The organism is Plastoroseomonas arctica (assembly GCF_018128965.1).
Taxonomy (GTDB): domain Bacteria; phylum Pseudomonadota; class Alphaproteobacteria; order Acetobacterales; family Acetobacteraceae; genus Plastoroseomonas; species Plastoroseomonas arctica.
The window spans coordinates 1-54,414 of sequence record NZ_JAAEDH010000027.1 but is presented as its reverse complement, the minus strand read 5'-3'; the positions used below and the strand labels follow the sequence as shown (position 1 = coordinate 54,414).

At 69.2% G+C, this 54,414-nt stretch carries 57 protein-coding genes, 1 tRNA gene and 1 riboswitch (1 of these 59 only partly in view); of the genes, 31 read left to right on the top strand and 27 right to left on the bottom strand.

Annotated features, from left to right (window positions below):
* Positions 1–677: the 5' portion of an ornithine carbamoyltransferase gene (argF, locus tag GXW79_RS19150; protein ID WP_211876050.1), read on the bottom strand. 250 nt of this gene lie to the left of the window's left edge; only the first 677 of its 927 coding nucleotides appear in the window; it begins with the start codon at positions 675–677; its stop codon lies beyond the left edge, outside the window.
* Positions 678–803: 126 nt separating this feature from the next.
* On the opposite strand from argF, the gene GXW79_RS19145 reads away from it, so the two are divergent.
* The 4 genes from GXW79_RS19145 to GXW79_RS19130 all read left to right on the top strand — a co-directional run bounded on the left by GXW79_RS19145 (position 804) and on the right by GXW79_RS19130 (position 3,479).
* Positions 804–1,157 carry a nuclear transport factor 2 family protein gene (locus GXW79_RS19145; RefSeq protein ID WP_211876049.1) on the top strand — a complete coding sequence of 118 codons (354 nt, stop codon included), beginning with the start codon at positions 804–806 and terminating at the stop codon, positions 1,155–1,157.
* Between the two features lie 195 nt (positions 1,158–1,352).
* Positions 1,353–2,324, top strand: a complete 972-nt coding sequence (locus GXW79_RS19140; RefSeq protein WP_211876048.1) for a Bug family tripartite tricarboxylate transporter substrate binding protein — start codon at positions 1,353–1,355, stop codon at positions 2,322–2,324.
* 7 nt (positions 2,325–2,331) lie between these two features.
* Positions 2,332–3,270 carry an MFS transporter gene (locus GXW79_RS19135; RefSeq protein ID WP_211876047.1) on the top strand — a complete coding sequence of 313 codons (939 nt, stop codon included), beginning with the start codon at positions 2,332–2,334 and terminating at the stop codon, positions 3,268–3,270.
* Complete coding sequence (locus GXW79_RS19130) at positions 3,240–3,479, top strand: hypothetical protein (RefSeq protein WP_211876046.1); 240 nt, start codon at positions 3,240–3,242, stop codon at positions 3,477–3,479. Before GXW79_RS19135 ends, GXW79_RS19130 begins: the two co-directional genes overlap by 31 nt.
* 184 nt (positions 3,480–3,663) lie before the next feature.
* Here the strand turns inward: GXW79_RS19130 and GXW79_RS19125 are convergent, their stop codons facing one another.
* The 3 genes from GXW79_RS19125 to petA are packed head-to-tail and all read right to left on the bottom strand — an operon-like array spanning position 3,664 to position 6,264.
* On the bottom strand, positions 3,664–4,422 hold the full coding sequence (locus tag GXW79_RS19125; protein WP_211876045.1) for a cytochrome c1: 759 nt from the start codon (positions 4,420–4,422) through the stop codon (positions 3,664–3,666).
* The gene (locus GXW79_RS19120; protein ID WP_211876044.1) at positions 4,422–5,696 is read right to left on the bottom strand and encodes a cytochrome b; all 1,275 of its coding nucleotides are present in this window, start codon (positions 5,694–5,696) and stop codon (positions 4,422–4,424) included. Before GXW79_RS19120 ends, GXW79_RS19125 begins: the two co-directional genes overlap by 1 nt.
* A 16-nt stretch (positions 5,697–5,712) precedes the next feature.
* On the bottom strand, positions 5,713–6,264 hold the full coding sequence (gene petA, locus GXW79_RS19115; protein ID WP_211876043.1) for a ubiquinol-cytochrome c reductase iron-sulfur subunit: 552 nt from the start codon (positions 6,262–6,264) through the stop codon (positions 5,713–5,715).
* A gap of 158 nt (positions 6,265–6,422) precedes the next feature.
* Between petA and hemF the strand changes: the two genes are divergently transcribed.
* The 4 genes from hemF to GXW79_RS19100 all read left to right on the top strand — a co-directional run bounded on the left by hemF (position 6,423) and on the right by GXW79_RS19100 (position 8,527).
* On the top strand, positions 6,423–7,313 hold the full coding sequence (gene hemF, locus GXW79_RS19110) for an oxygen-dependent coproporphyrinogen oxidase (protein WP_211876042.1): 891 nt from the start codon (positions 6,423–6,425) through the stop codon (positions 7,311–7,313).
* A 119-nt stretch (positions 7,314–7,432) separates the two neighbouring features.
* On the top strand, positions 7,433–7,669 hold the full coding sequence (locus GXW79_RS19105) for a hypothetical protein (protein ID WP_211876041.1): 237 nt from the start codon (positions 7,433–7,435) through the stop codon (positions 7,667–7,669).
* Between the two features lie 28 nt (positions 7,670–7,697).
* On the top strand, positions 7,698–7,823 hold the full coding sequence (locus tag GXW79_RS21710; protein WP_281414770.1) for a hypothetical protein: 126 nt from the start codon (positions 7,698–7,700) through the stop codon (positions 7,821–7,823).
* Positions 7,824–7,900: 77 nt separating this feature from the next.
* Entirely contained in the window at positions 7,901–8,527 is a 627-nt protein-coding gene (locus GXW79_RS19100; protein ID WP_211876040.1) for a hypothetical protein, read from the top strand.
* Positions 8,528–8,764: 237 nt separating this feature from the next.
* Here the strand turns inward: GXW79_RS19100 and folE are convergent, their stop codons facing one another.
* The 4 genes from folE to metZ form a co-directional block, all read right to left on the bottom strand.
* Positions 8,765–9,406 carry a GTP cyclohydrolase I FolE gene (gene folE, locus GXW79_RS19095; protein WP_211876039.1) on the bottom strand — a complete coding sequence of 214 codons (642 nt, stop codon included), beginning with the start codon at positions 9,404–9,406 and terminating at the stop codon, positions 8,765–8,767.
* 105 nt (positions 9,407–9,511) lie between these two features.
* Entirely contained in the window at positions 9,512–9,925 is a 414-nt protein-coding gene (apaG, locus tag GXW79_RS19090) for a Co2+/Mg2+ efflux protein ApaG (RefSeq protein ID WP_211876038.1), read from the bottom strand.
* A 52-nt stretch (positions 9,926–9,977) separates the two neighbouring features.
* Positions 9,978–10,589 (bottom strand): LysE family translocator, encoded by a 612-nt coding sequence (locus tag GXW79_RS19085; protein ID WP_211876037.1) that lies wholly within the window; start codon positions 10,587–10,589, stop codon positions 9,978–9,980.
* On the bottom strand, positions 10,586–11,776 hold the full coding sequence (metZ, locus tag GXW79_RS19080) for an O-succinylhomoserine sulfhydrylase (protein ID WP_211876036.1): 1,191 nt from the start codon (positions 11,774–11,776) through the stop codon (positions 10,586–10,588). Before metZ ends, GXW79_RS19085 begins: the two co-directional genes overlap by 4 nt.
* A gap of 52 nt (positions 11,777–11,828) precedes the next feature.
* Positions 11,829–11,907, bottom strand: a riboswitch (SAM riboswitch).
* A 72-nt stretch (positions 11,908–11,979) separates the two neighbouring features.
* On the opposite strand from metZ, the gene GXW79_RS19075 reads away from it, so the two are divergent.
* Positions 11,980–12,054: transfer RNA gene (locus tag GXW79_RS19075), tRNA-Gly, on the top strand.
* Positions 12,055–12,116: 62 nt separating this feature from the next.
* Positions 12,117–12,878, top strand: coding sequence for a hypothetical protein (locus GXW79_RS19070; protein ID WP_211876035.1), 762 nt, complete (start codon positions 12,117–12,119; stop codon positions 12,876–12,878).
* Between the two features lie 54 nt (positions 12,879–12,932).
* Here GXW79_RS19070 and GXW79_RS19065 read toward each other — a convergent pair whose 3' ends face one another.
* The 5 genes from GXW79_RS19065 to rfbB are packed head-to-tail and all read right to left on the bottom strand — an operon-like array spanning position 12,933 to position 16,597.
* Positions 12,933–13,166 carry a DUF3072 domain-containing protein gene (locus tag GXW79_RS19065; RefSeq protein ID WP_211876034.1) on the bottom strand — a complete coding sequence of 78 codons (234 nt, stop codon included), beginning with the start codon at positions 13,164–13,166 and terminating at the stop codon, positions 12,933–12,935.
* A 53-nt stretch (positions 13,167–13,219) separates the two neighbouring features.
* Positions 13,220–14,098 (bottom strand): dTDP-4-dehydrorhamnose reductase, encoded by an 879-nt coding sequence (rfbD, locus tag GXW79_RS19060; protein WP_211876033.1) that lies wholly within the window; start codon positions 14,096–14,098, stop codon positions 13,220–13,222.
* A complete protein-coding gene (gene rfbC, locus GXW79_RS19055; protein ID WP_211876032.1) occupies positions 14,098–14,664 on the bottom strand; it encodes a dTDP-4-dehydrorhamnose 3,5-epimerase in 567 nt (188 codons plus the stop codon). The genes rfbD and rfbC overlap by 1 nt, the downstream gene beginning before the upstream one ends.
* Complete coding sequence (gene rfbA / locus GXW79_RS19050) at positions 14,661–15,548, bottom strand: glucose-1-phosphate thymidylyltransferase RfbA (protein ID WP_408901563.1); 888 nt, start codon at positions 15,546–15,548, stop codon at positions 14,661–14,663. Before rfbA ends, rfbC begins: the two co-directional genes overlap by 4 nt.
* Positions 15,542–16,597 carry a dTDP-glucose 4,6-dehydratase gene (gene rfbB, locus GXW79_RS19045; protein ID WP_211876030.1) on the bottom strand — a complete coding sequence of 352 codons (1,056 nt, stop codon included), beginning with the start codon at positions 16,595–16,597 and terminating at the stop codon, positions 15,542–15,544. The genes rfbA and rfbB overlap by 7 nt, the downstream gene beginning before the upstream one ends.
* A gap of 131 nt (positions 16,598–16,728) precedes the next feature.
* On the opposite strand from rfbB, the gene GXW79_RS19040 reads away from it, so the two are divergent.
* From GXW79_RS19040 to GXW79_RS21845, 5 genes are all read left to right on the top strand, one after another.
* Complete coding sequence (locus tag GXW79_RS19040; RefSeq protein WP_211876029.1) at positions 16,729–18,558, top strand: M3 family oligoendopeptidase; 1,830 nt, start codon at positions 16,729–16,731, stop codon at positions 18,556–18,558.
* Complete coding sequence (locus GXW79_RS19035; RefSeq protein WP_211876028.1) at positions 18,551–19,924, top strand: ABC1 kinase family protein; 1,374 nt, start codon at positions 18,551–18,553, stop codon at positions 19,922–19,924. Before GXW79_RS19040 ends, GXW79_RS19035 begins: the two co-directional genes overlap by 8 nt.
* Before the next feature lie 58 nt (positions 19,925–19,982).
* Positions 19,983–20,945 carry a Bug family tripartite tricarboxylate transporter substrate binding protein gene (locus tag GXW79_RS19030; RefSeq protein ID WP_211876027.1) on the top strand — a complete coding sequence of 321 codons (963 nt, stop codon included), beginning with the start codon at positions 19,983–19,985 and terminating at the stop codon, positions 20,943–20,945.
* Between the two features lie 25 nt (positions 20,946–20,970).
* The gene (locus tag GXW79_RS19025) at positions 20,971–22,326 is read left to right on the top strand and encodes an MmgE/PrpD family protein (RefSeq protein WP_211876026.1); all 1,356 of its coding nucleotides are present in this window, start codon (positions 20,971–20,973) and stop codon (positions 22,324–22,326) included.
* Positions 22,327–22,407: 81 nt separating this feature from the next.
* Positions 22,408–22,584 carry a nucleotidyltransferase domain-containing protein gene (locus GXW79_RS21845; RefSeq protein WP_211876064.1) on the top strand — a complete coding sequence of 59 codons (177 nt, stop codon included), beginning with the start codon at positions 22,408–22,410 and terminating at the stop codon, positions 22,582–22,584.
* Positions 22,585–22,806: 222 nt separating this feature from the next.
* Here GXW79_RS21845 and GXW79_RS19015 read toward each other — a convergent pair whose 3' ends face one another.
* Positions 22,807–23,100: a hypothetical protein gene (locus GXW79_RS19015; RefSeq protein WP_211876025.1), complete on the bottom strand. Its 294-nt coding sequence runs from the start codon at positions 23,098–23,100 to the stop codon at positions 22,807–22,809.
* 114 nt (positions 23,101–23,214) lie between these two features.
* Between GXW79_RS19015 and GXW79_RS19010 the strand changes: the two genes are divergently transcribed.
* From GXW79_RS19010 to GXW79_RS18990, 5 genes are all read left to right on the top strand, one after another.
* On the top strand, positions 23,215–24,372 hold the full coding sequence (locus GXW79_RS19010; RefSeq protein ID WP_211876024.1) for a Re/Si-specific NAD(P)(+) transhydrogenase subunit alpha: 1,158 nt from the start codon (positions 23,215–23,217) through the stop codon (positions 24,370–24,372).
* Between the two features lie 12 nt (positions 24,373–24,384).
* The gene (locus GXW79_RS19005; protein WP_211876023.1) at positions 24,385–24,777 is read left to right on the top strand and encodes an NAD(P) transhydrogenase subunit alpha; all 393 of its coding nucleotides are present in this window, start codon (positions 24,385–24,387) and stop codon (positions 24,775–24,777) included.
* A 4-nt stretch (positions 24,778–24,781) separates the two neighbouring features.
* Entirely contained in the window at positions 24,782–26,191 is a 1,410-nt protein-coding gene (locus GXW79_RS19000; RefSeq protein WP_211876022.1) for an NAD(P)(+) transhydrogenase (Re/Si-specific) subunit beta, read from the top strand.
* Between the two features lie 231 nt (positions 26,192–26,422).
* A complete protein-coding gene (locus tag GXW79_RS18995; RefSeq protein ID WP_211876021.1) occupies positions 26,423–27,034 on the top strand; it encodes a DUF4412 domain-containing protein in 612 nt (203 codons plus the stop codon).
* A gap of 23 nt (positions 27,035–27,057) precedes the next feature.
* Entirely contained in the window at positions 27,058–27,756 is a 699-nt protein-coding gene (locus tag GXW79_RS18990) for a LolA family protein (RefSeq protein ID WP_246504133.1), read from the top strand.
* A 3-nt stretch (positions 27,757–27,759) separates the two neighbouring features.
* Here GXW79_RS18990 and dapB read toward each other — a convergent pair whose 3' ends face one another.
* The 5 genes from dapB to GXW79_RS18965 form a co-directional block, all read right to left on the bottom strand.
* Positions 27,760–28,485: a 4-hydroxy-tetrahydrodipicolinate reductase gene (dapB, locus tag GXW79_RS18985; RefSeq protein WP_211876020.1), complete on the bottom strand. Its 726-nt coding sequence runs from the start codon at positions 28,483–28,485 to the stop codon at positions 27,760–27,762.
* A complete protein-coding gene (locus GXW79_RS18980; RefSeq protein ID WP_211876019.1) occupies positions 28,485–29,186 on the bottom strand; it encodes a ribonuclease activity regulator RraA in 702 nt (233 codons plus the stop codon). The genes dapB and GXW79_RS18980 overlap by 1 nt, the downstream gene beginning before the upstream one ends.
* 64 nt (positions 29,187–29,250) lie before the next feature.
* Positions 29,251–29,679, bottom strand: coding sequence for a hypothetical protein (locus GXW79_RS18975; protein WP_211876018.1), 429 nt, complete (start codon positions 29,677–29,679; stop codon positions 29,251–29,253).
* A gap of 88 nt (positions 29,680–29,767) precedes the next feature.
* Complete coding sequence (locus tag GXW79_RS18970) at positions 29,768–30,058, bottom strand: hypothetical protein (protein WP_211876017.1); 291 nt, start codon at positions 30,056–30,058, stop codon at positions 29,768–29,770.
* A 17-nt stretch (positions 30,059–30,075) separates the two neighbouring features.
* Positions 30,076–31,347, bottom strand: a complete 1,272-nt coding sequence (locus GXW79_RS18965; RefSeq protein ID WP_211876016.1) for a sulfite oxidase — start codon at positions 31,345–31,347, stop codon at positions 30,076–30,078.
* A gap of 117 nt (positions 31,348–31,464) precedes the next feature.
* Here GXW79_RS18965 and GXW79_RS18960 point away from each other — a divergent pair, with 117 nt between their 5' ends.
* The 6 genes from GXW79_RS18960 to GXW79_RS18935 all read left to right on the top strand — a co-directional run bounded on the left by GXW79_RS18960 (position 31,465) and on the right by GXW79_RS18935 (position 37,918).
* Positions 31,465–33,687, top strand: a complete 2,223-nt coding sequence (locus GXW79_RS18960; protein WP_211876062.1) for an ATP-dependent helicase — start codon at positions 31,465–31,467, stop codon at positions 33,685–33,687.
* Positions 33,687–34,583 (top strand): 50S ribosomal protein L11 methyltransferase, encoded by an 897-nt coding sequence (locus GXW79_RS18955; protein WP_211876015.1) that lies wholly within the window; start codon positions 33,687–33,689, stop codon positions 34,581–34,583. Before GXW79_RS18960 ends, GXW79_RS18955 begins: the two co-directional genes overlap by 1 nt.
* A gap of 58 nt (positions 34,584–34,641) precedes the next feature.
* Entirely contained in the window at positions 34,642–35,295 is a 654-nt protein-coding gene (locus GXW79_RS18950) for a hypothetical protein (RefSeq protein WP_211876014.1), read from the top strand.
* A gap of 50 nt (positions 35,296–35,345) precedes the next feature.
* Positions 35,346–36,083 carry a DUF2272 domain-containing protein gene (locus tag GXW79_RS18945; RefSeq protein ID WP_367614966.1) on the top strand — a complete coding sequence of 246 codons (738 nt, stop codon included), beginning with the start codon at positions 35,346–35,348 and terminating at the stop codon, positions 36,081–36,083.
* Positions 36,080–37,192 carry an NADH:flavin oxidoreductase/NADH oxidase gene (locus tag GXW79_RS18940; protein WP_211876013.1) on the top strand — a complete coding sequence of 371 codons (1,113 nt, stop codon included), beginning with the start codon at positions 36,080–36,082 and terminating at the stop codon, positions 37,190–37,192. Before GXW79_RS18945 ends, GXW79_RS18940 begins: the two co-directional genes overlap by 4 nt.
* 174 nt (positions 37,193–37,366) lie before the next feature.
* Complete coding sequence (locus GXW79_RS18935; protein ID WP_211876012.1) at positions 37,367–37,918, top strand: hypothetical protein; 552 nt, start codon at positions 37,367–37,369, stop codon at positions 37,916–37,918.
* Between the two features lie 9 nt (positions 37,919–37,927).
* Here the strand turns inward: GXW79_RS18935 and GXW79_RS18930 are convergent, their stop codons facing one another.
* Genes GXW79_RS18930 through GXW79_RS18920 form a run of 3 tightly spaced genes read right to left on the bottom strand, consistent with a single transcriptional unit; the run spans position 37,928 to position 41,287 of the window.
* Entirely contained in the window at positions 37,928–38,890 is a 963-nt protein-coding gene (locus GXW79_RS18930; RefSeq protein WP_211876011.1) for an isocitrate lyase/PEP mutase family protein, read from the bottom strand.
* A 4-nt stretch (positions 38,891–38,894) separates the two neighbouring features.
* On the bottom strand, positions 38,895–39,731 hold the full coding sequence (locus tag GXW79_RS18925; RefSeq protein ID WP_211876010.1) for a PPC domain-containing DNA-binding protein: 837 nt from the start codon (positions 39,729–39,731) through the stop codon (positions 38,895–38,897).
* Positions 39,731–41,287, bottom strand: coding sequence for an acyl-CoA synthetase (locus tag GXW79_RS18920; RefSeq protein ID WP_211876009.1), 1,557 nt, complete (start codon positions 41,285–41,287; stop codon positions 39,731–39,733). Before GXW79_RS18920 ends, GXW79_RS18925 begins: the two co-directional genes overlap by 1 nt.
* 222 nt (positions 41,288–41,509) lie before the next feature.
* Here GXW79_RS18920 and GXW79_RS18915 point away from each other — a divergent pair, with 222 nt between their 5' ends.
* Positions 41,510–41,965 (top strand): cupin domain-containing protein, encoded by a 456-nt coding sequence (locus GXW79_RS18915; RefSeq protein ID WP_211876008.1) that lies wholly within the window; start codon positions 41,510–41,512, stop codon positions 41,963–41,965.
* A gap of 30 nt (positions 41,966–41,995) precedes the next feature.
* Here GXW79_RS18915 and ccmB read toward each other — a convergent pair whose 3' ends face one another.
* Both ccmB and ccmA read right to left on the bottom strand, forming a co-directional pair.
* On the bottom strand, positions 41,996–42,646 hold the full coding sequence (ccmB, locus tag GXW79_RS18910) for a heme exporter protein CcmB (protein ID WP_211876007.1): 651 nt from the start codon (positions 42,644–42,646) through the stop codon (positions 41,996–41,998).
* A gap of 310 nt (positions 42,647–42,956) precedes the next feature.
* Positions 42,957–43,529 (bottom strand): heme ABC exporter ATP-binding protein CcmA, encoded by a 573-nt coding sequence (gene ccmA, locus GXW79_RS18905; RefSeq protein WP_211876006.1) that lies wholly within the window; start codon positions 43,527–43,529, stop codon positions 42,957–42,959.
* Positions 43,530–43,655: 126 nt separating this feature from the next.
* On the opposite strand from ccmA, the gene acnA reads away from it, so the two are divergent.
* The gene (gene acnA, locus GXW79_RS18900) at positions 43,656–46,352 is read left to right on the top strand and encodes an aconitate hydratase AcnA (RefSeq protein ID WP_211876005.1); all 2,697 of its coding nucleotides are present in this window, start codon (positions 43,656–43,658) and stop codon (positions 46,350–46,352) included.
* A gap of 173 nt (positions 46,353–46,525) precedes the next feature.
* On the opposite strand, the gene GXW79_RS18895 is transcribed toward acnA, so the two are convergent.
* Both GXW79_RS18895 and GXW79_RS18890 read right to left on the bottom strand, forming a co-directional pair.
* Positions 46,526–47,854 carry an ATP-binding protein gene (locus GXW79_RS18895; RefSeq protein ID WP_211876004.1) on the bottom strand — a complete coding sequence of 443 codons (1,329 nt, stop codon included), beginning with the start codon at positions 47,852–47,854 and terminating at the stop codon, positions 46,526–46,528.
* Positions 47,851–48,534 (bottom strand): response regulator transcription factor, encoded by a 684-nt coding sequence (locus tag GXW79_RS18890; protein WP_211876003.1) that lies wholly within the window; start codon positions 48,532–48,534, stop codon positions 47,851–47,853. The genes GXW79_RS18895 and GXW79_RS18890 overlap by 4 nt, the downstream gene beginning before the upstream one ends.
* A gap of 144 nt (positions 48,535–48,678) precedes the next feature.
* Between GXW79_RS18890 and GXW79_RS18885 the strand changes: the two genes are divergently transcribed.
* The gene (locus GXW79_RS18885) at positions 48,679–49,326 is read left to right on the top strand and encodes a hypothetical protein (protein ID WP_211876002.1); all 648 of its coding nucleotides are present in this window, start codon (positions 48,679–48,681) and stop codon (positions 49,324–49,326) included.
* A 149-nt stretch (positions 49,327–49,475) separates the two neighbouring features.
* Entirely contained in the window at positions 49,476–50,435 is a 960-nt protein-coding gene (locus GXW79_RS18880; RefSeq protein ID WP_246504132.1) for an amidohydrolase family protein, read from the top strand.
* Between the two features lie 160 nt (positions 50,436–50,595).
* On the opposite strand, the gene GXW79_RS18875 is transcribed toward GXW79_RS18880, so the two are convergent.
* Positions 50,596–51,732, bottom strand: a complete 1,137-nt coding sequence (locus GXW79_RS18875) for a 3-phenylpropionate MFS transporter (RefSeq protein WP_246504135.1) — start codon at positions 51,730–51,732, stop codon at positions 50,596–50,598.
* Between the two features lie 92 nt (positions 51,733–51,824).
* Between GXW79_RS18875 and GXW79_RS18870 the strand changes: the two genes are divergently transcribed.
* Positions 51,825–54,414, top strand: a 2,590-nt coding sequence (locus tag GXW79_RS18870; protein ID WP_246504131.1) for a helicase-related protein, incomplete at its 3' end; no start/stop codon positions are given.

Genomic DNA, 54,414 nt, shown 5'->3' with positions numbered 1-54,414 from the left:
ATGGAGACCCAGGTGTCGGTCACGACGCAGCGCGCGCCGGCAACGGCGGTGTGCGGGTCCGAGGTGAGCTCGATGCGCGCGCCGGCGCGCCTCGCCCAGTCGATGAGTTGGGCGGGCGGGGCGAGTTCGGGCGGGGTTGCGATGCGCAGGGTGAAGTCGAAGCGCGCAGCGGCCTGGATGAAGCTTTGCGCAACGTTGTTGCCGTCGCCGGTCCAGGCGACGATTTGGCCCGCGATCGGGCCGCGCTGTTCCTCAAATGTCATCACGTCGGCCATGAGCTGGCAGGGGTGCGACACGTCGGTGAGGCCGTTGATCACCGGGATGGTCGCAAATTCGGCGAGTTCACGCAGCTTCGCGACGGAGTCGGTGCGCAGCATGATGGCGTCGACGTAGCGCGACAGCACCCGCGCGGTGTCGGCCGCGCTTTCGCCGCGGCCAAGCTGCATTTCCTTGCCCGAGAGGATGATGGCGTCGCCGCCCAGCTGGCGGATGCCGACTTCGAAGGATACGCGCGTGCGCGTGGAGGGCTTCTCGAAGATGAGGGCGATGGATTTGCCGGCGAGCGGCTTGCCTTCGATGCCGCCGCGCTTGGCCAGGGCGCCGAGATCGACCATCGTCCGCAGCGTCGCGGCGTCGTGGTCCATCAGTTCCAGGAAGTGCCTGGGTGGGCTGAGCATGATCGGCCTTTTGCGAAACGGGTAAAGGGGAATTGCTCGCAGGGCGCCGCGGCCTGGTCAAGCCGCGCTTGTGATTGTCATCGCCGCGCTGCCACTCTTCCTCATCGCAACCAGGGAGGATTTCCGATGGACACGAAAGAGGTCGCGCAGGCGGTCGCCGCCATGTGCAAGGAGGGCAAGCACGAGGAGGCCGGCAAGCAGTTCTGGGCCGACAACGTGGTGAGCTTCGAGGCGATGGAGGGCCCGATGGCGCGCGTCGAGGGTCGCGAGGGCGTCGAGGCCAAGTCGGCCTGGTGGTACGCCAATCACGAGGTCCACTCGGCCACGACCGAAGGCCCCTACGTGCATGGCGACCAGTTCGCGCTGCAATTCGCGATGGACGTCACCATGAAGGAAAACGGGAAGCGCATGCAGATGACCGAGATCGGCCTTTACACAGTCAAGGACGGCAAGATCGTCGAGGAACGCTTCTTCTACTGAGTTCGTGCCCTCAGGCGCCGGGCGCCGCCTTCGGCGGCTTGGCTCGCCGCACGAGCGGCGACGCCTATTCGGGCCTGCGGCCCGCAAAGCGGGCCGGACGAGATGCGCGAGCGGGCGAGTGCCGCGCGCGCCTCCGCGCTTTGAGGCGCCTGTGGAATGGCCCTATCCTCGCTATTCCACAGGAGAACGCCCTTGATGCAGCCAACGCGCCGCGCCCTTCTTGCCACCTCGCTCGCCCTGCCGGCGGTCGCCCGTGCCCAGGGCGCCTTCCCGGAGCGCCCGGTGCGCGTCATCGTGCCCTGGCCGCCGGGCGGGTCCACGGACGTGCTGTGCCGGCTGCTGTGCGAGCAGATGAGCCAGAAGCTCGGCCAGCCCTTCGTGGTCGAGAACCGGCCCGGTGCGGGAGGCAATATCGGCCATGACGCGATCGCGAAATCCACTCCCGACGGCTACACGATCGGGCCGGTGACGGTCGGCGGCTGGTCGATCAACCAGTATCTCTACGCCCGCCTGCCCTATGATCCGGAGCGCGACATCCAGCCGATCTCGATGCATTGGGAATTGCCCAACGTGTTCGTGGTGCCGGCGCAGCACACGCCGGCGCGGACTATGGCGGAGTACATCGCCTGGGTGCGGGCGCGGCCGAACGGGGTGACCTATGGCTCGCCCGGCGTGGGCACCACGGCGCATCTGTCGGGTTCGATGTTCACCGGCCGGCTGCGGATCGAGGGCACGCATGTGCCCTTCCGCGGCGCCGCGCAGATCATCCCGGCGATGCTGGGGGGCGATGTGAATTTCGCGCTCGACAACCTGGCGAGCTACGTCCCGACCATCGCCGGGGGCCAGTTCCGGGCGCTGGCGGTGACGAGTGCGGAGCGCTGGCCGACGCTGCCCGACGTGCCGACCATGGCCGAGGCGGGGGTGCCGGATTTCGTCGTCACCAGCTGGTGCGCGATGGGCGCGCCGGGCGGCGTCGCCGCACCCATCATCCAGCGCCTGAACGCGGCGATGAAGGAGGTGTTCGAGGATGCGTCCGTGCAGGACCGCTTCTTGCGCACCGGCGCGCGCTGCCTGTGGACCATGCCGGCGGTCGCGGCCGAGCGCGCGGCGCGGGAGCGGCCGATGTGGCGCGACGTGGTGCGCATCTCGGGCGCGCGCCTCGAATAGGCCGGGCGTGTCGCTGGGCCCGATCTTCCGCGCGCGGGCTCTGCGCGATTTCGGCGATGGCGCGGCGGCGGTGCTGCTGCCGGCGCACCTGACGGCGCTGGGCTTCGGTCCGGGCGAGATCGGCCTGCTCGCGAGCCTTTCGTTGCTGGGATCGGCCGCCGTCACGCTGTGCATCGGCGTCTTTGGCGGACGCTTCCATGTGCGGCCGATGCTGCTCGGCGCCGCCGCGCTGATGGCCACGACGGGCATCGGCTACGCGACCGCGCAGAGCCTCGCGCTGGTCTCCCTGGTGGCGCTGCTCGGCACCATCAACCCGACCGCGGGCGGCGCCAGCCTGTTCATGCCACTGGAGCATGCGGTGCTGGCCCGGACGTCCGCGGCACGGCGGACGCACGTCTTCGCACTGTACTCCCTGGTGGGCATGCTGGCGGCGGCGCTGGGCTCGCTGGCCTCCGGCGTGCCGGGCTGGCTCGGGATCGGCCTCGGCAGCGCCTTCCTGGCCTATGCGGCGCTCGCGGCGGGGGTGGCCCTCGCCTATGCCAGGCTTCCGCGCGCGGCGATGGGCGAGGTATCGGATGGCCGGCTGGGGCCTTCGCGCGGCCTGGTGCTGCGCCTCGCGGCGCTGTTCAGCCTCGACAGCTTCGCCGGCGGGCTCGCGGTGCAGGCGCTGCTGGCGCTGTTCCTGTTTCGCAAGTTCGGGCTTTCGGTGGCCGAGGCCGGAAGCTTCTTCTTTGTCTCGGGCCTGCTCGCCGCCGTGTCGATGCCGGCTTCGGCCTGGCTGGGCACGCGCATTGGCCTCGTCAACACCATGGTTTGGACGCATGCGCCGGCGAACCTGTGCCTCGCCGTTGCGGTGCTGTGCGAAATCTGTGGCTGGCGATGGCATTCCTGCTGGTGCGGGCGTTGCTCTCCTCGATGGATATCCCGGCTCGGTCCTCCTACGTGATGGCCGTGGTGACGCCGGCGGAGCGCGTAGCGGCCGCGAGCTTCACGGCGGTGCCACGCAGCCTGGCCTCTGCGGCGGGCCCCGCGATCGCAGGCTGGCTGATGGCCGAGGGGTGGGACGCAGCACCGTTCCTCGTCTGCGCAGCGCTGAAGATCGCTTATGACGTGGCGATGCTCGCGATGTTCGCGAAGGTGCGCGAGTCCGGGTGAACGCGCGGCCGGGGAGAGAATTTCAGCCGCTTGGTTCCCGCCCACGAGGCCAAATAGCGGAGCTGTGCTCCTGCGACGATCCTAGCGAGCCGTGCAGCCGGCACGCCCACGAACTGAAGCCCGCGTCTGGCGCTTGAAGGCACAAAAGGCAGCGCAATGAAGGGGGCGAAGCCCCCCCCTTCATCTAGTGAAGGTCGGCCCAGATCCGACGCTTCACGCCATAGGCCAGCACGCCAAGGACGCCCAGAAAGAGCACGATCTTGATGCCCATCTGGCGGCGCTGCTCGAGCTCCGGCTCGGCGGCCCAGTGCAGGAACAGCGCGACGTCGCGCGACATCTGCTCCACCGTCGCCGGGGTGTGGTCGGCATACTCGACCTGGTCCGGGTTCAGCGGCGCGGCCATGGCGATCTGGTGGCCGGGGAAGTAGCGGTTGTAGTTCATCCCGTCGCCCAGGGTGAAGCCGGCGGGCGGATCCTCGTAGCCCGTGAGCAGCGCCTGGATGTAGTGCGGGCCACCCTCGCGCGCCTTGGCGATGACCGAGAAGTCCGGCGGCAGCGCGCCGTTGTTGGCGGTGCGTGCGGCGGCGTCATTGGCGAAGGGACGGCGAAAACGATCGGATGGCCGGCCCGGGCGCTCGAACATCTGGCCCTCGTCGTTGGGGCCGTCCTGCACCTGCACATCGGCCGCGACGGCGCGGATCTGTTCCTCGGTCAGACCAATCTCGCTAAGATTGCGATAGGAGAGCAGCCGCATCGAATGGCAGTTGGAACAGACTTCGCGATAGACCTGGAATCCACGCTGAACGGAGGCACGGTCGAAGGTCCCGAAGATACCGTCGGAGCTGAAGCGCGTCTCCGGCAGATGGATCTCCTCTCCCGCCGCGTAGGCGGCGGGGGCGATGGCCATGGCGCCGAGCAACACCAGACTCTTGAGCATGCGCATCACGCCTTCTCCATCGGCTTGGCCGCGGCCGCCATCGGGATCGGTCCGCCGCCGCGCCCCAGCACGGCGCGGGCGATGCTTTCCGGCAGCGGCAGCGGCCGCTCCAGCCGCGCGAGCAGCGGCAGGATCACCAGGAAGTAGGCGAAGTAATAGGCCGTCGCGAAGCGGCTGATCGTCACGTAGGGCTCCTCGGCCGGCTTGCCGCCGACATAGAGCAGGACGAAGAAGTTCAGGGTGAACAGCGCAAAGGCGATGCGTGCCAGCGGGCGGAACCGCATCGAGCGCACCGGCGAGCCGTCGAGCCAGGGCAGCACGAACAGCAGTGCGATCGACCCGAACATCAGCAGGACGCCGCCGAGCTTGTCCGGCACCGCGCGCAAGATCGCATAGTACGGCAGGAAGTACCATTCCGGCACGATGTGAGTCGGCGTCACCATCGGGTTCGCCGGGATGTAGTTGTCCGGGTGACCGAGGTAGTTCGGCATGAAGAAGACGAGGATCGCGAAGACGATGAAGTAGACCACCAGCCCCACGCTGTCCTTGGACGTGTAGTACGGGTGGAAGGGGATCGTGTCCTGCGGGCCCTTGGGATCGATGCCGAGCGGGTTGTTGGAGCCCGTGATGTGCAGCGCCGCGATGTGCAGGAACACCACACCCGCGATCACGAAGGGCAGCAAGTAGTGCAGCGAGAAGAAGCGGTTGAGCGTGGGGTTGTCCACGCTGAAGCCGCCCCACAACCAGGTCACGATGTGGCTGCCCACGACCGGGAAGGCCGAGAACAGGTTGGTTATGACGGTGGCACCCCAGAAGGACATCTGGCCCCAGGGCAGCACGTAGCCCATGAAGGCAGTCGCCATCATCAGCAGGAAGATCACCACGCCCAGCATCCACAGCAGCTCGCGCGGCGCCTTGTAGGAGCCGTAATACATGCCGCGCCAGATGTGGATGTAGACGACGATAAAGAACATCGAAGCGCCGTTCGCGTGCACGTAGCGCAGCAGCCAGCCGTAGTTCACATCGCGCATGATGCGCTCGACGGAATCGAAGGCGTAGCCGGTATGGGCGGTGTAGTTCATCGACAGGAACACGCCGGTCAGGATCATGATCATGAGCGAGACCATGGCGAGGGCGCCGAAGTTCCAGAAGTAGTTGAAGTTGCGCGGAGTCGGGAAGGTCCCGTACTCCTTCTGCATCATCGTGAACAGCGGCAGACGGCTGTCCACCCAGCGGATGACGGGGTTCTTGAATTCGCTTTTGTGCAGACCGATGGACATGGGTGCGTGCCTCTGCTCAGCCGATGCGGATCTTGGTATCGGATGTGAAGGTGTAGCCGGGAACCGCAAGGTTCAGCGGCGCGGGTCCTTTGCGGATTCGCCCGGCGGCGTCGTAGTGGCTGCCGTGGCAGGGGCAGAACCAGCCATCATAGTCGCCATGCGGGTCGGTGGGCTTCTGGCCGAGCGGGACGCAGCCCAGATGCGTGCAAACGCCGATCAGCACCAGCCACTCATCCTTCTGGACGCGGGACTGGTCGGTCGCCGGATCCTTCAGCTCGGTCAGCGGCGTGGCGCGGGCGGAGGCGACATTCTCGGGGGTGCGGTGGCGGATGAAGACCGGCTTTCCGCGCCACATCACGGTGACCGCCTGGCCGAGCTGGACCGGGGCGAGATCGACCTCGGTGCTGGCCAGCGCGAGCGTGTCGCGCGCCGGGTTCATGGAAGAAATGAATGGCCAGACCACGGCACCCACGCCGACGGCTGTGAAGGCAGTGGTCGCGAGCGTGAGGAAATCCCTGCGGCCGCCCGTATCGGGCGCCGAACCTGGGGGGGTCGCCATATCGGCCATGGGCATCGTCCTTCCATCCAGCGGCGCGGCGCGTGGTCACGCGAGACCACGCTGCCAAGCGTGCGCCGGCGCCTTATAAGGGTGCGAAACGCAACGTGGCAATGTGCCGCGGTGCGGTGAAAACTTGCCAATAGCCTGAACCGCGTGAAGGATTCGTCATGCCTGAGAGTTCGACCGGTGCTTCCACCCCGCTCCAGCACCCGGACGCCCCGCCCAGCCGTGCCTGGTTCGAGCAGCTGCGCGACCTGATCTGCGAAGAATTTGAGGCGATCGAGGATGCGCTGGAGACCGGCCCGCATGCGGCGGTGCCGCCTGGCCGCTTCACCCGCACGCCGTGGGAACGCGAGGGCGGCGGCGGTGGCGTCATGGGCGTGATGAAGGGCCGCGTCTTCGAGAAAGTGGGCGTGAATGTTTCGACCGTATTCGGCGAGTTCTCGCCCGAATTCCGCAAGCAGATCCCCGGCGCGGAGGCCGACCCGCGCTTTCTGGCCACCGGCATCTCGCTCGTGGCCCACATGCGCAGTCCGCGGGTTCCAGCGGCGCATATGAACACGCGCTTCATCGTCACCTCCAAATCCTGGTTCGGCGGCGGTGGCGACCTCACGCCCATGGCCATGGAAGCCCCGGAATCGCTCGAGGATGCGGCGAGCTTCCATGCCGGGTTTCAGGCCGCCTGCGACAAGCACGACCCGACCTACTACCCGCGATTCAAGAAATGGTGCGACGAGTACTTCTACCTGCCCCATCGCGGCGAGACCCGCGGCCTGGGCGGCATTTTCTACGACTACCTCGACACCGGCGACCGCGCCGCAGATTTCACCTTCACCCAGGATGTCGGCCGCGCCTTCCTCGCGAGCTACGCCCGCATCATCCGCCGCCGCATGCACGAGCCGTGGAGCGAGGCCGAGCGCGAGCACCAGCTGGTCCGCCGCGGCCGCTACGTGGAGTTCAACCTCCTGCAGGACCGCGGCACGATCTTCGGCCTCAAGACGGGGGGCAATGTGGAGGCGATCCTGATGTCGCTGCCGCCCGAGGCGAAATGGCCCTGACGCGGTCGCTTATCCAAGGCCGTCCCCCCTGGCGTGGCGCACGGAAAGGTGCGCTGGATGCCTCTCGCAAGGCCACGGGCGGCGCCCAAACTGCCCCTCTCGCCCGGAGGAGGAGCCGAATGGACACGATCGATGACGTTATCCGCGCCACCAACGCCGCCGAGCAGCGGCATGTGGGTGCAGCGATGCCAGGGACGCGCGGCAGGCCGCGCAACCCGGCCCGCCTGGCCGGGATGCGGCCACAGCCCGTGGAGCGTACCCGTCGCCGCTCACCGCCCGACATGCTGGGCCTGGTGCTTGCGGCGCAGATGGCAGTGCTGACGGTGTTCTGGCTGCTTGGGCCGCGCCGGGTCTGAACGACTGCCGCAATCATCAGGAGGCCACATGGCCAAGGGTCAGAAGAAGAATAGCCGGGAAGCCAAGAAGCCGAAGCAGGAGAAGCCTAAGCCTGCCGCCGGTGCTTCCCCCTTCGCCCGCCCTGCCCCGGCCGCGCCGGCCAAGAAGGGCTGACGCGCACCGACCGGTCATCCGAGGCTCGACAAAGCGCCTTCTCCGAACCATTGAGGAGGGCGATACGGAGAGCTCGGATGACTGGACTGACACGGCGTTCCGCCCTTGGACTTGCTTTCCTCGCCGCCGGTTGCGGCGGGGGCGAGCGTCTCCCGCCCCTGCAATCCGGCCCGCCGAGCTATCGGCATCTGACGCCCTTGCGGCTTGATGTCGCCTCGCTCGAAATCGCCCCGGCCTTGTCCTCCGCGCGCATCGCAGCCGCGCCGCCCGCGCCGGTGAACCCGGCCCAGGCCATGCTTGCAATGGCCGAGGACCGGCTTTCGGCCAGCGGGCGGGACGGCGTGGGGCGCTTTCTCGTGCAGACGGCGCTGCTGACCCGTGGGGGTGCCGGCGGCGGCGGCCTGTTCAGCAGCAACACCGAGCGGCTCGACTGCATCCTTCGCTGCCGGCTTGAACTGCGCTCCGCCGATGGCGAGCTGCGCGGCTTCGCCGAGGCCGAGGTGCGACGCACCGCGACCCAGCCCGCCGGCGACGAAGCGGCGCGTGCGCGCAACGCCGACACCATCATCCGCGAGGCAATGGCCGACATGAATGTGGAATTCGAGTTCCAGGTGCGGCGCAACCTGCGTGCCGCCCTGATGGACACCGAGCGCGCCGCGCCGGCCGCCGCGCCGGTGGAGCAGGAGACGCTCGCGCGGCCGTAGCCGATCAGCGCATCCAGGCGACCGTCGTAGACGCGTCGGCGCGCGGCGTCGCGCAAGGGAAATACGATGCGCGCATGGACGCCGGCCGGAGTCCGTGCGCCGGTATCGGCGGAATGCATCGTAGCCGAACTGCCATCCGGCCGCTCGAACAGGTCCACGCAGCGGTCGTGCTGACCGTTCTCGATGCTCTCGAACCAACTAGTCGCGGGAAAGGCGCGCGGCGTCGTGGCGGTGACTTTACCCCTCGACGGTGCCGCGGCTGCCCTGGATCAGCGACATGAACTCGCGCCGCGTCGAGGCATCGTCGCGAAAGGCGCCGAGCATGCGGCTGGTCACCATCGTCACGCCAGGCTTGTGCACGCCGCGCGTGGTCATGCACTGGTGCGCCGCCTCGATCACCACGGCCACGCCCTTGGGCTTGAGCACGTCGTTGATGGTATTGGCCACCTGCGCCGTCAGCTTCTCCTGGATCTGCAGGCGCTTGGCATAGACCTCCAGCACGCGCGCGAGCTTGGAGATGCCCACGACCCGTCCGGCCGGCAGGTAGGCGATGTGCGCCTTGCCGATGATCGGCACCATGTGGTGCTCGCAATGGCTCTCGAGACGGATGTCGCGCAGGACGACCATCTCGTCATAGCCATCGGTCTCCTCAAAGGAGCGGGCGAGCAGCTCCACCGGGTCGGTGTCGTAGCCGTCAAAGAATTCCTCGTAGGAGCGGACGACGCGGGCGGGGGTGTCGATCAGGCCCTCGCGGGCGGGGTTGTCCCCGCTCCAGCGCAGCAGCGTGCGCACGGCGGCCTCGGCCTCCTCGCGGCTCGGGCGGGGCTCGGCGCTGGCGCGGCTGCTGTCAATCGGGCCATTCGGGGTGTGGATGTTCACGGCCTTGGCTTCCTATGGCGATGGTTCGGACGGGAGATCCCGGCCGGGTTGCTGCGCCTTACTCGATTGTGAAGTGGGGGTCCCTTCCGGGTCCGCAAGCATGGATCAATGAAGCCGCCCGCTGGTGGCGTGCGGGCTGTCGAGGCTGAAGGCCGGGATCGTCGCGTTGAAGCTCTCCCCGCTGGAGCGGACCATCATGTGGTAGTGCCCGCGCATGAAGCCCGATGGCGTCGCCAGCGGCGTGCCGGAGGTGTACTCGAAGCTCTCGCCAGGCTCGAGCACCGGCTGTTCGCCCACCACGCCGGTGCCGTTGACGCGCTGGGTGCGGCCAAGGCCATCGGTGATCATCCAGGTGCGATGGACCAGCTGCACCGCCTCGATGCCCTCATTGGCGATGGTGACGCGGTAGGCCCAGACGTAGCGGCGGATCTCGGGCTCCGACTGATCCGCGAGGAAGAAGGCGCGGACCGTCACGCGGATGCCACGGGTCAAGGCTTCGAAGGCGTCCTGACGGGCCATGGTCTGCTCCTCCGCGCCGATCAAAGGACCGGAGCGGTGGGCGTGTAAAGCCTCACGCGCGGCGCAGCGCGGCGGTGGCGACGCCGGCGCCGATCAGCATGGTGCCGCCCACGCGGTTGCAGGCACGCCGCACACCGGGCCGACGCACCGCACCCGACAGCCGTGCGGCGAGCAGCGCGTAGACGAGCGCGTTGAGTGCCGCGAGCGTGACGAAGCTGCCAACCAGGATCGCGGCCTGGGAGAGGAAGGGCCGCGCGGGGTCGATGAACTGCGGCACGAAGGCCACGAAGAACACGATGCTCTTGGGGTTCAGCGCGGTGACCAGCCAGGCCTCGCGGAAGGCGTGCCGCGGAGCCAGGGGCGCGGCCTCGGCCGCACCCACCTTGGCCCGCCACATCCCCACGCCGAGCCAGATGAGATAGGCGGCGCCGGCCCATTTGAGGATGGTGAAGGCCACGGCCGAAGCCGCCATCAGCGCGCCCAGTCCCGCCAGCGACAGGGTCATCGCGGTGAGGTCGCCGGCGGCGACACCCGCCACCAGCGGCAGTGCGGCGCGCCTACCGCCGCCCAGCGCCTGGCCCACGACCAGCAAGATGGTGGGACCGGGGATCGCCAGCAGCACGGCGGCCGCGGCGAGGAAGCCGAGCCAGGTCTCGACGCTCATGCCTGCACCAGCGCGATGGCGAGATCCTCGATCAGGTCGCCGACATCCTCGAGGCCAACGGAGAGACGGATCGTGCCGTCGGTGATGCCCAGGCGCGCGCGCTCCTCCGCCCCCACCCGCATATGCGTGGTGGTCGCGGGGTGCGTGACCAGCGACTTGGAATCGCCGAGATTGTTGGAGACGCGGATGAGGCGCAGCGCGTTGAGCACGCGGAAGGCCGCTGCCTTGCCGCCCTTCACCTCGAAGGTGACCAGCGTGCCGCCGGCGCCCATCTGCTGCATGGCGAGCGCCTGCTGCGGATGGTCGGCGCGGAAGGGGTACAGCGGGCGGTCGATGGCGGGGTGCTCGGCCAGCATGTCGGCGATGGCGGCGGCGGAGCGGCACATGGCTGGCACCCGCAGGTGCAGCGTCTCCAGCCCCTTCAGGATCGTCCAGGCGTTGAACGGGCTGATCGAGGGGCCGGTGTTGCGGATGAAGGGCTGGAGCACGTCGTTCACCCAGGCTTGCTTCGCCAGGATGGCGCCGCCAAGGACGCGGCCCTGGCCATCAAAGTGCTTGGTCGCGGAGTAGACGACGATGTCGGCGCCGAACTCCATCGGGCGCTGCAGCAGGGGCGTTGCAAAGACATTATCCACCACGACCAGCGCGCCGGCGTGGTGGGCGAGGTCGCAAACCGCCTTGAGGTCGATGATGTCCAGCATCGGGTTGGAGGGGGTTTCCAGCAGCACCATGGCGGCCGGTTTGGACAACGCGCGCTCCCATTGAGCGAGGTCGCCGCCATCAACGAATTCCGCCTCGATGCCGTAGCGCGGCAGCAGGGTCGAGACGATCCAGTGGCAGGATCCGAACAGCGCGCGCGACGCCACCAGCCGGTCTCCGGACTTCAGGTGCGACAGCATGGTCGCATGCACCGCGGCCATGCCGGTGGCAGTGGCGCGACAGGCCTCGGCCCCTTCTAGGGCGGCCAGGCGCGCTTCGAGCATGGAGACAGTGGGGTTGCCGAAGCGCGAATACTGGTAGTGCTGGACGGTGCCGGCGAAGGTGGCCTCGGCCTGCTCCGCGCTCTCGTAGACGAAGCCGGAGGTGAGGTAGAGCGCCTCGGCGGTCTCCTCGAAATTGCTGCGCATCTGGCCGCCATGGACCAGTTGGGTGGCGGGACGGTAGGCGGGGCGGTCGGGTTCGGACATGTGGGACACCTGCGACAGAATACGGGCGTCCGGCCCCTCCGTTGGGGCGGGGCATTGCTGCCCCACGGCCGTTTAGCGCGCTTGTTTTACCTCGCCGCAAGCAGGCCGGACAAATCGCGAGGGCGCGGGTTGCCCCGTGCGAGGATGATCTAGCGCGCGCCTTGCCGGGAAGGCAAGCCTGGGGTAGTGAGATCGGCTCCGGCGCGGGCGTAGTTCAGAGGTAGAACGTCAGCTTCCCAAGCTGAATGTCAGGGGTTCAATTCCCCTCGCCCGCTCCATTCACATTGATGCAACATCTTCGTTCAGCCGATGGCGACACCGCCGTCATCATGGGGGCGGGATGCCGGACGATCGAGACGATATCGCGACGCAAATGGCGCGCGACGCAGAGAAGCAGGCCGAGCTGGACCGGCGCGGGCCGCTGATCGATTTCGGCAAGCTGCAGTTCGGCGGCCAGAGCTCACTGTTCGGACTGCGGTTCGGCTGGCCCGAATTTCTCGGCGTCCTGGCCTTCCTGCTCGGGCTCGCGGTCGGCACCGACCAGCGCTGGATCACTGCCATCCGCTACGCGGTCGTTGTCTGGCTGCCCTTGCGGCTGTCGATCATGGCCGCACGATTCATCATCCGCTGGCTGGACCGACGCGGGGTGCGCATGCCGGAGATCAAACGCCCACTCGTCAGGTTCCAGGCCGGCAGCCTGTTGAACCAGTGGGTGCCGTTCTGGGCCCTGCTCGGCTTCTTCGTGGGCTTGTTGATCAGCCAGAGCGTCCTGGGCACGATCCTGGGCACGCTGAGCTTCGCCGGGATCGCCATTGCCGTCCCTTTGGTGCTGCGGGCATTCTGGTCCGCGGCACGCACCGGAACACGCGCAGGTGCCTCGGGAGTGGGCGCTATCGGCGCATCCTTTGGCGCCATTCCCAAATGGGTCGCGCTCGGTGCGCTGGCTGGTGCGGCGTTCGGCGCGACCATCGCGCTTTGGCTCGATGACGGCGGCACGTCGGAGCTGATAGGCGCGGCCCTGCGGCTGGCGCCAATCGGCGCCGTTGCGGGTCTGCTCGCGCGGCTCGTCGTGCTGGCGCTCAGGCGCAAAACCGCGGCGTGACGCAAGTCGCCAGCAACCGACGGCCGAAGCCGTCAGTCGCGGCACTTCGTCGCCTCAGCGCCCCCGCCCGGTCAGCGCCTGGAGCTCGTCGATCCGCTTGGACGCCTGGGCCTTGGTCAGATCCGGGTCGAAGGGTTCCTTCGCCTGCTCCGACAGCGTCTTGAGGTAGCTCGCCTGGGCGCCCGTCATCGGCTCATCGCCGGTCGTCCAGTCCTCGGGGTCCTTGACCGCGTTGGAGTTGGGATCGGGGTCGGATTTCGGGTTTGAGTGAGCGTTATCGTCGGACATGGGCAGTCTCCGGAAGGGTTATGTTCCGTGAACGTTCCCGCCGTCCGGGGGTTTCAGCCCGCCTTCAGCGTCGCCATCACCCGCGCGAGACCGTCCTGCCAGCTTGGCAGCACAACCCCGAAAACGCCCGCAAGCTTTGCCGTCTCGAGCCGTCCATCCACCGGGCGCGTGGCCTTGGTCGGATACTCCGGGGTGGTGATCGGCAGCACCTTCGGCACCGGCCCGCCGCTCGCCGCGAAGATCGCCTCGGCGAAGGCGTGCCAGTTGGTCCCGCCCGCCGCCACCGCATGGAAGACGCCGCGGTAGTCCTCCCGCCACCCCGTCTCCCGCACCCGCGCCAACACGCCCGCGATCGCATCCGCCAAGTCCGGCGCAGCCGTTGGGTGCCCCCATTGGTCGGCGACGACCTTCAGTTCCGGCCGGCTCGCGCCGAGGGCCAGCATCGTCTTCACGAAATTTTTGCCCACCGGGGAGAAAACCCACGCCGTGCGCATCACCACCGTCTGCGGGTTTGCCGCCAGCGCGGCCCATTCGCCGGCCAGCTTGGTGCGCCCGTAGGTGCTGCGCGGGTTGGGCAGGTCATCCTCACGGTAGGGCGCGCCCTTCAGCCCGTCATAGACGTAGTCGGTGCTGATCTGGATCAGCGGGATCCCAGCCTCCGCACTCAGGGCGCCGAGCAGCGCTGGCCCCAGCGCATTGGCGCGAAAGGCGCCGGCCTCGTCATCCTCGGCCGCATCCACCGCCGTCCAGGCGGCGCAATTCACCACCGCATCCGGCTTCAGGGAGGCGAAGGCAGCGCGCACCGTCTCGGGATTGTCGAACTCGAAATCCGGCTGCCCGACCAGCAACGCCTCGAACCCGGCCGCCGGCAGGCTCTCGGCCAGGCCGGTCGCGAGCTGCCCGCCCTGCCCGGTGACCAGAATGCGCCGCATCACAGCGATCCGCGCGGAAAGGGCGGCGCGATATCGGCCAGGCGCGGCGCCTTGCGATCCTTGTCCGACAGCACCGGCCCGCCCTCGGGCAGCGGCCAGGCGATCCCCAGCGCCGGATCATCCCAGGCGATCCCCGCATCGGTCGCCGGGTCATATTCGCCATCCACCTTGTACAGGACCTCGGTGTCGGGCTCGAGTGTGAGGAACCCATGGGCGAAACCGCGCGGCACCCAGAGTTGGTTCCAGCCTGCGGCCGAGAGCTCGCAGGCCACGTGCTGGCCATAGGTCGCGCTGCCCTCGCGGATATCCACCGCGACGTCGAGGATGCGCCCGCGCACCACCCGCACCAGCTTGCCCTGCGGCGTCGGTGGGCGCTGGAAATGCAGCCCGCGCAGCACGCCGACCTCGCGCGAGAGCGAGTGGTTGTCCTGGACGAAATCCACGTCGAACCCCTGGGCGGCCAGCGCGGAACGCTTCCACACCTCGGAGAAGAAGCCGCGATCGTCGCCGAAGCGACGCGGCTCGATCAGCAGCACCTCGGGGATGGATTGCGGGGTGATCTTCATGATGCGTGCAGCCCGTCCGCCAGTTCGATCAGGTATTTGCCATAGGCGGTCTTGCCCAACGCCTTGCCGCGAAGGCGCAGCTCGTCGGCGGTGAGGAAGCCGCGGCGGAAGCCGATCTCCTCCGGGCAGCCCACCTGCAGCCCCTGCCGTTCCTGCACCGTCTGCACGAAGGTGGCGGCCTGCAACAGGCTCGCGGGCGTGCCGGCATCGAGCCAGGCGCAGCCGCGCCCCAGCTGCTCGGCCCGCAGCGTGCCGTCGCGCATGTAGATCGCGTTGAGGTCGGTGATCTCCAGCTCCCCGCGCGCCGAGGGCACCACCTGCTGGGCGAGCTGGGTCACCCGCTTGTCGTAGAAATAGATGCCGATGACGGCCCAGTCCGATTTCGGCCTGAGCGGCTTTTCCTCCAGCGAGAGCACCTGTCCCTCGGCGTCGAATTCCGCCACGCCGTAGCGCTCGGGATCCGCCACGCGATAGCCGAACACGGTCGCCTTGCCGCGCTCGGCATGGCCAGCCGCACTCATCAGCCGGTCGGACAGGCCCTCGCCGTAGATGATGTTGTCGCCCAGCGCCAAGGCGCAGGCCTCGCCACCGAGCCAGTCCGCGCCGATCCAGAAGGCCTGGGCGAGCCCGTCGGGGGAGGGTTGCTCGGCATAGTCGATGGTGACGCCGAATTCACTGCCATCGCCGAGCAGGCGGCGGAAGGCGGGTAGGTCGGTCGGCGTCGAGATCAGCAGAATGTCGCGGATGCCCGCCAGCATCAGGGTGCCGAGCGGGTAGTAGACCATCGGCTTGTCGTAGACCGGCAGCAGCTGCTTGCTCGCCGCCAGGGTCATCGGGTGCAGGCGCGAGCCGGAACCGCCGGCCAGGATGATGCCCTTCACGATGTCTTCCCCAAACGTTGTCCGGCATAGGCCTTGTCGCGGATCGGGCGCCACCAGGCCTCGTTCGCCAGGTACCAGCCGATGGTCTGCTCCAACCCGCTCTCGAAGTCGTAGCGCGGCTTCCAGCCCAATGCAGTCTCGGCGCCGGAGGGGTCCATCGCATAGCGGAAATCATGGCCAGGGCGGTCGCGCACGAAGGTGATGAGCCGCTCGCGTGGCCCGGCCGGGTCCGGGCGCAGGCGGTCCAGCGTGGCGCAGATGGCCTTGACCACCTCGAGGTTGGTGCGCTCCTGCCGCGGCCCGATGCAATAGGTCGCCCCCGGCTCGCCGCGTTGCAGCGCGAGGACCAGCGCCTCGGCATGGTCCTCCACGTGCAGCCAGTCGCGCACATTGGTGCCCTCGCCATAGACCGGCAGCGGCTTGCCTTCGAGGGCGTTGAGCGTGACCAGCGGGATCAGCTTCTCGGGGAACTGCCAGGGGCCATAATTGTTCGTCGTGTTCGAGACGAAGGAGGGGAAGCCGTAGGTGTGGTTCCAGGCGCGCACCAGGTGGTCCGACGCCGCCTTGGACGCCGAATAGGGGCTGCGCGGGTCATAGGGGGTCTCGGGCGTGAAGGGCGGATCGCCGGGGTAGAGCGAGCCGAACACCTCATCGGTCGAGACGTGATGGAAGCGAAAGGCGGCCTTGGCCGACGCCTCGAGCGCGTTCCAATAGTCCCGCGCGGCTTCGAGCAGCACCTGCGTGCCGACCACATTGGTGCGGATGAACACCGCCGGCCCGTCGATGGAGCGGTCCACATGGCTTTCGGCCGCGAGGTGCATCACCGCCGTCGGGCGGTGGGTGGCGAAGGCGGCGCGCATCGCCTCCGGGTCGCAAATGTCGGCGTCGATATGGATGTGGCGCGCCTCGCCGGCATGCATGGCGAGGGCCGCGGGGCTCGCCGCATAGGTCATCGCGTCGACGTTGACGACGGTCTCCGCGGTGGTCGCGAGCAGACGCCGCACGACTGCCGAACCGATGAAGCCGAAGCCGCCCGTGACGAGGTAGGACAAACGGAACTCTCCCGAAGGCAGCGAAGGGGGGGTGGGGTAACACGCGACAACACCCTGTCAAGTTGCAAGGGCGGGGGAAACTGCGCCGGCCGCGCATCGCCGGTGCTTGGCCGAACGCCCAGCCGGGCTATATGCAGGGGGTGACACATCCCCTGCCGAACCCCTCCCCGCTCGACGCCGCCGGCGGCGCGGCCCAGCCCCTTCCGGTCTGGGACCTCTCCGATCTTTATTCGGGGGCGGATGACCCGAAGCTCGCTGCCGACCTCGACAAGGTGGAGGCGATGGCCCGCGCCTTCGCCAAGGCCCATGCCGGCAAGCTGGCGCAGATGCAAGGCGATGCCCTGGCCCGCGCCATCGAAGCCTATGAGGCGATGGAGGAGGTGCTCGGCCGCGCCATCAGCTATGCCCAGCTGGTCTTCTCCGGCGATGCGCAGGACGCCGCGAATGGGCGCTTCTACGGATCGATGCAGGAACGCATCACCGGCATCTCCTCGCACCTGATATTTTTCACGCTCGAGATGAACCGCATCGACGACGATGCGCTGGAAGACAAGCTCGCGCGCAGCGCCGCGCTGGCGCATTGGCGCCCCTGGCTGCGCGACCTGCGCGTCTTCCGCCCGCACCAGCTCTCCGACGAGGCGGAGAAGCTGCTGCATGAGAAGGAGGTCACCGGCCGGTCCGCCTGGAACCGCCTGTTCGACGAGACGACCGCGATGATGAAGGTCGAGGTCGCGGGCGAGCCGCTCACCGTATCCGATGCGCTGAACAAGCTGTCCGATGCGGACCGGAGCGTGCGCGCGGCAGCGGCAGCCGGCGTCTCGGCGGCGTTTTCCGAGCGGGTGCGGCTGTTCTCGCTGATCACCAACGTGCTCGCCAAGGACAAGGAGATCGTCGACGGCTGGCGGCAATATCCGCGCCCGGGTTCGTCGCGCAACCGCGCGAACATGGTCGAGGATGCGGTGGTCGATGCGCTGGTCACCGCCGTGCGCGGCAGCTTCGCCCGCCTGTCGCACCGCTACTATGGGATGAAGGCGAAGTGGCTGGGGCTGGAGAAGCTGCAGCACTGGGACCGCAACGCGCCGCTGCCGGACCAGGATGACGGCCTGATCCCGTGGGACCAGGCCTCAGAGCGGGTGCTTGCGAGCTATGCGGCGTTCAGCCCGGAACTCGCCGCGATCGGGGCGCGGTTTTTCCAAAAGCCCTGGATCGATGCGGCACTGCGGCCGGGCAAGGCCTCGGGCGCCTTTGCGCACCCGACGGTGCCCTCGGCGCACCCCTATTTGCTGCTGAACTACCATGGCCGCGCGCGCGACGTGATGACGCTGGCGCATGAGCTGGGCCACGGCGTGCACCAGATGCTGGCCGCCGGCCAGGGCTACCTGATGTCCTCGACGCCGCTGACGCTGGCCGAGACCGCCTCCGTCTTCGGCGAGATGCTGACCTTCCGCGGCCTGCTGGATGCCGAGAGTGACCCCGCCCGCCGGCGACTGATGCTCGCCTCCAAGGTCGAGGACATGCTCAACACGGTGGTCCGCCAGATCGCCTTCTACCGTTTCGAGACCCTGCTGCATGACGAGCGCAAGACCGGCGAGATCAGCCCCGAGCGCATCGGCGAGATCTGGATGGACGTCCAGCGAGAAAGCCTCGGCCCGGCGTTCGACTTCACGCCCGACTACAGCGTGTACTGGGCCTATATCCCGCACTTCGTCCACACGCCCTTCTACGTCTATGCCTATGCCTTCGGGGATTGCCTGGTGAACGCGCTCTACGGCGTCTACCAGGACGGCAAGGTCGCGGACTTCGAACAGAAATACCTTGCCATGCTGCGCGCCGGCGGCACGCTGCGGCACCAGGAGCTGCTGGCGCCCTTCGGCCTCGATGCTTCCGACCCCGCCTTCTGGACGCGCGGGCTGGACGTGATCAGCGGCTTCATCGATGAGTTGGAGCGCGCCGATGGCTGAGGACCGCTCCACTTTCTTCGGCGAGTTCAAGCGCATGGCGCGTACCTCCGGCGCAGTGGGCGGCATCGCCGCCCGCGTCGCGGGGCAGCGCCTGTTCGGGATGAAGTCGGACAAGGCCGCTCATGCCGAGGATCTCAAGGCCATCCTGGGCGGCCTCAAGGGGCCGCTGATGAAGGTGGCGCAGTTCCTCTCGACCGTGCCCGATGCGCTGCCGCCGGAATATGCCGAGGAACTCGCGCAGCTGCAGGCCAATGCGCCGCCCATGGGCTGGGCCTTCGTGCGCCGCCGCATGACGTCTGAACTCGGCGCGGGGTGGGAATCCCGCTACGCCGAATTCGGGCGCGAGGCCGCGGCCGCCGCCTCGCTCGGCCAGGTGCACAAGGCGCGGCTGCTCGACGGCACCGCCGTCGCGTGCAAGCTGCAATACCCCGACATGATGAGCGTGGTGGAAGCCGATCTCCGCCAGCTCAAGCTCGCGATGAGCGTGTACCAGCGCATGGATTCCACGCTCGAGAATGGCGACGTCTATTCCGAGATGGCGGACCGGCTGCGTGAGGAGCTGGACTACAAGCGCGAGGCCGCGCAGATGCGCCTCTACGGCATCATGCTCGACGGCGTGCCCGGCGTTCGGGTGCCGAAGCCGCATGACGAGCTGACCACCAAGCGCCTGCTGACCATGACCTGGCTCGAGGGCCGCCCGATCATGAAGCGGATTGAGGAGGACCCCTCGCCCGAGGAGCGCAACGCCTATGCGCGCGCGCTTTTCCGCGCATGGTACGTGCCCTTCTACCGCTACGGCGTGATCCATGGCGACCCGCACCTGGGCAACTACCAGGTGCATTCCGAAGCGCCCGAGAATGATGGCGTTGGCATCAACCTGCTCGACTACGGCACCATCCGCGTCTTCCCGCCGCGCTTCGTCGGCGGCGTCATCATGCTCTACGAGGCGGTGCGCGACGGCGACGAGGACAAGGCCGCCGAGGCCTATCGCATCTGGGGTTTTCGCGATCTCAAGCGCGAGACGATGGACGTGCTCAGCATGTGGGCGAAGTTCCTCTATGAGCCGCTGCTGGACGATCGCGTGCGCCCGATCCAGGACAGCGCCGACCTCAGCTATGGCCGCAAAATCGCCGAGCAGGTGCACAAGGGGCTGAAGGCGACGGGGCCGGTGCGCATTCCGCGCGAATTCCCGCTGATGGATCGCGCCGCGGTGGGGTTGGGCAGCGTATTCCTGCGCCTCAAGGCGGAGGTGAACTGGCACCAGCTGTTCCAGGAGCTGGTCGCGGATTTCTCCGAGGCCGCGTTGGCGGAGCGGCAGAGTGCTGCGCTGGCGAAGGCAGGGGTGCCGGGGGTGGTCGCCGAATAGCGGGCGTCTCTGGCATGCGCCTTGCTGCGTTCCGGTACACCGCTTCCGGATCGCCGCCATGCGCCGTCGCTCGCTACTCGCCGCCCCTCTCGCCTGCCTTGCGACGCCGCTGCGCGCACAGCACCGCTACCCTAGTCGGCCCGTCCGCCTGATCATCCCCGTCGCCGTTGCGGGTGCCACCGACATCGTCGGTCGCATCGTGGCCGACGCCATGGCGCCGCTGCTCGGCCAGCCGATCGTGGTGGAGAACATGGACGGCGCGGGCAGCACCGTGGGTGCGGCGGCCTTCCAGCGCCTGCCCGCGGATGGCCACGCGCTCTACATCGGCACCAACAATCATGCGCTGATGAACGCGATGTATCCGCGCTTCGCCACCAACGCCGTCGATGACTTCATCCCCATCGCGCTGGTCTCGCGTCAGCCTTTCGTCCTCACGGTCAACCCGCGCCTTCCGATCCAGTCCGTGTCCGACCTGCTCGCCTGGCTGCGGGTGCGCAAGGATGCGGCGAATTTCGGGGCGACCACGCCGGGCGCGAACAACTACATGGCCGGCGAATTGCTGCGCCAGCTCGCGGACGTGGAGTTCACCACCATCTCCTACCGCTCGGCGCCACTTTCGGTGCAGGACGTGGTCGCCGGGCGGCTGGACTTCACCATCGACAGCCCGACGATGATCGCGCCCCTGATCCGCGACGGCCAGCTGCGCGGCCTCGCCGTCTCCACCGCCGAGCCCTCCGCCCTGCTCCCGTCCCTGCCGAGCTTGAACCAGGCCGGCGTGCCCGGCTTCGACATGGCCGCCTGGTCCATCCTGTTCGCCCGCGCCGGCACCCCGCCCGCCATCATCGCTACGCTGCGCGAGAAGGCGGCGCGCGCGCTCGCAATGCCGGTGGTGCGCCAGCGCCTGGCGGCCGCGACCTTCGAACTTTGGCCCGACAACAGCCCCGAGGCCGCGACCGCCTTGCTGCGCCGCGAGGTCGACCGCTGGGCGCCTATCGCCGCCGCCGCGCGCAGCCCAAGCTGATCCGGACATCGGAAGGAGCGCCATTATGGGCCAGGAAATCGAGACACTCGCGCAATTCGCCGCCACCACCGGCTGGGACGATATCCCCGCGCCGGTACAGCGGCGCGCCAAGCTGATCCTGCTCGACACCATCGCGGTGATGCTGGCGGGCGCCGTGCGGCCGGAGATGCGTGGGTTGCAGGCGGGGCTCGCGCCCACGGCGGGCCAGGGTGCGACCGTCTTCGCGACCGGCTTTCCCGCCGCTGATCCACGCAGCGCGGCGATGCTCAACGCCATGGCCGGCCGCGCGGTGGAGATGACCGAGGGCGTCTACGGCCTGCAGTCCGCGGTGCACGTCCTGCCCGCCATGCTCGCGCTGGGCGAGCAGCGTGGTGCGTCCGGCAAGCAGGTGCTGGAGGCCTTCGTGCTCGGCTACGAGCTCGCCGCCCGGCTCAGCCTCGGCTTCACCCCGCACCGCCTGGCGCATCCCAATGGCCAGATATCGCTGCTGGGTGCTGCCGCCGGCGGTGCGCGCCTGCATGGGATGGATGGGGCAGGCATCAGCCTCTCCATGCGCATCGCGAGTCTGATGATGATGCTGCCCAGCTACAACAACACCGTCACCGGGGCGACCACACTCAATCTGCCCGCGGGGATGGGCGCCTATGCCGGCGTGCTGGCCCCCGAGATGGCGCGCGCCGGCTTCTTCGCGCAGCCGAATTCCGTCGAGGAACAGCTGGGCGTGATGATCGGCACCGGCTTCGACCCCGCGCCGCTGCTGCCGGGCCTCGGGCAGGACTGGCAGATGCTGAAGAACTACTTCCGCTTCTACGCCTGCTGCAACCCGATCCACCCCATGCTCGACGCGCTGGCCGATGCGCTGGCGGAGCTGCGCCCCAGGCCTGGCGACATCGCCCGTATCGACGCGGCGACCTATGCGTTCGGGTCGGTGATGCGCAACCCCGATCCGCCCAACTACTTCGCCTCGAAATATTCCTTCCCGCATGCGGCGGCGGTGCTGGTCACTCGCGGCGGGCTGGGCTTCTCCGATATCGACGACAGCGCGTTGACCGACCCGGTCATCGCCGCGCTGCGCCCGCTGGTGCACATGTCCGAGGACCCTGCGATGAACGCCAAGGTCCCCGATTTCAAGCCCGCCCGCGTCACCGTCACGCTGCGCGACGGCCGCACGGCCACCGCCGCGAACGAGAACTCCAAGCGCGACACGCTGCGCCCCGACCCCGAGCCTCAGGTGCGGGAAAAATTCGCCGAGCTCGCCGCGACCATGCTCACCGGCGAGGGCATCCGCGTAGTCGAGACCGCCGTGGACCAGGCCGAGGACTGGGCCTCGCCGGCCGACCTCATGGCGCTGCTGCGCCAGCACCAGCGCGCGGCCATGTAGCCGCGCCCAACCCCATGCTGGCATGATGCCAAGACGCGTGGCGTCCTCAGCCCTTCGTAACACCGGCTCCTCGCCCGCTTCATCGACCGGCTTCTCGCCGAGGCGCCGGCCGGCGCGGCCGCGCGCGTGGCGGTGTTGGGCAGCCGGGCGCGCGGCGACAGCGGCCCGGGCTCGGACCTCGATGTCGCGATCATGCCCGGTTCGGACACCGACCGGCGCTCCTGGGTCGCCTCGCGACGGGCCTCGCTTTCGACCTGATGCCGGAGATGGACCGGCACGAACTCGGCCTCGCGCCCCTCGTGGTGCCGGATCCGTCGACCGGGCTCGCGGCGACCATTGCCGCCGAAGGGGTTCCGCGTTGGGCCGCGCCGTGACCCCACGCCTGCCGGCGGACCACATCGGCCGCGTGCCCAGCTATCCGCGCGCGGGGGGTGCGATGATGGCGATGGGCCTGCATGAGCAAGCGACCTCGAACGCCTGCTACGCCGCCTTCGGCGCCGCGCACGCGCTTCTCGCCACCGCTGGCGTCGCGGTCATGCCGGCCTTCGGCAGGCGCTGTCGCTGCACTTCGTCCGCGACGGACCGTTGCCCGCGTCCCTGGGCCGCGCCTTCGGGCACCTGATGACCGATCGCCGCCTTGCCGATTACGGCCTGGCACGCGAGATCGATGCCGTCGCCGCCCGGCAGGCGCTGGACAATGCTGACGCGATCCTCGGCGCCATCCTGCCGCTTGGCGGCCAAGCGTTCGCCCGAGGCGGCAAGTGCCGTCGCCACTGCACTCGAAGACCTGAAGGCGCTCGCCGCTCCCTGATTCCGGCACCCCGGCTTGCCGTTCCCCTGGCCTTATGCTCATTGCAACACAGTATTGCTTGGCGAGGGGTCCATCATATGCGGGTTGCGATTCTGAAGGAGCGCCGTGCTTGCGAAGCCCGCGTGGCGGCGACACCGGAGACGGCCAAGAAGCTCATCGCACTCGGCTGCACGGTGGCGGTCGAGGCCGGCGCCGGACTCGCCTCCGGCTTCACCGACGCGGCCTATGCCGAAGCCGGCGCCGAGGTCGCCCCCGATGCCGCCGCGGCGCTGGCCGATGCCGCCATCATCTTCAAGGTCCGCGCCCCGCTCGGCACCGGAGAGGGCGAGGTCGACGAGCTCGCGCTCATCCCGCGTGGGGCCATCCTCATCGGCACCCTTGGCGCGGACGCCGCCGCCGCCGGGACCTATGCCAGCCTCGGCATCGACGCCTATGCGATGGAACTGCTCCCCCGCATCACCCGCGCCCAGTCGATGGACATTCTGTCCAGCCAGGCGAACCTCGCCGGCTATCGCGCCGTGGTGGAAGGGGCCGCCGCCTTCGACCGCGGCTTCCCCATGCTGATGACCGCCGCCGGCACCATCCCCGCCGCCAACGTCTTCATCATGGGGGCGGGTGTGGCCGGCCTGCAGGCCATCGCCACCGCCCGCCGCCTCGGCGGCCGCGTCTCGGCCACCGACGTCCGCCCCGCCGCCAAGGAGGAGATCAAATCCCTCGGCGCCAGCTTCGTCGGCTATGAGGATGAGGAGAGCAAATCCGCCCAGACCGCCGGCGGCTACGCCAAGCAACTCTCCGCCGATTTCTACGCCAAGCAGGCCGAGGTGGTCGCCGCGCACATCGCCAAGCAGGATGTCGTCGTCACCACCGCCCTGGTCCAGGGCCGCAAGGCCCCCATCCTGGTCACCGCCGCGATGGTCGAGAGCATGAAGCCCGGCTCCATCATCGTGGACATTGCCTCGGACGCCGGCGGCAACTGCGCGCTCACCACCCCCGGCGAGCGCACCACCACGGACAATGGCGTGACCATCCTCGGCTACACCAACTGGCCCGGCCGCATCCCCGCCGCCGCCTCGGCGCTCTATGCGCGCAACCTGCTCACCTTCCTCACCACCTTCTGGGACAAGGAGGCCAAGGCGCCGAAACTGTCGCCCGAGGATGACATCGTGAAGGGCACCGCGCTCACCCGCGCCGGTGCCGTCGTGCACCCCTCCCTCGCCCCCGCCGCCGCGGCCTGAAGGAACTCGCCGATGAACCCCACCGAACTCGCCAACCAGGCGACGCTCGCGGCCAACCGCGCGCTCGAACTCGCCGAGGCCGCGCGCCAGGCCGCGCTCTACGTGGCCCCCGTCGCCGAAGCCGCCGAGCCCTTCCTGTACCTGCTCACCATTTTCCTGATGGCCTGCTTCGTGGGCTACTACGTGGTGTGGAACGTGACCCCGGCGTTGCATTCGCCGCTGATGGGTGTGACCAACGCCATCTCCTCGGTCATCGTCGTGGGCGCCATCCTCGCTACCGGCTTGTCGGATTCCATCGCGGCCAAGATCTTCGGCTTCATCGCCGTGACGCTCGCCTCGGTGAACATCTTCGGCGGCTTCATGGTGACGCGCCGCATGCTCGCCATGTTCAAGAAGAAGGGCTGAGCCGATGGGCGCGACCGTCTCGACACTCGCCTATCTCGTCTCCTCCGTCCTGTTCATCCTCGCGCTGCGCGGGCTGAGCCATCCCGAGACGTCCCGCCAGGGCAACTTGTTCGGCATGGTGGGGATGGGCATCGCGATCCTCGCGACGCTGCTGCGGCCTGGCATGGGCGGGGGTGGGATCGCCATCGTGCTCGCGGGCCTGGCCATCGGCGGCACCATCGGCACCGTGGTCGCTGGGCGCATCCAGATGACGGCCTTGCCGCAGCTGGTCGCGGCCTTCCACTCGCTGGTCGGCATGGCGGCGGTCTTCGTCGCCGCGGCCGCCTTCTATGCGCCGGCGAGTTTCGGGATCGGCACGCCCGGCCATATCCATGCGGGGTCGCTGGTCGAGATGTCACTCGGCCTCGCTATCGGCGCGGTGACCTTCTCCGGCTCGGTAATCGCGTTTGCCAAACTCGATGGCCGGATGTCCGGCGCGCCCATCCTGTTCCCCAACCAACACAAGCTGAACCTGGCGCTCGGCATCCTGATGCTGGTGCTGATCATCGCCTTCGTGGCGACAGGGAACAGCCTGCTGTTCTGGCTGATCGCGCTGCTCGCCTTCGTGCTGGGCTTCCTGCTGATCATCCCGATCGGCGGCGCGGACATGCCGGTCGTCGTCTCGATGCTGAACAGCTATTCCGGCTGGGCGGCGGCGGGCATCGGCTTCACGGTGGGCAATATCCTGCTGGTCGTCACCGGCGCGCTGGTCGGCGCCTCGGGCGCGATCCTGTCCTACATCATGTGCAAGGGCATGAACCGGTCCATCATCAACGTGCTGCTGGGCGGCTTCGGCACCACAGGCGGAGGCGAGGCTGGCCCTGGTGCAGGGAACGGCGACCGCGCGCCGGTCAAGGCCGGCAGCCCGGAAGACGCTGCCTACATCATGAAGAACAGCCAGAAGATCATCATCGTTCCCGGCTACGGCATGGCGGTGGCCCAGGCCCAGCAGGTTCTGCGCGAGATGGGCGACCTGCTGAAGAAGGAGGGCGTCGAGGTCTCCTACGCCATCCACCCCGTGGCGGGTCGCATGCCGGGCCACATGAACGTGCTGCTCGCCGAGGCCAACGTCCCCTATGACGAGGTCAAGGAGCTCGAGGAGATCAACCCCGAATTCGCCGAGGCCGACGTGGCCTTCGTGATCGGCGCCAACGACGTGACCAACCCTGCGGCGAAAACCGACAAGTCGTCGGCGATCTACGGCATGCCGATCCTGGATGTGGAGCGCGCGAAGACGGTGTTCTTCATCAAGCGCGGCATGGCCTCCGGCTATGCCGGCGTGGACAACGAGCTGTTCTTCCGCCCCAACACCATGATGCTGTTCGGCGACGCGAAGAAGGTGACGCAGGAGATCGTGCAGGCGTTGCAGCGCTGATCGCCCGCTTGATCGCCAGCGATGAACTATTCTCCCAGCAGGCGGGGCGATCAAGCGCCGTGCTCCAAGACCGTTTGCGAAAACGAGGCGGCCTTGTTTTCAGGAAAAAGGCCAAAGCTTCATAAAGGGTTAGGTCGACGCCGCCGGTAGGGTGGCCTTACTTTCGGTGACTTGACCCCTCGCCCCGCGGCACGGGATACAGGCGAGACCAGAGCATCCGGGACATCCTCCATGCGTCTTCTCGCCACTGCCATCCTCGCGACCTTGCCCTTCGCCGCGCACGCTCAACAACCCACGATCTTCCCGACCCGCGACGTCGCCATCACCTACCGCGCCACCGGCCCGCAGGGGCCGATGAACATCACCATGGCCTTCTCCACCGCCAGCGGCCTGATGCGCATCGATGTCCCCGGCGGCGGCCCGATGGGCGGCGGCTGGATGCTGTTCGACCACCGCGCCGGCAGCGCGCGCATGGTGATGGACCAGCAGCGCATGGTGATGACCATGGATGGCACCATGGTGCCAGGCGGCGGCGGCTTCCGCCCCTCGCCCGATGCGCGCTTCACCCGCGAGGGCGCCGATCGCGTTGCCGGCCTTGCCTGCACGAATTGGCGGATCGAGGATCGCGGCAACCGCGCGCGCGCCTGCCTCACCGATGATGGCGTGATGCTGCGCGCCCAGCCCGAGACCCAGGGCGCGGGCACGCTCGAGGCGACCGAGATCAGCTACGGCCCGCAGGACCCGGCCCGCTTCACGGTGCCGACCGGCTACCAGACCATGGACATGCAGCAGATGATGCAGGGTCTGCAGCAGCGCCAGGGCCAGCGCCCGCCGCCGCGCTAGCGCCCGCGCGCGGGGCGCGCCATATGCAGGCCATGCATCGACGCGCCCTCATCGCCTTCACCCTCGCCCCGGCCCTGGCCCTGGCGCAGACCCAGCCGCGCCGGGCCGCGCCGCCGCCGGCACCGCCACCGGCGCAGCGCGGCTCCACCGTGCTCGCCGGTGCCGAGCGCGCGGCGGTGCTGGGTCGGGTCGAGGCCTATCTGGGCGGCATCCGCACCCTCAAGGCGCGCTTCCTCCAGCTCGCGCAGAACGGCGCCACCGCCGAGGGCACCGCCTGGATCCAGCGACCGGGGCGCATGCGCTTCGACTACGACCCGCCGACGCCGATGCTGCTCGTCGCGTCCTTCGGCCAGTTCCTGTTCTATGACCGCGAGCTGCGCAGCCCCTCGGTGGTGCCGACCTCCGCCACGCCGCTGGGCATCCTGCTGCAGGAGAATCTGCGCCTCTCGGGTGCGGTCACCATCGAGGAGGTGGCGCGCGAAGGCGGTTTCCTTGCAGTCACCCTGTTCCGCACCGACAGCCCCGGCGATGGCCGCCTCACCCTGATCATGGATGAGACGCCGATGCAGCTGCGCCAGTGGGTCGTGCTCGACACCCAGAACCGGACGACGCGGGTGACGCTGTCGCGCATCGAGACCGGGCTCACCTTCGACACCGCGATCTTCGCTTTCAACGATCCGCGCTTCTTCGAGCCGGGCGGCCTGGGCGCGCCACAGCGGTAGGGATCACATCCCCAGCACGTCCTTCATGCCGTACAGCCCCGGCGGCTTGCCCACCACCCAAAGCGCCGCCCGCACCGCGCCTGTCGCATAGACCCTTCGGTCGAAGCTGCGATGGGTGAGCGCGATGTGCTCGGACCCGGCGGCGAACAGCAGCGTGTGCTCGCCCACCACCTGGCCGCCGCGCAGTGCGGCGAAGCCCACCGTGCCGGTCTGCCGCGGCCCGGTATGGCCGTCGCGCCCGGATTCCATGCGCAGCGCCTCGCCCCGCCCTGCAGCCACCGCGCGGCCGAGTGCGACGGCCGTGCCGGACGGTGCATCGACCTTCTGGCGGTGGTGCATCTCGACGATCTCGGCATCGTAATCCGCCCCCGGAAGGCTCGCCGCCATTCGCTCCGCGATCGCGAGCATCAGGTTCACGCCGGGCGAAAAATTCGCCGCATAGACGATGGCGACATGCGACGCGGCATCGCGCACCGCCGCCTCCTCGGCATCCGACAGGCCCGAAGAGCCCAGCACCAGCGGCGTCCCCGCCGCGACCGCGGCCGCGGCATGCACGGGTGCCGCATGCGCATGGGTGAAGTCGATCACCACGTCGCTCGCCGCGAACAGCACCGCCGGGTCATCGCCGCGGGCGGTGCCGCCGGCGAGCGCGGCCCCCGCCGCCGCGATCTCCTCGGCGAGAAGCTTGCCCATGCGGCCACCGATGCCGGCAATGCCGATGCGCGCCATCAGCCGCGCTCGGCCTCGTACCGCGCCTTGGTCTCGGCATTGGCGGGGTACAGGCCGGGCAGAGCCACGCCCTTCTCGACCTCGCGCATGATCCACGCCTCCAGCCGTTCCTGCTCGACCGCGGCCTCGGTCACGGCGTCAAGCAGCGCGATCGGGATCACCACCGCGCCGTCATCATCGGCCACGATGATGTCGCCAGGCACCACCGTCGTGCCACCGCAGCCGATCGTCTCCTCCCAGCCCACGAAATTCAGCGCGGCGACCGAGGCCGGGGCCACGCAGCCCTGCGCGAAGACGGGCAGGCCCGTGCCCAGCACGCCGGCGCCGTCGCGGACCATGCCGTCCGTCACCAGGCCGGCGACACCGCGCTTGCTCATGCGCGCGCACAGAATGTCGCCGAAGATGCCCGCCGCCTGGCTGCCCATGGCATCCGCCACCGCCACGCACCCCTCCGGCATCGCCTCGATCGCGGCGCGCGTGGAACGCGGGGAAGACCAGCTGTCCACGGTCGCGAGATCCTCGCGCGTGGGAGTGAAGCGCAAGGTGAAGGCGGGACCGGCGATGCGGCGATTCCTGCCCGGAACCAAGGGACGGCTGCCGGCGATGTAGCAGAAACGCACGCCCTTCTTGAGAAGCACCGTGGTGAGGGTTGCGGTGGTGACGCCGATCAGGGCGTCGCGGATGGCGGGGGTGAAGGGCATGGGCGAAACTCCAAGCGTCAAGAATTCGAGGACGGCGAAAGCCTAGCTGATTTCGCTCGGTCAGCTACTCTTGTCTCGGCGGTGACGCGTCCTGCAGTAGCGCGGCGCGTGCGGCTTGATAGGCGTCGCGGCGACTCAGCATGAGCGCGGTGAAGGATGCGACCGTCAGCGGCAGTTTGGCCGTCTGCGGAGCAGGCGACGGAGGGCGCTCGCCGCCTGACAGGCGCCGGGCCAAACCGGCCAGGCCGTGCCATAGGGCCACGAGAAGGCCGGCGCCCACGGGCTCATAGGATCCGAAATACGTCGCGAAGGGAAAATCGTCGAAAGCGTCGGGCGTCAATCCCAGCCGCCGGCCTGTTTCGAGGACCAACTCCGCCGCCTCTTCGTCATGAATGCCTCGAACCCCGTTGATCACCGTGTCCGGAGAGAATTTCAGGCCATGGTCAAGAAACGTTCGGCGCAGCAGCGCGGCGATCTCTGCGTCCGCCTCCATCACCACGCTCGTCTGGGACAGAACGGCGTCACTGCTTCGCACACCATCCTCGACACGCCAGCTGGGGTGGACTGCGCAGCCACCGCCATCACAGGAAGGGATTGCGCGCGCGAGGGGGTGTGGCAGCAGGGCCGAAATGGCGCGCCAGGTAGTCCACGATCGTGGAGCGCAGATCGGCGTCCAGCGGGTTCATCCCGTGCTTCTCCACCATCCAATCCATCAGCCCATCCCACTGCGCCCGCGGCAGGCGCGTGCGCCGGATGATCGCGCTGTTGTGGCACGCCGTGCACAGCGCGAAGGTCTCGTCCCGGCCCTCGCCCTCGGGCAGGATCGAGGAATCCTCATCCTGCGCGAAAGCCGGTGCGGCCAGCAGCAGCATGGCAAAAGCAAAGCCCCTCATCCGACCAGCACAGCCACGCGGCTGATCGCATTCGCACCATAGCCCTGCGGATTCCAGTTCGCCGCGGCGTGCGGCTGCATGCGGCCCTTGTCGTCCGTCGCGCGATACCAGATTTCGAAATACCCATCGGAGGCGAAGCGCGCCTTGCCCGTCCAGCGCTGCCAGGCATGGCGGTTCGCCGGTGCGGCGACCTGCATCGCCTGCCAGCTCGCCCCATAATCCACCGAGACATGCAGCGCCGATACCGTGTCATCCCCCGCCCAGGCCGCACCGCGCAGATCGATCTCGCGCATCCCCGCCGGCAGGCGCGTACCATGCGCCACATTGGTGAGGATCGACCGCACCGGCATGGACGTCATGTCCGCGAAATCGCGGCCGTTGTTCTCGCTGCCCGGCACGATCGGGCGCACCGGCACGCGATACGACGTCCCGCCCATCCCCGCGCCATCATGCGGCGTCGCACGCACCAGGATCTTCGTCAGCCACTTCTGGCTGAGGCTGCCCGGCCATCCCGGTACGATCAACCGCAGCGGCGCCCCATGCACGTTGGGGATCGCTGCGCCGTTCATGCGGAAGGCGAGCAGCGTGGTCTCGTCCATCGCCTTCGCGATCGGCATGCCGCGGCTGATCGACAGCCGCCCCGCCTCGCCCGACAGATGCGGGTCCGCGCCGACATGGCCGGTGAACGCCGCGCCTGGCTTCAACCCGGCGGCGTTCAGGACATCGCGGAGCCGGACACCGGTCCATTCGGCGTTGGAGATCGCGCCACTGGTCCACTGGTTGCCGCGGGTCTGCGGCTGGAACTGCGCCCGGCCATTGCCCCCGCACTCCATCTGCAGCTGCAGCGTGACGACCTCGAAGCGCGCCTGAAGCTCCGCGACGCTGAGTTCCAGCGGCGCATTCAGTTCGCCCTCGACGCGGAAGCGCCAGGCGCCAGGGTCCGCGACCGGTTCGGGTATGCGGCCATTCATGCGGATGAACATCTTCTCGGCCGGCGTCACGGCATCGTCGAGCAGCGTCTCCGGCGTCTCCGCCACCAACGGTCGGTCGCCGAGCACCACGAGCGGCGCCTTGCCCTGCATGCGCAACGTCTCCGGTGCCGCGGCTTGCGCGGCGGCGGGGGTGATGGACTCACCGACCAGCTTCGCGACCAGCGGTGCGGCGACCATCGTCGCGCCCAGGGTCATCAAGGACGTGCCGGTCATGGCACCCCGCCGTCCGGTCACCACGGCGTGTGCGTCCGGCATGCGGTGCTGGTCCTGCGTCATGGTCGCTTCCTCTCTTGTTGCCTGACCTTAGAGCAGATCCCACCATGATTGAATGGAGGCGTCGAAAACCCTGCTCCGGGGGATGTGGCACCGCCACCCCTCGAACCGAGGCGGCGCATCGCCTATACCGGGCCGGTGCAGAGCCCCTCCCCGCCCGATTACATCGCCCGCCTGAACCCGGAACAGCGCGCCGCCGTGGAGGCGCTCGATGGCCCGCTGCTGGTGTTGGCCGGTGCCGGCACCGGCAAGACCCGCGTGCTGACCACGCGCTTCGCGCACCTGCTGATGACCGGCCGCGCCAAGCCGTGGGAGGTGCTCTCCGTCACCTTCACCAACAAGGCCTCGCGCGAGATGCGCGAGCGCGTCAGCGCCATCCTCGGCCGCCCGGTGGAGGGGCTGTGGCTCGGCACCTTCCACGCGCTGTGTGCGCGCATGCTGCGGCGTCACGCCGCGCTGGTTGGCTTGCAGACCAACTTCACCATCCTCGATGCCGACGACCAGCTGCGCTTGCTCAAGCAGGTGATGGAGGCCGCCCGCATCGACGCGAAGCGCTGGCCGCCGCAGGGCACCATGGGCGTCATCCAGCGCTGGAAGGATCGCGGGCTCACGCCCGAACGGGTGACCGCCGCCGAGGACACGGATTGGGCGGGCGGTGCAGCGCGCGGCCTGTACCGCGACTACCAGCGCCGCCTGGTCGAGCTGAACGCCGCCGATTTCGGCGACCTGCTGCTGCACGTCACCGAGATCCTGCGCACCCATCCGGACGTGCTCGCCGAATACCATCGTGGCTTTCGCTACATCCTGGTCGACGAGTATCAGGACACCAACCTGGTGCAGTACCTCTGGCTGCGGCTATTGGCTCAATCGCACAAGAACATCTGCTGCGTCGGCGATGACGACCAGTCCATCTATTCGTGGCGTGGCGCCGAGATCGAGAACATCCTCCGCTTCGAGAAGGATTTTGCCGGCGCGAAGATCGTGCGGCTGGAGAGCAACTACCGCTCGACCGCGCCCATTCTCGCGGCCGCCTCAGGCCTCATCGCGCACAACACCGGACGCCTGGGCAAGACGCTGCGCTCCGGCCTCGCCAATGCCGAGGGCGAGCGCGTGCACGTCGTCTCGCTCTGGGACAGCGAGGAGGAGGCGCGGATGGTCGGCAGCCGCATCGAGGAAGCGCGCCGCAACGGCACCTCGCTCGCCGAGATCGCCGTGCTCGTCCGCGCCGGCTTCCAGACCCGGGCCTTCGAGGAGCGGATGATCGCGCTCGGCATTCCCTACCGCGTGGTGGGCGGTGCGAAATTCTACGAGCGTGCCGAGATCCGCGACGCCATGGCCTATCTGCGCGTGCTGAACCAGCCGGCCGACGATTTGGCATTCGAGCGCATCGTCAACACGCCCAAGCGCGGCCTGGGCGACACCGCCATGCGCGCCATGCAGGCCATCGCGCGCGAGCAGCGCCTGCCGCTCAGCAGCGCCGCGCAGATCATGGTGGAGGGCAGCGACACGCTGCGCGGCAAGGCGCGCAGCGCGCTGACCGAACTGATGCATGGCTTTGCACGCTGGCGCGCGGCGCTCGACAGCGAAGGCCATGTCGTCGTCGCGGCGACGCTGCTGGACGAAAGCGGCTACACCGACATGTGGAAGCAGGACCGCTCCCCCGAAGCGCCGGGGCGTTTGGAAAACCTCAAGGAATTGCTGCGCGCGATGGCGGAGTTCCAGACGCTTGCAGGCTTCCTCGACCATGTCGCGCTGGTGATGGACAACGACGCCGACCCCGACGCCGCGCGCGTCAGCCTGATGACCCTGCACGCAGCGAAGGGCCTGGAATTCGATATGGTGTTCCTGCCGGGCTGGGAGGAAGGGCTTTTCCCCTCGCAGCGCAGCCTCGACGAGGGCGGGGAGAAGGCGCTGGAGGAAGAACGTCGTCTCGCCTATGTCGGCATCACGCGCGCGCGTCGCGTGGCGGTGATCAGCCACGCCGCCAATCGCCGCATCTACGCGAACTGGACCAACTCCATCCCCTCCCGCTTCATCGACGAGCTGCCCGAGGATCACATCCAGCGCGCGGGTGCCGCGGCGCAGGAGCGCGCGCGCATGATCAACGCACCCTCCGTCTTCGCCGGTGGCGGGCTGATGGCACGGCGCCCGCGCGTGATCGAACCCGGGGCTTGGGAGGTGAAGGAGCGTCCCTCCGCCGGCGGCTTCACCGCCGGGGAGCGCGTCTTCCACCAGAAATTCGGCTATGGCCGGATCCTGCGCGTCGACGACGACAAGCTCGACATCGCCTTCGAGAAATCCGGCGAAAAGCGCCTGCTTGATCGCTTCGTGGAGAAGGCGTGATGGCGCTGTCGCACCGCTTCGCGCGGCCGCTGGAAACCATCGCGCTCGAAGGCGTGCCGGAGCACGCGGTCCCTGCCTTCGAGGCCGCCTTCCAGACCATCTGCGCCACCGTGGGCTATTTTCGGGAAGAACCCGCCGAGACCTGGCGCATCGAGGGCGTGCGTGAACAGGGTGCGGACGATACCGAACTCGCCGGGGCGCTGGCGCTCGCGGCGCTTATGACCGGCTTCGAAACGCCGGAACTGTTGCGCGCCGAGACCGAGGCCGATGGCTGGCTTGCGCGCACCATCACCGCCTTCCCCGAGCAGCCCGTGGGCCGCCGCTTCCTCATACGCCCCACCCACGTTCCCAATCCTGTCACCTACGGCCGCGTGGTGCTGCGCCTGGATGCCGGCCTCGCCTTCGGCAGCGGCGAGCATGCCTCGACCCAGGGCTGCCTGCTGGCCTTTGAGCGGGTGGCGCTGCGCCGGCCGCGGCGCATCCTGGATCTCGGCAGCGGATCCGGCATTCTCGCGCTGGCCGCGGCAAAGCTGCTGCACCGTCACGTACTGGCGACCGACATCGAACCCTGGAGCGTGCGCGTCTGCGCCGAGAATGCGCGCATGAACGGCCAAGCGCAGCGCATGCGCGCATCCCTCGCCGACGGCTGGCGCAGCCCGCGGGTGCGCGGCCCCTATGACCTGGTGTTCGCGAATATCCTGGCGCGCCCGCTCTGCGCGATGGCGAAGCACCTGGCGGCGAACCTGGCGCCGGGCGGCACCGCGATCCTCGCGGGGCTGCTGGGGACGCAGGCGCGGATGGTGCTGGCGGCGCATCGGCGCTGCGGGCTGCGGCTGGAGCGGCGCCTCGATGTCGGCCCCTGGACCACGCTGGTGCTGCGCCGCGATTCCCGTTGACCCGGGACCGGGGCGCCGGTCTAGGATGATCGTTGCGATCTCAGACAGGAATGAAGCCGTGATCCCGCCCGCCCGCAGCTTCGTCTTCCTGCCGGCGCATGACCAGGCGCCGGACCCGCTCAATCCGCGCGGCGGCGACGCCCATGGGGCCTTCAGCCTCGGCGAGAGCAAGTATCGCGATCTCTACGGGCCGCCGGGCGGCTCGGTCACCACCTTCCGCTTCGACAATCTCGGCGTGCTTCACCACCAATCCCGGCGCCGGACCATCTTCGACGCGATGGAGCGCGGCGGCGGCAATTACGACGCGCTGGTCTATTTCGGGCATGGCTTTCCCGGCGGCCTCGCCCATACCGGCATCGACAATGACTGCGTCGCGCAATTCGCGGCACAGGTGCGGCGGCACTGCACGCCCTCGGTCAAGATCATCCTCTATGCCTGCTGGGCCGGCGAGCCCGGGCAATTTGCCTACCGCGTCGGCCAGGCCTTGGCGGGATGGGCACAATCGGGCATGGCAGTCTTCGCGCATCGCCAGGCGCGGCACAGCTACCGCAACCCGCTCGTCTACCGCTTCCCGAGCCATCACGGCGCGGGCGGCGAACCGGTGCACCCGATCGACGACGCCTGGCGCCACGCCATGGCCCATGAGAGGAACCTGATTTGGGCCAAGTTCCCCTTCATGACGCCCGAGGAGATCAAGCAGGCCATCGTCTGAATCCCCGCGGCGGGCTTCTGGCGCTGCTGCTGCTGCTGGCGGGCTGCGTCGTGCCCGCGCCGCCCCCGCGCGAGCCGCCGCTGCTCTACCCGGCCTCCGCCCGCGAACGGATCATCCGCATCGCCATCGCCGAATGGGAGGATTGGGGCCGCCTGACGCCCGAGACGGTGCCGACCTCGGCCGAAGGGGCGCGGGAGAATTTCCCGCGCGTGCTCGCCTATTGGCGTGCGCTGGATCCCGGCGGCGATGGCGGCGCCATCATGCGCAACCGCCACCGCTTCAACACCGGGGCAGGCGGCGTGTGGGACGAGCCGGCCTGGTCCGCCGCCTTCATCAGCTTCGTCCTGCGCTCGGCTGGCATCGATGGCCGCGAATTCCCCCCCGCGCCCGCGCACGCCACCTATGTCGATGCTCTCATCTCCGATGCGACGGAATTCCCCGACCGCGCGCCCTTCATCCCGCACAGCCCGGACAGCTACGGCCCGGCGCTGGGCGACATGGTCTGCGCCGATCGTTCACGCGCTCCGATCACGGATTGGGCGGAGCGTGCGGCGGATGGCGGCCGCTTCCGCCCCATGCATTGCGACATCGTCGTCGCCAATGTCGCGGGCGGCGTCGAACTCGTCGGTGGCAATGTCCGCGACGCCGTCACGCGCACCCGCCTGGCCACGACGCCTGATGGCCGCCTGATCCTGGACCCTGGCGCGCGGCCGCGTATCTTCGCCATATTCGAGAACCGCCTGGGCCGCCTGCCGGCCCGCCCCCGACAGGAAGAGCCCGTCTCATGACCCATTTGTTCGATCCGCTGACGCTCCGCGGCGTGACCTTCAAGAACCGCATCGGCGTCGCACCCATGTGCCAGTACTCGGCCGCAACCGATGGCCGCCCGACCGAATGGCACCTGGCGCACCTGCTGCAGCGCGCGCTCGGCGGCGCCGCGCTGGTTTGCGTCGAGGCCTCGGGCGTGGTGCCGGAAGGCCGCATCACCCCCGCCTGCCTGGGCATCTGGGATGACGGACAGGAGGCCTCGCACACCCGCCTCGCCCACGCCATCGCCCGCGGCGGCGCGGTGCCGGGCATCCAGCTGGCCCATGCCGGGCGCAAGGCGAGCCGCAACGTCTCGTGGGAGCGCGGTCCGGCCGCGCCCGGCTGGGAGATCGTGGGCCCGAGTGCCGAGCCCTTCGGCGACTATGCGACGCCCAACGCGCTGTCGCCCGCCGAGATCGAGGCGCTGCCGGAGGCCTTCGCCACCGCCGCGCGCCGTGCCGTGCGCGCCGGCTACGGCTTCGTCGAAGTGCACGGCGCGCATGGCTACCTGATGCACCAGTTCCTCTCGCCGCTGTCCAACACCCGCAACGATGCCTGGGGCGGCGATTTCGCCGGGCGCACGCGCCTGCTGCTGGACACCTGCGCGGCGGTGCGCGCCGCCATCCCCGACACCATGCCGCTGTTCGTGCGCCTGTCGCACACGGACTGGGTGCCAGGCGGCTGGACCACGGAGGAGACTGTGCAGCTCTCGGCCCTGCTGAAGGGCCGCGGGGTGGACCTGATCAGCGTCTCCTCCGGCGGCAATGATCCGCGCCAGCAGATCGAACTCAAGCCGCTCTACCAGGTCCCCGGGGCGGAAGCGGTGCGCCATGGCGCCGGCATCGCGGTCGGCGTCGCCGGCCTGATCACGACGGCCGAGGAAGCGCAGGGCATCGTCGCCGATGGTCGCGCGGATATGGTGTTCCTTGCGAGGGTCGTGGTGCGCGAGCCCTATTGGGCGGCGCAGGCCGCCATCACGCTGGGCCGGCCCGAGGCGCTGCGCATCCCGCCCGAGTATCAGCGCGGCTGGGACGCCTGGGGCGCGCTGCCGACCGACAAGGGGATCGCGACGCCGATGCCGGCGCTCTGAACGCATCCGGACGACGGACCCTGCACGGCCGTGGCATCACCACGGCCGTATGCGTTCAGGCACTATCAGGTGTCCATGCCGTCGACGAATATTTGAGACGTGCGCAGAGCCACTTTACAATTTCGTAAGTCGAAACATATTTTATACATCACGATCTCCGACGGATTGTGCTGCATGGCGCGTTTTGCAAATTTCGACGAGGCCGTGGCCATCGTGCAGGAGAACGACCGCGTTTCGGCCGCCAGCCTCGCACGCGCGCTGGGCGCGACCTCCGCGGCCGCCGCCAGTTTGCTCGATCGGCTGCACGACGAGGGTCACATCGAAGGCGTCGGCGAGGATGGCTGGCATCGGGTGATCGGCACCCAGGCGCGCCGCCGCTGGGATCGCAATGGCAGCAGCGTCGGCACCCCGAGCGGCCGCATCGCCATGCTCGAAGCAGAAAATGCCGAGCTTCGCCACAAGCTGCGCGAGGTCGAGGACCGCCTCGCGCATCGCGGCTCGACGAACGCCACGGGGCAGCACGCGCCGTCTCAAGCCCCTGAGACCGAGGATGAGATGGCCCAGACGCGGCGGCGCCTGCGCCACCTGCTCGCCCGCGCCCTCCACCCCGACCGCGCCGAAGGCAACGTGCTCGAGCGCAATCTCCATACCGACCTGTTCAAGCGGCTCTGGCCGGAGATCGAGGCCGCGATCAGCGGCAAGCCCTCCCCCAGCGAGGAGGAGTAAGCGGGGCGGCTATTCCGCCGCCTTCGGCATGTGGCCCAGCGTGCCCTCGTACTTCTCCGCGCTGTCCGCCGGCAGCCATTCGGCTTCCATTTCGCGAATGCGGTCAAAGCCGGCGAACTGGTGCAGGTTGCCGACGGGATGCGCCTTGAAGCGCGCATCGTAGGCGGCCTCGGCCATCGGGCCATCGGCCTTCAGCGCGACGGCGAAATCATGCACGGCCATGAGCGTGGCGCGCATCGCCGCACCCGGCAGGATGGTCACCGCGATGCCGAGCTCGGCCATCCGCTCCGCACTCAGGCGCGGCGAGATGCCGGTCATGTTGTAAAAGACCGGTCCGCGCACGCCGGCGCAGATCTCGGCGACCTCCGCCTCGCTCGCCGGCCCCTCGACGAAGGCGAGGTCGGCGCCGGCCTCGAGGAAGGCATTGGCGCGCCACAGCGCCTCCGCCAGGGAGCCGCCATGGGCCCCGCGCGCATCGGTGCGCGCGACCAGGACGAAGCTCGGGTCGATCGCGTCGCGCACGGCAGCGGCCGCGCGGATCTTGCCAACCGCTTCGTCGCGGCCGATCACCTCGCGCCCGGCGACGTGGCCGCAGCGCTTGGGAGCGACCTGGTCTTCCATGTGCAGGCCGGCGACGCCGAAGCGGATGTATTCCTCGACCGTGCGCGCGACGTTGATGGCGTTGCCGAAGCCGGTGTCGGCATCGGCGATCAGCGGCACGCGCACCGCGGCCGCGATGTGCTTCGCGTTCAGCGCCATCTCGGTCTGGGTGACCAAGCCCGCATCGGGCAGGCCGAGCATCGAGAGCGAGGTGCCGTAGCCGGACATGTAAATGGCCGGGAAACCCACCTCCTCCAGGACGCGTGCCGACATGGCGTTGTAGCAGCCGGGGATGATGAGCGGCTTGGCCGCCGCCATGGCCGCGCGCAGCCGCGCGCCGGGTGTGGCCGTCTGTCCTTCGCCGAGACGCATGGGATCATTCTCCTTCGGGGTCGAGCACGGCTTCGAGGGTCATCAGCACCGGATTCTCGCCGCGCGCGAGCGTGCCTTCGTGCAGGCGATCCTCCACATCGACCATGGCGATGTCGAGTGGGCGGCCTGCGCCCCCGGCGCGGATGAACATCTCGGTGAATGGGATCTCGGTGGCGGGCGCGTCGGTGAAGCGGGCGCCGATGATGCTGCCGACGCCGCCGCGCAGCGTGGCGCGCTTGTAGCCCTTACCATCCGCGATGGCCTCGATCGCCAGCGTGATATCCTGGTTCGGCCGCAGCCGCAGCGCGAGGCCGGGATGGCCGCCAGGGCGGGTGTCGTCGGTTGCCACGGGCGCAAACAGCCGGAACCCGGTCTCTGGATCATCCGAGACCTCGAAGGCGGCGCCCGAAAGCGCCACGCCGGTGAGCTGGATCGGCGCGGCAATGACGGCTTCCTCCGGCAGGATATGGCCGCCGCGACGCACACCCTCGGCCTCGAACCAGGTCGCGTGGCAATGGAAGAAGGCGGCGCCATCGCGTCGCCCGAACGTCAGCGCGCCGTGTTCGAGGCGCGTGACGCCGGGCGGCCGGCGCGCTTCGCTGTACCAGGCCGCGCGCGTGGCATCCGGCGACAGCGCCGGGATCACGTAGCCGAACGGCGAGAAGCCACCTCCCGCGATGGTGAAGGCGCCGGAGCGAAAGCCCCTCGCGGCAAGCGCATCGCGGAGCGTGTCCAGCAACAGGGCGCCAGCCGGCAACGTGAACGCGCAGGGATGCAGCAGAGCGGGCACCACGACGGCGCGCGGCTGCGGCGCCGGTCCTGGCTGACGGATGCTGCGCATCAGGCCTTGGCCAAGGGCAGCAGGCCGCGTGCCTCCAGCGCATCCCGCACCAGGCGCTTGGGCACCTTGCCGTAGCCGGATTTGGGCATCTCATCGAGGAAGAAGACCCGCTTGGGGATCTTGTAGCGCGGCATCTTCTCGCCCATCCACGCGAGCAAGGCCGCCTCGTCGCCGGCGCCGCGCGGCACCACGGCCGCGACGCCGACCTCGCCCCAGAGCGCATCGGGCACACCCAGCACCGCGCATTCCGCGACATCGGGATGGGTCAGCAGCTTCTCCTCCACCTCGCGCGGATGGATGTTCGAGCCGCCCGAGATGTACATGTCCGAAGCCCGGCCGGTGATGTACAAAAATCCCTCGGCATCCATGTGGCCGAGGTCGCCGGTGCGGAACCAGCCGTCGCGGAACGCCTTTGCGTTGGCCTCCGGATTGTCGAAGTAGCCGGCGAACACCGCCGGGCCGATCACGCAGATCTCACCCGTCTCGCACGGTGGCAGGACGCGGCCCGCCTCATCCTGGATCTGCACCTCCATCCCGGTGCGCTCGAAGCCGCAGGTGCCCATGCGCGCGGCCGGACCATCCTCCGCCTCGTGCTGATCGGGGCGGAGATAGGTGATGTTGCCGGTCACCTCGCCGAGGCCGAAATACTGCACGATCACCTTGCCCAGCCGCTGCAGGATCATCCGCTGGTCGGCGCGGTACATCGGCGCCCCGGCATAGATCACGTGGCGCAGCGCGTGCGGCGCGGCGTCCGGATGCTCGGCCAGCAGCTTCAGGATGGTCGGCACGGTGAACAGGTTGGTGACGAGATGCTCGGCGATCAGCCGCCAGGCCTCGGCGACGTCGAAGCGGTCGGTGGGAAGCAGCACGGTCTTGGCCGCACGCGCCACCTGGGTGAGCTGGTGCACGCCGGCGCCGTGTGAGAGTGGGGCCACCACCAGCGATGCATCCCGCTCGTTGGTGCCGGGCAGCAGGTCGGCCAGGTGGTTGTTCACCACGAAGGCCATCTGGCCATGCGTTAGCACCGACGCCTTGGACCGTCCCGTGGTGCCGGAGGTGAAGAAGAACCAGCAGGGATCGTCATACTCGACCGCCGCGGTCGTGCACGGAGCACCGGCATGGGCCGCGATCAGCGCCTCCATCTCCGCGCCCAGCATCACGACGCGCTGCACCACATCCGCAACCGCCGCGGCGTGGCCTGGGAAATCCGGATGGCAGAGGAAGGCGCTGACCTTCGCCATGCGCGCGAGGTCCACGACCTCGTCGGCGAGCAGGCGGAAATTGGTCGGCACCCACACCGCGCCGATGCGGAACACCGCGAACTGTGCCGCGAACATCTGCTCGCAATTCTTGGAATGAACCAGCACGCGGTCGCCCTTGCCGAGACCCATGCCGATGAGGCCGGTCGCGATCGCACCCGCCCGCGCCTCGATCTCCGCCCAGCGCCAGGATCGCTCGCCCCAGACCAGCCCGACGCCGTCCGGCACGCGCCGCGCCGCCTGGCGCAGCAGCGTCGCGAGATTCATCACCCGGCGGCTCATTCGCAGTTCGGCCATTCGTTTCCTCCGCCGCCAGACTCGGGGCAAAGCCGCGTCCGTGGCAATAGCCAGGCTCCGAGGCACGCAACGCGGCTCCAAACCGTGACGGCACCATCGCTGGCCGCTTGCCCTCGTGCGATCGTCTGGCCAATCTTGAGCGGAGTTCGATCGCGCCATCGGTCACGACGCTGGCAAGGTCGGACGATCGACAACCCACGCCATCGCGCCCCGGAGCCCGCCATGCCTGCCACCCCAGAACGCCTGCAATTCATGAGTGGCCACGTCACCATCCACCTGGCCCAGGCCGACAACATCGACGGCATCTCGATCCTCGAGCATCACATGGCGCGCGATTTCGGCCCGCCGCTGCACATCCATCACGAGGAAGCCGAAACCTTCCACATCCTCAGCGGACGCCTCCGGTTCCATCGCGATGGCGAGATCCTCGAGGCGGGTCCCGGCGCCACCATTCACTTGCCCAAGGGCAGCCGCCACACCTTCCGCGTGCTCTCGGACGAGGCCCGGGCGCTCACCATCACGAACGGTCCGTTCGAGCGCATGGTACGCGCCGCCTCGCGTCCCGCCGACAGCGATGCGCTGCCGCCGCAAATCCCGCCCAGCCTCGAACAACAACAGGCGCTCGCCGAGATCTGCGCGGCCCACCAGATCGATCTCGTCGGTCCGCCGATCGACTAGGACGCTCGGCACGATCCCCCGCGCCGCCACCTAGTGCTGCGACAGCGCCGCCCCGGCGGCGAGCGGCGCGAGCGGCAGCGCCAGACACAGCCCCGCCCCCAGAAACAACAGGTACGGCGCCGCCGGCAGACCACCGGCGGCCGCCTCGATCGCCGCCGCGCCAAAGATCACCGCCGGGATCGCCAGCGGCAACACCAGCAACGGCAACAACACCCCGCCTCGCCGCGCCCCCAACGTCAGCGCCGCCCCCGCCGTGCCCAACAGGGAAAGCACCGCCGTCGCCAAACCGACCGCCAGCATCGCCACGCCCCACGCCTCGACCGGCAAATTCAACATCGCACTCACCACCGGCGTCGCCACCACCAGCGGCACCCCCGTCGTCACCCAATGCGCCACCGCCTTCACAAACGCGATCGCCGCCGGATGCACCCCCGACACCAACAGCTGATCGAGCGACCCATCCTCCGCATCCGCCCCGAACAACCGATCCAAGGGCAACAGGGCCGCCAGCAGCCCCGACGCCAACAACGCCCCCGGCGCCAGACGCGCCAAAGCCTCCGGCGCCGGACCTACCCCGAACGGAAACAACGCCGCCACCAACACGAAAAACATCACCGCGGCGAGGCTGTCGGCCGGATGTCGCATCGCCAGCCGCAGGTCGCGGAGGAGGAGCGCGCTCATGGGAAGGAAGGCCAGGGGCTCTGCCCCTGGACCCCGCCAGGATCGTGTCGATCCTGGACCTCCATTTGTTGGTTCCTGGGTTTGGGAGGTGGCGTTCTGGGGTCGTTGTCGAGAATGCCTGTCATCGGGAGAGGGTGGCCGGAGGTGGGTTTCGATCCGGTGCGCGTGTCTCGGCCACCCTCTCCCGATGACAGGCCCTGGTAAAAGTCCGGAGCCCACCATCCAATCCCGGGACCAACACATGCAGGGGCCCGGGGATCGGCGCGATCCCCGGCGGGGGTCGAGGGGGCGGAGCCCCCCGCCTTGCTTCTCACAGTGCGAGCTCCCTCACCGCGTCCAGCGGCAGCGGGATGTGCGTCGCGGCGATGATCATCCCCCCGGCGGTGCGGTGTTGGGCGAGGAGTGGGCCGAGGAGCGTGACGGAGGCGGCGTCGAGGCCGGTGGTGGGTTCGTCGAGGAGCCAGAGGGGAGCGGCGCCGGGGCCGTCGAGGGCGAAGCGGGCGAGGGCCAGGCGGCGTTTCTGGCCGGAGGAGAGGACGCGGGCGGGCAGGCGGGCAAGCGGGGTGAGATTGAGGGCGGCCAGCGCCCGGGGGATGGCGGTAACCGGGGCGCCGATGAGGCGGGCGGTGAAGGCCAGGTTCTCGGTCGCGGTGAAGGCGGGTTTGAGCGCGTCGTCGTGGCCGAGGTAGCGGAGCGGGGTGGGGCGGCGGAGGGTGCCTTCGGCGGGGCGAAGGAGACCGGCGAGGAGGCGGAGGAGGGTGGACTTGCCGGCGCCGTTGGCACCGGTCAGCAGCAGCGCCTCGCCGGGGGCCAGGGTGAAGCTGAGGTTGGCGAAGACCGCGCGTTCGCCGCGCAGGCAGGCGAGGTTTTCGGCGGTCAGCATGGCGCTCGGTGGAGATCCTTCATCGGTGGTCAGGCATGGACCCCCGTGTTGGGGCGTGGTTAAAACCGCCTATCACCGCATTGCCGCATAGGCGAGGGCGGCACAGCCGAAAAGGGTCTCTCCACCATGCGCATGATCGGGCAGGACAGCCTCAAAACCCGCAGCACGTTGGAGGTGGACGGCAAGACCTACCATTATTTCAGCCTGCCCAAGGCGGCCGCGAGCATCGGCGACATCGATCGCCTGCCCTACAGCCTGAAGGTGCTGCTGGAGAACGTGCTGCGCTTCGAGGATGGCCGCAGCTACACGGTCAACGACGCGAAGGCGATCGCGGAATGGGTGCAGGCCGGGCATTCCGAGAAGGAGGTGCCGTTCAAGCCGGCGCGCATCCTGCTGCAGGACTTCACCGGCGTGCCGGCGGTGGTGGATCTGGCCGCCATGCGCGATGCGCTGCTAAGCCTCGGCGGCGATCCGCGCAAGGTGAACCCGCTGGTGCCGGTCGATCTCGTCATCGACCATTCAGTGATGGTCGACCATTCCGGCACGAAGCAGGCGCTGCAGGAGAATGTGGACATCGAATTCGAGCGCAATGGCGAGCGCTATGAGTTCCTGCGATGGGGGCAGAGCGCGTTCGACAATTTCCGCGTGGTCCCTCCCGGCACCGGCATCTGCCACCAGGTGAACCTGGAATATCTGGCGCAGGTGGTGTGGACCGCTACGGATGCTGGAGACACCTTCGCCTATCCCGACAGCTGCTACGGCACCGACAGCCACACGACGATGGTCAATGGGTTGGGCGTGCTGGGCTGGGGCGTGGGCGGCATCGAGGCGGAGGCAGCGATGCTCGGCCAGCCGATCGCCATGCTGATTCCCGACGTGATCGGCTTCAAGCTGATCGGCAAGGTGAAGGAGGGTGTGACCGCCACCGACCTGGTGCTGACGGTGACGCAGATGCTGCGCAAGAAGGGCGTGGTGGGCAAGTTCGTCGAGTTCTTCGGCCCTGGCCTCGCGGACTTGGCGCTGGCCGACCGTGCGACGATCGCGAACATGGCGCCGGAGTATGGCGCGACCTGCGGCTTCTTCCCGGTCGATGACACCACGCTGAATTACCTGCGCCTGTCGGGCCGCGACGAGCACCGGATGAAGCTGGTCGAGGCCTATGCCAAGGCGCAGGGCCTGTGGCGCGCGGCCGATGCCGTGGACCCGGTGTTCTCCGACACGCTGGAGCTCGACCTCGCCACCGTCGAGCCCTCGCTGGCGGGGCCGAAGCGGCCGCAGGATCGCGTCGCACTCTCCAATGCGGCGGTCGCGTTCGGCAAGGATCTCGCCGCCGGCACCATGGGCGTGCCCGGCGACAAGGCCGAGCTCCGCGTGCCGGTCGCGGGCGTGAACTATGACCTCGGGCATGGCGACGTTGTGATCGCGGCGATCACCTCCTGCACCAATACCTCGAACCCCTACGTGCTGGTCGCCGCCGGCCTGGTCGCGCGCAAGGCCGTGGCCAAGGGGCTGACGGCCAAGCCCTGGGTGAAGACCTCGCTCGCGCCCGGGTCGCAGGTGGTGACCGAGTATCTGAACAAGTCGGGCCTGTCGAAGGACCTCGATGCGCTGGGCTTCCAGACCGTGGGCTATGGCTGCACCACCTGCATCGGAAATTCGGGGCCGCTGTCGGATCCGATCACCGAGGCGGTCGAGGACAACAAGCTGGTGGTCGCCTCGGTGCTGTCCGGCAACCGGAACTTCGAAGGCCGCGTGCATGCCAATGTGCGCGCGAACTACCTCGCCTCCCCGCCGCTGGTCGTCGCCTATGCGCTGGCCGGTTCGATCAAGATGGATCTGACGACCCAGCCGCTCGGCACCGGCACGGATGGCGAGGCGGTGTTCCTCAAGGATATCTGGCCGACGCAGAAGGAGGTCTCCGATACGGTCGCCTCCGTTGTTTCGCGCGAGATGTTCCAGGAGCGCTACGGCGACGTGTTCAAGGGCCCGCCGCAGTGGCAGGCGATCAAGGTCGACGCGGATTCCGACACCTATCGCTGGAATTCCGGCTCCACCTACGTGCAGAACCCGCCCTATTTCGAGGGCATGACCGCCGAGCTCACGCCGATCGGCGACGTGAAGGGCGCGCGCATCCTCGCACTGCTCGCGGACTCCATCACGACCGACCACATCTCGCCCGCCGGCAACATCCGCAAGGCCTCGCCGGCCGGGGAATACCTGGTCGAACACCAGGTGCGGCAGAACGACTTCAACAGCTACGGCGCGCGCCGCGGCAACCATGAAGTCATGATGCGCGGCACCTTCGCCAATATCCGCATCAAGAACGAGATGCTGCCCGGCGTCGAAGGCGGGATGTCCAAGCACGAGCCCTCGGGTGAGGTCGCGCCGATCTATGACGTGGCGATGCGCTACAAGCGCGAGGGCACGCCGCTGATCGTGCTCGGCGGCAAGGAATACGGCACCGGGTCGTCGCGCGACTGGGCGGCGAAGGGCACCTTCCTGCTCGGCGTGAAGGCGGTGATCGCGGAGAGCTTCGAGCGCATCCACCGCTCGAACCTGGTGGGCATGGGCGTGCTGCCGCTGATGTTCAAAGCCGGCGAGGACCGCAAGTCGCTGGGGCTGACGGGCGACGAGATTTTGGACATCGAGGGTGTGGAGGCGCTGGCTCCACGCATGACGCTGACGCTGGTCATCCATCGCCCGGATGGGACCGAGACCCGCACCGAGGTGCTCTGCCGCGTCGATACCGCCGACGAGGTCGAGTACTACAAGAATGGCGGCATCCTGCACTACGTGCTGCGTGGGATGGCGAAGGCGGCCTGAACGGGGTTGCCGGTAAGGACGTAAGGTCTTTACCGGCGCCTTTCAGCGAACACGTTGTTTTCTCTGCATTAATTGTAAGGCGGTACCACCGCATTACTTCCAGCGTGATCCGCTGCGGCATCCGGTCGCGCAGCGGCACGGCTTTATTTCCGACAGCGGATGTGCCCTCTGGGTCAATGCTCCCGCGGCGCCACCCGCACCCGCAGACCCGGTTCCGCATCGCCCAGCACCACGGCGCACTCGTGCAGCCCGGCCACCGCGGCCACCAGCGCCAACCCCAGCCCCGCCCCCGGCGTCGCCCGGCTGCGGTCCATCCGGTAGAATCGGCCCATCACCCGCGCCCGCTCCGCCGCCGGCACGCCCGGCCCGTCATCGCGGACCTCCAACACTGGCCCCGCCATCAGCGAGACGCCGATGCGAACGCCCGCCCCGCCATGCGCCAGCGCGTTCTCGATGAGGTTGGCCAGCATCTGGCGCAACAGCGCCGCGTCGCCCTGCATGCGCACCCCGGGCACAACCCGTGCGGTGAGCGAGGCACCCGCCTCCTCGGCGACCGGCGCGTAGACCTCGACCACCGCGGCCACCAGCGCGGAGAGGTCCAGCGCGGCGAAGGCCGCGCGCCGCGTCCCCGCCTCCACCTGGGCGATGCGCAGCAGCGCCGCGAAGGTCGCCAGCACGCCATCCAGCTCCTCCAGCGCCGCCTCCAGGACCGCCTGGTCGGCCGCGGCCGCGCGGGGTTCGGCCAGCGCGCCCTCCAGCCGCTGGCGCAGGCGCGAGAGGGGGCCTCGCAGGTCGTGCGCCACATCGTTCGTCACCTGGCGCAGCGTGGCCATCAGCGCCTCGATACGGGAGAGCATGTGGTTGATGGTCTGCGCCAGCCGGTCCAGCTCGTCGCCGCGACCGGCGAGCGGCAGGCGCTGCGCAAGGTCGCCATCCATCACAGCGCCGGCCGCCGCCGAGATCCGCGCGAGCCGGCCCTCGAGACCGCGCGCCAGCACCAGGCCGGCCACCACGATGATCGCCGCCGTCACCACGCCCGACGCCGCGAGCAGCCCGGCCAGCCCGCGCGCCGCCGCGCGCAGATCCTGCAGGTCGGCCACCACCACCAGCACCACGCCATCGGGCAGCGCCACGCCATGGGCGCGCAGCGCCCGCCCGCCCGGCTGCACCAGGTCCGTCGCGCCGCGCAGGTCCTCGGGTGCCTCGAAGGAGCGTCCAGCGAAACTCGCCTCGCGTCCGGGCTCGCTCAGCCGCATGGAAAAACCCTCGGGCCCGGCATGCAGCGCGCGCGCCTCGATAGCCGCGCGCAGGCCCTCGACGCCGAACAGGCGGAACTCGTCGGTCAGCGTCGCGGCCTGTTCGCGGATGTCATCGTCCAGCTGGTGCTGCAGCAGGCGCACCGCGCCGAAATAGGCCATGCCGAAGCCCAGTGCGGAGGCAAGCAGCACGATGGCCGCCACCAGCAACGTGACGCGCAGCGCAAGGCTGCGGGGCAGCCTCAACCCCGCCGGCCCAGCGCGTAGCCGGCGCCGCGCACCGTCTCGATCAGCGGCTGGCCTTCGGGGGTCTCGCCAAGCTTGCGGCGCAGCCGGCTCACATGGACCTCCACCACATTGGTGGTGGGGTCGAAGTTGAAGTCCCACACATGCTCCAGCAGCATGGTGCGCGTCAGCACCTGGCCGGCATGGCGCATCATGTATTCCAGCAGCCGCCATTCGGTGGGCAGCAGCTCGATCGGGGCGCCGTCGCGCTTCACGATCCGACGCAGCAGGTCCATCTCCAGGGCGCCCACGCGCAGCAGCGTGGCCTCCGCCGCCGCGCCGGCCGGGCGGCGGGTCAGCGCATCGATCCGCGCGCGCAGCTCGGAAAACGCGAAGGGTTTTGCGAGGTAGTCATCGGCCCCGGCGTCGAGCCCAGCGACCCGCTCCTCCACTTCGGCCAGTGCGGTCAGCACCAGCACCGGCGTCGCGTTGCCCGCCGCGCGCAGCGCACGCAGGATCGACAGCCCATCGACGCCGGGCAGCATGCGATCGGTGATGATGACGTCGAAGCTTTCGCTGAGTGCCAGGAACAGCCCGTCCTTGCCGTCGCGCGCGACGTCGACGCCGTGCCCGGCCTCGCGCAGGCCCTTGGCGATGTAGTCCGCCGTCGCCCGGTCATCCTCGATCACCAGGATCCGCATGCATGCCCCATCGTGTCCCCGCCCCAATCCTGACAGATTCTTCAGGGTCCGGCAGGGCCGTCCTCCAGCGGGGACAGCGCATGGTCCCTCGCATCGGCAGGCACCGGATGGCCGGCGCCCCGAGATGGCCGAAGGAACAGACCCATGACCCGCCGCACCTCGCTGCGCAATACCACCGCCGCCCTCGCCCTGCTCGCCGCCGGCTGGATCGCCGCCGCAAACCCCGCCTTTGCCGACTCGGTCGGTGCCGCTGCGATGGGCAATGGTGGCCAGGTGATCCCGGGCGGCGTGCCGACCTCGCTCGGCACCTACCCCGCCGAAAGCGCCTCCGCCGGCATGTGGCGCGTGCCTGACACCGAAGTGGTGCCGCAGGGCCGCGCTGCCCGCTCCAGCGCCCCCGAGGGCCTGCCCGACGGGCTCTACACCATCCCCAACACCGAGGTCGTGACGCAGGGCCGCGCCGCCCGGTCGACGCCCGTGGAGGTCGGCATCCCCGCCGCGCCGGTGAAGGCCGAGGCGCCGGTCCGCGCCCGGATGGTGCCGCCGCAGCTGCGCGGGCTGCTGCGCGAGGCCGATGCCGCGATCGGCCAGAACCGCCTCGCCGTGGCGCGCGAGCGGCTGGAGCAGGCCGAGACCACGCTCCTGAACGCCCGCACCGATGGCGAGCAGGGCTTCCGCGGCCCGGTGCGCGAGATCGCCTCGGCCCGCGCAGCGCTCGGACTCGGCAATCGCGGGATCGCGCAGCAGGAGCTCGGCCGCGCCGTCCAGTCGCTCGACCGCTACGGCAGCTGATCCGGACCGGCCGGGGGGACTGCCCCCCCTTCCCCCGGCCGCATCGCGCCGCTGCCCACCCCGGTCCTCCCTGGGTATGGGCAGCGGCGCTTCGCCGTCCTAGCCTCCACCCAGGCCAGGCGCGAAGACCTGGCCGAAGGGGAGAGACGATGACCGACACCAATCTCGGCCGCAGGGCCGCCATGGCCGGCGCGGCCGCCATGCTCGCCGCCGGCGCGAGTCAGGCGCAGACCGCGCACAACGTGCCCTATTCCACCGGCACCACCGCCGCGCGCACGCCGGCACCGCCCAACGCCACCGACTGCCATTTCCACATCTACGACGCCCGCTTCCCCGCCGTGCCCGGCGCGCCGCTGCTGCCGCCCGATGCGACGGTCGACAATTACCGCGCCCTGCAGCGCCGCACCGGCACCACGCGCGGCGTGCTCATCCAGCCCTCCACCTACGGCACCGACAACCGGCTGCACCTGGAATCGATGGCAGCCCTCGGGCGCGCCAACTTCCGCATGGTGGCCGTGGTGAACGACCAGGTGACGGATGCGGAGCTGCGCCGCCTCAATGGCCTGGGCGTGCGCGGCATCCGCTTCAACCTGGTCCAGGCGGGGGCCACCACGCTTGCAATGCTGGAGCCTCTCTCGCGCCGCATCGCACCGATGAACTGGCACGTGCAGCTGCACATGACCGGCACGCAGATCGGCGAGGCCAACGACCTGCTGCTGCGCCTGCCCAGCCGCATCGTCTTCGACCACCGCATGCGCCTGCCGGTCGCCGAACGCCTGAACTCGCCCGGCTTCACCACCGGGCTGCGCCTGCTCGCGAAGGGCAAGACCTGGGTGAAGCTGTCGGGGCTGTACATGGACTCGCAAGCCGGGGCGCCCGGCTATGCCGATTCCGTCGCGGTCGCGAAGGCGCTGTTCGCGGCCAACCCGGACCGGATGGTCTGGGGCAGCGACTGGCCGCATCCGACCGAGGCGCTGAACAACAAGCCCGACGACGCGATCCTGTTCGACCTGCTGGCGGAGTGCGTGCCGGACCAGGCGGCACGGAACAAGGTGCTCGTGGACAATCCGGCGGAGCTTTACGATTTTCCGCGGGCGCGGCGGCGGTAGAGAGAAAGCAAGCGGCGGGAGAAGGAATTCTCCCGCACCCTCTTCTTTTATTTTTGATTTTTTGGTGCTGGTTGCCCAGCCAGCACTCGCCGACGCGACGAGCCGCCATGCAACGAGCACCAGGGAATCAAAAAGGAAAGAATGGGGGTCTGGGGGAAATTCACTTCCCCCAGTCTTTCAATCCTCGCGCCAGGAAGAGTGCCGGCACGCACAGGGCCCACATCGCCCAGAACATCTGCCCACCAATGCTCGCGTAGAGCTGGCCCGAGAGCAGTGTCATCAGCATGATCGACAGTCCGGTGCCGAGCGACGAATGCAGCGTCTGCGCCGCGCCCACCTGACCCGCCGGCATGTGTTCGGACAACAGCCGCATGGCACACAGGTGCTGCGCACCGAAGGTGAGCGCGTGCAGCGACTGCGCGAAGATCAGCGCCGGCAGCCAGGTGGTCTCGGCCAGGATCGCCCAGCGCACCAGGCCCGCGCCGGCGGCGAGCATGGTGAGGCCCGACCAGCCGAGCCGCTCAGCCAGCGGCTTGGCGTAGAGGAACAGGATGATCTCGGCGACCACGCCCTCGGCCCAGAGCAGGCCGATCGTGGTCGCACTATGCCCGGCGGCGGCCCAGTGGATGGCGGAGAAGCCATAGGCGGCCGCATGGCTGCCCTGGATCAGTGCCGAGAGGATCAGGATGCGGCGGAACAGCGGATCGGACAGCGGCGCCATGAAGCTGCCATGGCCGGGGGTACGGCGCGCGGCCGCCTCGGGCAGCAGCAGCGCGGCAAAGGCGGCAACCAGCAGCGCGGCGCAGACGATCAGCGGAATCACGCCGAGCCCCCATGCGCCCACCAGCACGCCGGCGACGGCCGAGGCCGCGATGAAGGCCACGGACCCGATGCTGCGCACCCGCCCATAGTCGAAGGCGCCGTTGCGCGCGGCCGAGACGGTGAGCGATTCGCTCAGCGGGATGAGCGGCCCCATCGCGCAGCTGTACAGCACGTGCAGCGCCACCATGACGACGATCACCCCCGCCATGCCCCACGGAACCAGCGCGAAGGCCAGCTGGACGGCGGCAGCGGCGAGGGCGCAGATCGCCAGCACGCCGCGCATGCCCCGCCTGTCCGCGACCCGGCCAAGCAGCGGTCCCGCGACCATGCGCGTGAGGCTGCCCGCGAACAGCACCGCCGCGATGCCCTGCGGCGAGAGACCGGCGGCGGCGAGGAAGGGCGGGAAGAAGGGCAGCGTCGTGCCGATGGCCGCGAACATCGCGGAGAGCAGCAGGGCGAAGCGCGCGGCGATCATCGTCACGCGCGGCACACTGCCTCGGGCACCCCCGGTTGCAAAGCGCCCGCGCCCGTGTCACGCGTTTCCGCATAAGGAAGACGGCGCCCCCCATGAGCCACTATCAGATGTTCCAGCCGCGTGTTCGCGCCGTGCTTGGCCCTACAAATACCGGCAAGACGCATCTCGCGATCGAGCGGATGCTCGCGCATGCGTCGGGCATCATCGGGTTTCCGCTGCGCCTCCTTGCGCGGGAAAACTACGACCGCATGGTGGCCGCGAAGGGCGAGAAGAACGTCGCGCTGATCACTGGCGAGGAAAAGATCATCCCCCCCGAGGCGAAGTGGTTCGCCTGCACGGTGGAAGCCATGCCACTCGACCGCCGCGCCGAGTTCGTGGCGGTGGACGAGATCCAGCTCTGCGCCGATCCGGATCGCGGCCATGTGTTCACCGACCGGCTGCTCAATGCGCGCGGCATGGTCGAGACCATGTTCATGGGGGCGGAGACGATCCGCCCGCTGCTGCAGCGCCTGGTGCCGGGCATCGAGTTCGAGACGCGCCAGCGCCTCTCCCAGCTCACCTATGCCGGCCCCGCCAAGCTGTCGCGCCTGCCCACCCGCTCGGCCGTGGTCGCGTTCAGCGCGGCGGAGGTCTACGCGATCGCGGAGGCCATCCGGCGCCGGCGCGGCGGTTGCGCGGTGGTGATGGGCCGGCTGAGCCCGCGCACGCGCAACGCGCAGGTGGCGCTGTACCAGAATCGCGAGGTGGATTTCCTGGTCGCGACCGACGCCATCGGGATGGGGCTGAACATGGATGTGGACCATGTCGCCTTCGCCGCGATCCAGAAATTCGACGGCCACCGCGTGCGCGGGCTTGAGCCGCAGGAGGCCGCGCAGATCGCCGGCCGCGCCGGTCGCGGCATGCGCGACGGCAGCTTCGGCGTGACGGGCGACTGCCCCCCGCTCGAGGAGGAGATGGTCCACAAGATCGAGGGGCATCAGTTCGAGGCGCTGGGCCAGCTCGCCTGGCGGAATTCCGAGCTCGACTTCGCCTCGCTCGACGCGCTGCTGGCGTCCCTGTCCCTGCCGCCGCCGCAGGCGGGTCTCGCGCGTGGCAATGACGCGACGGACCACATGGTGCTCGACGCGCTCTCGCGCGACATGGATGTGCGCAAGCTCGCCGAGGGGCGCACGCGCGTGCGGCTGCTGTGGGAAGCCTGCCAGGTGCCGGATTTCCGCAAGCTCGCCGACGACACGCACACGAAGCTGGCGGCGAAGCTGTTCACCCAGCTCGCGACCGATGGCGTGCTGGAGCGCGGGTGGGTCGCGGCCTCGCTCGCGGGGTTGGGGCGCATCGATGGTGATCTCGACACGTTGATGGCGCGCCTTGCCTCGATCCGCGTGTGGTCCTACATCGCCGCGCGCAGCGATTGGGTGGCCGATGCCGCAGAATTCCAGGGCGAGGCGCGCAAGGCGGAGGACGCCGTCTCCGACGCGCTGCACGAGAGCCTGACCGCGCGCTTCGTCGACCGACGTGCCGCGCACCTGATGCGCCGGCTGGATGATACCTCGGAAGAACTGCTCTCGGCCGTCACCCGCCACGGCCAGGTGGTGGTCGAGGGCCACAATGTCGGCCATGTCCGCGGCTTCGCCTTCGAGCCCGAGGCCGATGTCGAGGACGAGGAGCAGCGCAAGCTGGTGCTGCGCGCCGCCCGCCGCGCCCTGGTCACCGAGATCCCCCGCCGCGTCACGGCACTCGAGCAGGCCAAGGACGAGGCCTTCGCGTTGACGCCGGCGAACCGCATCACCTGGACCTACCATGCCGGCTTCAACACCCCGGTCGGCCTGGGCGACACCGCCGAGATCGCGCGGCTGCGCCCCGGTGCCGAGGCCGGCAAGCCGCAGGTCGAGGTGCTGACGACCGAGTTCCTCGACGGCGCCCAGCGCGAACGCATCCGCGTGCGCCTCTCCGCCTGGATCGAGAGCCATATCGGCAAAGAGCTCGCCGCCATCGCCAAGGTGGAGGCCAAGGCCGCCGAGGAAGGCGCGCTGCGCGGCCCGGCCTTCGTGCTGCGCGAATCCCTCGGCCTCGCGCCGGGTGCGACGGAGCGCGACGTCACCTCCGACCTGCGCCAAAAGCTCAAGGCGATCGGCGTCCGCGCCGGGCGCTACGCGCTGTACCTGCCCGAGGTGTTGAAGCCGCGCCCGATGGCGTTGCGCGCGCAGCTCTGGGCCCTGCTGCGCAACATCGAGACGCCGGCGCTGCCGGGCGGCGGTCTGGTCGCGATCGCCCCGCCGGCGGATTGGCCGCCGGGCTTCGCCGAAGCGATGGGCTGGCTGCCGGCCGGGCAGATGCTGCTGCGCCTCGACGTCGCTGAACGCATCGCGGCCGAGCTGGGCTTCCTCACGCGCCGTGCGCCGGCGATGCTGCCCGGTGATCTCGCCAGCCGGTTGGGGCTGAAGGCGGATGCGCTGCCGGCCGCCGTGGAGGCGATGGGCTTCCGCCTGATGCCGGGCGGCGAGCTGCCGGAGGCCGAGTACGGTCCGCCGACGCCGACGCGCATCGGCCTGCCGCGCCCCGAGCACAGCCATCATCGCGGCCCGCGCCGCGACGCACGCCCGCAGGGCGAACGCGCGCCGGGCGACGGTCCCACCGGCGAACGCCCGGCCGGCGAGCGCCCCCGGGGCGACCGCCCACGCCGCG

Coding starts and splice junctions, on each gene's coding strand:
- GXW79_RS18875 (WP_246504135.1), bottom strand. CDS start 51,732: ATGATCGCCGCGCGCTTCGCCCTGCTGCTCTCCGCGATGTTCGCGGCC.
- petA (WP_211876043.1), bottom strand. CDS start 6,264: ATGGCCGATATGGCGACCCCCCCAGGTTCGGCGCCCGATACGGGCGGC.
- GXW79_RS18955 (WP_211876015.1), top strand. CDS start 33,687: ATGGCGCTGTCGCACCGCTTCGCGCGGCCGCTGGAAACCATCGCGCTC.
- GXW79_RS18925 (WP_211876010.1), bottom strand. CDS start 39,731: ATGCGCAGCATCCGTCAGCCAGGACCGGCGCCGCAGCCGCGCGCCGTC.
- acnA (WP_211876005.1), top strand. CDS start 43,656: ATGCGCATGATCGGGCAGGACAGCCTCAAAACCCGCAGCACGTTGGAG.
- ccmA (WP_211876006.1), bottom strand. CDS start 43,529: ATGCTGACCGCCGAAAACCTCGCCTGCCTGCGCGGCGAACGCGCGGTC.
- GXW79_RS19125 (WP_211876045.1), bottom strand. CDS start 4,422: ATGCGCATGCTCAAGAGTCTGGTGTTGCTCGGCGCCATGGCCATCGCC.
- GXW79_RS18980 (WP_211876019.1), bottom strand. CDS start 29,186: ATGCCCTTCACCCCCGCCATCCGCGACGCCCTGATCGGCGTCACCACC.
- metZ (WP_211876036.1), bottom strand. CDS start 11,776: ATGTCCGAACCCGACCGCCCCGCCTACCGTCCCGCCACCCAACTGGTC.
- GXW79_RS19030 (WP_211876027.1), top strand. CDS start 19,983: ATGCGCCGTCGCTCGCTACTCGCCGCCCCTCTCGCCTGCCTTGCGACG.
- apaG (WP_211876038.1), bottom strand. CDS start 9,925: ATGGCCCGTCAGGACGCCTTCGAAGCCTTGACCCGTGGCATCCGCGTG.
- GXW79_RS18975 (WP_211876018.1), bottom strand. CDS start 29,679: ATGGAGGCGGACGCAGAGATCGCCGCGCTGCTGCGCCGAACGTTTCTT.
- GXW79_RS18890 (WP_211876003.1), bottom strand. CDS start 48,534: ATGCGGATCCTGGTGATCGAGGATGACCGGGCGACGGCGGACTACATC.
- GXW79_RS19085 (WP_211876037.1), bottom strand. CDS start 10,589: ATGAGCGTCGAGACCTGGCTCGGCTTCCTCGCCGCGGCCGCCGTGCTG.
- GXW79_RS19105 (WP_211876041.1), top strand. CDS start 7,433: ATGGACACGATCGATGACGTTATCCGCGCCACCAACGCCGCCGAGCAG.
- dapB (WP_211876020.1), bottom strand. CDS start 28,485: ATGGCGCGCATCGGCATTGCCGGCATCGGTGGCCGCATGGGCAAGCTT.
- hemF (WP_211876042.1), top strand. CDS start 6,423: ATGCCTGAGAGTTCGACCGGTGCTTCCACCCCGCTCCAGCACCCGGAC.
- GXW79_RS18940 (WP_211876013.1), top strand. CDS start 36,080: ATGACCCATTTGTTCGATCCGCTGACGCTCCGCGGCGTGACCTTCAAG.
- GXW79_RS18915 (WP_211876008.1), top strand. CDS start 41,510: ATGCCTGCCACCCCAGAACGCCTGCAATTCATGAGTGGCCACGTCACC.
- rfbC (WP_211876032.1), bottom strand. CDS start 14,664: ATGAAGATCACCCCGCAATCCATCCCCGAGGTGCTGCTGATCGAGCCG.
- GXW79_RS19025 (WP_211876026.1), top strand. CDS start 20,971: ATGGGCCAGGAAATCGAGACACTCGCGCAATTCGCCGCCACCACCGGC.
- GXW79_RS18995 (WP_211876021.1), top strand. CDS start 26,423: ATGCGTCTTCTCGCCACTGCCATCCTCGCGACCTTGCCCTTCGCCGCG.
- GXW79_RS19145 (WP_211876049.1), top strand. CDS start 804: ATGGACACGAAAGAGGTCGCGCAGGCGGTCGCCGCCATGTGCAAGGAG.
- GXW79_RS18970 (WP_211876017.1), bottom strand. CDS start 30,058: ATGCTGCTGCTGGCCGCACCGGCTTTCGCGCAGGATGAGGATTCCTCG.
- GXW79_RS19035 (WP_211876028.1), top strand. CDS start 18,551: ATGGCTGAGGACCGCTCCACTTTCTTCGGCGAGTTCAAGCGCATGGCG.
- GXW79_RS19000 (WP_211876022.1), top strand. CDS start 24,782: ATGGGCGCGACCGTCTCGACACTCGCCTATCTCGTCTCCTCCGTCCTG.
- GXW79_RS18930 (WP_211876011.1), bottom strand. CDS start 38,890: ATGCGTCTCGGCGAAGGACAGACGGCCACACCCGGCGCGCGGCTGCGC.
- GXW79_RS18885 (WP_211876002.1), top strand. CDS start 48,679: ATGACCCGCCGCACCTCGCTGCGCAATACCACCGCCGCCCTCGCCCTG.
- GXW79_RS19120 (WP_211876044.1), bottom strand. CDS start 5,696: ATGTCCATCGGTCTGCACAAAAGCGAATTCAAGAACCCCGTCATCCGC.
- GXW79_RS18935 (WP_211876012.1), top strand. CDS start 37,367: ATGGCGCGTTTTGCAAATTTCGACGAGGCCGTGGCCATCGTGCAGGAG.
- GXW79_RS19010 (WP_211876024.1), top strand. CDS start 23,215: ATGCGGGTTGCGATTCTGAAGGAGCGCCGTGCTTGCGAAGCCCGCGTG.
- GXW79_RS19040 (WP_211876029.1), top strand. CDS start 16,729: ATGCAGGGGGTGACACATCCCCTGCCGAACCCCTCCCCGCTCGACGCC.
- GXW79_RS19130 (WP_211876046.1), top strand. CDS start 3,240: ATGGATATCCCGGCTCGGTCCTCCTACGTGATGGCCGTGGTGACGCCG.
- GXW79_RS19070 (WP_211876035.1), top strand. CDS start 12,117: ATGCCGGACGATCGAGACGATATCGCGACGCAAATGGCGCGCGACGCA.
- GXW79_RS19065 (WP_211876034.1), bottom strand. CDS start 13,166: ATGTCCGACGATAACGCTCACTCAAACCCGAAATCCGACCCCGATCCC.
- GXW79_RS18880 (WP_246504132.1), top strand. CDS start 49,476: ATGACCGACACCAATCTCGGCCGCAGGGCCGCCATGGCCGGCGCGGCC.
- GXW79_RS18920 (WP_211876009.1), bottom strand. CDS start 41,287: ATGGCCGAACTGCGAATGAGCCGCCGGGTGATGAATCTCGCGACGCTG.
- rfbD (WP_211876033.1), bottom strand. CDS start 14,098: ATGCGGCGCATTCTGGTCACCGGGCAGGGCGGGCAGCTCGCGACCGGC.
- GXW79_RS21710 (WP_281414770.1), top strand. CDS start 7,698: ATGGCCAAGGGTCAGAAGAAGAATAGCCGGGAAGCCAAGAAGCCGAAG.
- GXW79_RS19140 (WP_211876048.1), top strand. CDS start 1,353: ATGCAGCCAACGCGCCGCGCCCTTCTTGCCACCTCGCTCGCCCTGCCG.
- GXW79_RS18990 (WP_246504133.1), top strand. CDS start 27,058: ATGCAGGCCATGCATCGACGCGCCCTCATCGCCTTCACCCTCGCCCCG.
- GXW79_RS18965 (WP_211876016.1), bottom strand. CDS start 31,347: ATGACGCAGGACCAGCACCGCATGCCGGACGCACACGCCGTGGTGACC.
- ccmB (WP_211876007.1), bottom strand. CDS start 42,646: ATGAGCGCGCTCCTCCTCCGCGACCTGCGGCTGGCGATGCGACATCCG.
- GXW79_RS19100 (WP_211876040.1), top strand. CDS start 7,901: ATGACTGGACTGACACGGCGTTCCGCCCTTGGACTTGCTTTCCTCGCC.
- GXW79_RS19005 (WP_211876023.1), top strand. CDS start 24,385: ATGAACCCCACCGAACTCGCCAACCAGGCGACGCTCGCGGCCAACCGC.